Annotated in this window: 57 protein-coding genes (1 of these 57 running past the window's edge); 22 read left to right on the forward strand and 35 right to left on the reverse strand. The window is 35.4% G+C overall.

Annotated elements, in window-relative coordinates:
* Positions 1 to 99 precede the first annotated feature (99 nt).
* Genes CDOM16190_RS00005 through CDOM16190_RS00020 form a run of 4 tightly spaced genes read right to left on the reverse strand, consistent with a single transcriptional unit; the run spans position 100 to position 3387 of the window.
* On the reverse strand, positions 100 to 675 hold the full coding sequence (locus tag CDOM16190_RS00005; protein WP_170018341.1) for a DedA family protein: 576 nt from the start codon (positions 673 to 675) through the stop codon (positions 100 to 102).
* Between the two features lie 9 nt (positions 676 to 684).
* Positions 685 to 1275, reverse strand: coding sequence for a lipid-binding SYLF domain-containing protein (locus CDOM16190_RS00010; protein ID WP_170018342.1), 591 nt, complete (start codon positions 1273 to 1275; stop codon positions 685 to 687).
* Between the two features lie 8 nt (positions 1276 to 1283).
* Positions 1284 to 2837 carry a ribonuclease Y gene (gene rny, locus CDOM16190_RS00015; protein WP_169975093.1) on the reverse strand — a complete coding sequence of 518 codons (1554 nt, stop codon included), beginning with the start codon at positions 2835 to 2837 and terminating at the stop codon, positions 1284 to 1286.
* Positions 2758 to 3387: a 5-formyltetrahydrofolate cyclo-ligase gene (locus tag CDOM16190_RS00020; protein ID WP_211437369.1), complete on the reverse strand. Its 630-nt coding sequence runs from the start codon at positions 3385 to 3387 to the stop codon at positions 2758 to 2760. Before CDOM16190_RS00020 ends, rny begins: the two co-directional genes overlap by 80 nt.
* 70 nt (positions 3388 to 3457) lie before the next feature.
* On the opposite strand from CDOM16190_RS00020, the gene CDOM16190_RS00025 reads away from it, so the two are divergent.
* Entirely contained in the window at positions 3458 to 4093 is a 636-nt protein-coding gene (locus tag CDOM16190_RS00025; protein WP_170018343.1) for a TlpA family protein disulfide reductase, read from the forward strand.
* On the forward strand, positions 4093 to 4962 hold the full coding sequence (gene ftsY / locus CDOM16190_RS00030; protein WP_170018344.1) for a signal recognition particle-docking protein FtsY: 870 nt from the start codon (positions 4093 to 4095) through the stop codon (positions 4960 to 4962). The genes CDOM16190_RS00025 and ftsY overlap by 1 nt, the downstream gene beginning before the upstream one ends.
* Before the next feature lie 31 nt (positions 4963 to 4993).
* On the opposite strand, the gene brnQ is transcribed toward ftsY, so the two are convergent.
* Complete coding sequence (gene brnQ, locus CDOM16190_RS00035; protein ID WP_170018345.1) at positions 4994 to 6325, reverse strand: branched-chain amino acid transport system II carrier protein; 1332 nt, start codon at positions 6323 to 6325, stop codon at positions 4994 to 4996.
* Between the two features lie 210 nt (positions 6326 to 6535).
* On the opposite strand from brnQ, the gene radA reads away from it, so the two are divergent.
* Both radA and CDOM16190_RS00045 read left to right on the forward strand, forming a co-directional pair.
* A complete protein-coding gene (gene radA, locus CDOM16190_RS00040) occupies positions 6536 to 7876 on the forward strand; it encodes a DNA repair protein RadA (RefSeq protein ID WP_170018346.1) in 1341 nt (446 codons plus the stop codon).
* A gap of 1208 nt (positions 7877 to 9084) precedes the next feature.
* Positions 9085 to 10035: an acyltransferase family protein gene (locus CDOM16190_RS00045; protein ID WP_170018347.1), complete on the forward strand. Its 951-nt coding sequence runs from the start codon at positions 9085 to 9087 to the stop codon at positions 10033 to 10035.
* 16 nt (positions 10036 to 10051) lie between these two features.
* Here the strand turns inward: CDOM16190_RS00045 and CDOM16190_RS00050 are convergent, their stop codons facing one another.
* Entirely contained in the window at positions 10052 to 10675 is a 624-nt protein-coding gene (locus CDOM16190_RS00050) for a hypothetical protein (RefSeq protein ID WP_170018348.1), read from the reverse strand.
* A 207-nt stretch (positions 10676 to 10882) separates the two neighbouring features.
* Entirely contained in the window at positions 10883 to 15151 is a 4269-nt protein-coding gene (locus CDOM16190_RS00055; protein WP_170018349.1) for a DUF4214 domain-containing protein, read from the reverse strand.
* A gap of 341 nt (positions 15152 to 15492) precedes the next feature.
* On the opposite strand from CDOM16190_RS00055, the gene CDOM16190_RS00060 reads away from it, so the two are divergent.
* Genes CDOM16190_RS00060 through CDOM16190_RS00075 form a run of 4 tightly spaced genes read left to right on the forward strand, consistent with a single transcriptional unit; the run spans position 15493 to position 20873 of the window.
* Positions 15493 to 16587 (forward strand): SapC family protein, encoded by a 1095-nt coding sequence (locus CDOM16190_RS00060; protein WP_170018350.1) that lies wholly within the window; start codon positions 15493 to 15495, stop codon positions 16585 to 16587.
* Positions 16584 to 18314, forward strand: a complete 1731-nt coding sequence (locus tag CDOM16190_RS00065; RefSeq protein WP_170018351.1) for a type I secretion system permease/ATPase — start codon at positions 16584 to 16586, stop codon at positions 18312 to 18314. Before CDOM16190_RS00060 ends, CDOM16190_RS00065 begins: the two co-directional genes overlap by 4 nt.
* On the forward strand, positions 18311 to 19594 hold the full coding sequence (locus tag CDOM16190_RS00070; protein ID WP_169975072.1) for an HlyD family type I secretion periplasmic adaptor subunit: 1284 nt from the start codon (positions 18311 to 18313) through the stop codon (positions 19592 to 19594). Before CDOM16190_RS00065 ends, CDOM16190_RS00070 begins: the two co-directional genes overlap by 4 nt.
* Positions 19584 to 20873 carry a TolC family protein gene (locus tag CDOM16190_RS00075; RefSeq protein WP_170018352.1) on the forward strand — a complete coding sequence of 430 codons (1290 nt, stop codon included), beginning with the start codon at positions 19584 to 19586 and terminating at the stop codon, positions 20871 to 20873. Before CDOM16190_RS00070 ends, CDOM16190_RS00075 begins: the two co-directional genes overlap by 11 nt.
* Here CDOM16190_RS00075 and CDOM16190_RS00080 read toward each other — a convergent pair.
* The 12 genes from CDOM16190_RS00080 to ybaK all read right to left on the reverse strand — a co-directional run bounded on the left by CDOM16190_RS00080 (position 20863) and on the right by ybaK (position 34719).
* Entirely contained in the window at positions 20863 to 22029 is a 1167-nt protein-coding gene (locus CDOM16190_RS00080) for a glycosyltransferase family 4 protein (protein WP_170018353.1), read from the reverse strand. The genes CDOM16190_RS00075 and CDOM16190_RS00080 overlap by 11 nt on opposite strands.
* Positions 22019 to 22891: an NAD-dependent epimerase/dehydratase family protein gene (locus CDOM16190_RS00085; protein ID WP_170018354.1), complete on the reverse strand. Its 873-nt coding sequence runs from the start codon at positions 22889 to 22891 to the stop codon at positions 22019 to 22021. The genes CDOM16190_RS00080 and CDOM16190_RS00085 overlap by 11 nt, the downstream gene beginning before the upstream one ends.
* Positions 22881 to 23912, reverse strand: coding sequence for a GDP-mannose 4,6-dehydratase (gmd, locus tag CDOM16190_RS00090; RefSeq protein WP_170018355.1), 1032 nt, complete (start codon positions 23910 to 23912; stop codon positions 22881 to 22883). The genes CDOM16190_RS00085 and gmd overlap by 11 nt, the downstream gene beginning before the upstream one ends.
* Positions 23912 to 26668, reverse strand: coding sequence for a glycosyltransferase (locus tag CDOM16190_RS00095; RefSeq protein WP_170018356.1), 2757 nt, complete (start codon positions 26666 to 26668; stop codon positions 23912 to 23914). The genes gmd and CDOM16190_RS00095 overlap by 1 nt, the downstream gene beginning before the upstream one ends.
* 4 nt (positions 26669 to 26672) lie before the next feature.
* Complete coding sequence (locus CDOM16190_RS00100) at positions 26673 to 27671, reverse strand: class I SAM-dependent methyltransferase (RefSeq protein WP_170018357.1); 999 nt, start codon at positions 27669 to 27671, stop codon at positions 26673 to 26675.
* Complete coding sequence (locus CDOM16190_RS00105; RefSeq protein WP_170018358.1) at positions 27664 to 28869, reverse strand: ABC transporter ATP-binding protein; 1206 nt, start codon at positions 28867 to 28869, stop codon at positions 27664 to 27666. The genes CDOM16190_RS00100 and CDOM16190_RS00105 overlap by 8 nt, the downstream gene beginning before the upstream one ends.
* Positions 28866 to 29636 (reverse strand): ABC transporter permease, encoded by a 771-nt coding sequence (locus CDOM16190_RS00110; protein WP_170018359.1) that lies wholly within the window; start codon positions 29634 to 29636, stop codon positions 28866 to 28868. The genes CDOM16190_RS00105 and CDOM16190_RS00110 overlap by 4 nt, the downstream gene beginning before the upstream one ends.
* 72 nt (positions 29637 to 29708) lie before the next feature.
* On the reverse strand, positions 29709 to 30326 hold the full coding sequence (locus CDOM16190_RS00115) for a sugar transferase (RefSeq protein WP_170018360.1): 618 nt from the start codon (positions 30324 to 30326) through the stop codon (positions 29709 to 29711).
* Positions 30310 to 31446: a glycosyltransferase family 4 protein gene (locus CDOM16190_RS00120; protein ID WP_170018361.1), complete on the reverse strand. Its 1137-nt coding sequence runs from the start codon at positions 31444 to 31446 to the stop codon at positions 30310 to 30312. The genes CDOM16190_RS00115 and CDOM16190_RS00120 overlap by 17 nt, the downstream gene beginning before the upstream one ends.
* Positions 31447 to 31456: 10 nt before the next feature.
* Entirely contained in the window at positions 31457 to 32800 is a 1344-nt protein-coding gene (locus CDOM16190_RS00125; RefSeq protein ID WP_170018362.1) for a mannose-1-phosphate guanylyltransferase/mannose-6-phosphate isomerase, read from the reverse strand.
* Positions 32801 to 32804: 4 nt separating this feature from the next.
* Positions 32805 to 34175, reverse strand: a complete 1371-nt coding sequence (locus tag CDOM16190_RS00130; RefSeq protein WP_170018363.1) for a phosphomannomutase/phosphoglucomutase — start codon at positions 34173 to 34175, stop codon at positions 32805 to 32807.
* A gap of 70 nt (positions 34176 to 34245) precedes the next feature.
* On the reverse strand, positions 34246 to 34719 hold the full coding sequence (gene ybaK, locus CDOM16190_RS00135) for a Cys-tRNA(Pro) deacylase (protein ID WP_170018364.1): 474 nt from the start codon (positions 34717 to 34719) through the stop codon (positions 34246 to 34248).
* A 53-nt stretch (positions 34720 to 34772) separates the two neighbouring features.
* Here ybaK and fliL point away from each other — a divergent pair, with 53 nt between their 5' ends.
* Together fliL and acpS are read left to right on the forward strand one after the other, a co-directional pair.
* Entirely contained in the window at positions 34773 to 35303 is a 531-nt protein-coding gene (gene fliL, locus CDOM16190_RS00140; protein ID WP_170018365.1) for a flagellar basal body-associated protein FliL, read from the forward strand.
* The gene (gene acpS, locus CDOM16190_RS00145) at positions 35300 to 35647 is read left to right on the forward strand and encodes a holo-ACP synthase (protein WP_170018366.1); all 348 of its coding nucleotides are present in this window, start codon (positions 35300 to 35302) and stop codon (positions 35645 to 35647) included. Before fliL ends, acpS begins: the two co-directional genes overlap by 4 nt.
* Before the next feature lie 31 nt (positions 35648 to 35678).
* Here acpS and CDOM16190_RS00150 read toward each other — a convergent pair whose 3' ends face one another.
* Genes CDOM16190_RS00150 through CDOM16190_RS00165 form a run of 4 tightly spaced genes read right to left on the reverse strand, consistent with a single transcriptional unit; the run spans position 35679 to position 38257 of the window.
* Positions 35679 to 36689 carry a TerC/Alx family metal homeostasis membrane protein gene (locus CDOM16190_RS00150; RefSeq protein WP_170018367.1) on the reverse strand — a complete coding sequence of 337 codons (1011 nt, stop codon included), beginning with the start codon at positions 36687 to 36689 and terminating at the stop codon, positions 35679 to 35681.
* Between the two features lie 12 nt (positions 36690 to 36701).
* Positions 36702 to 37055, reverse strand: a complete 354-nt coding sequence (locus CDOM16190_RS00155; protein WP_170018368.1) for a hypothetical protein — start codon at positions 37053 to 37055, stop codon at positions 36702 to 36704.
* A gap of 11 nt (positions 37056 to 37066) precedes the next feature.
* Entirely contained in the window at positions 37067 to 37669 is a 603-nt protein-coding gene (locus CDOM16190_RS00160; RefSeq protein WP_170018369.1) for a TerD family protein, read from the reverse strand.
* A 9-nt stretch (positions 37670 to 37678) separates the two neighbouring features.
* Entirely contained in the window at positions 37679 to 38257 is a 579-nt protein-coding gene (locus CDOM16190_RS00165) for a TerD family protein (protein ID WP_170018370.1), read from the reverse strand.
* 97 nt (positions 38258 to 38354) lie between these two features.
* Between CDOM16190_RS00165 and CDOM16190_RS00170 the strand changes: the two genes are divergently transcribed.
* Positions 38355 to 38651, forward strand: coding sequence for a helix-turn-helix transcriptional regulator (locus tag CDOM16190_RS00170; RefSeq protein WP_170018371.1), 297 nt, complete (start codon positions 38355 to 38357; stop codon positions 38649 to 38651).
* A gap of 123 nt (positions 38652 to 38774) precedes the next feature.
* Here CDOM16190_RS00170 and CDOM16190_RS00175 read toward each other — a convergent pair whose 3' ends face one another.
* The 10 genes from CDOM16190_RS00175 to pgp3 all read right to left on the reverse strand — a co-directional run bounded on the left by CDOM16190_RS00175 (position 38775) and on the right by pgp3 (position 46875).
* A complete protein-coding gene (locus CDOM16190_RS00175) occupies positions 38775 to 39317 on the reverse strand; it encodes a ClbS/DfsB family four-helix bundle protein (RefSeq protein ID WP_170018372.1) in 543 nt (180 codons plus the stop codon).
* A gap of 30 nt (positions 39318 to 39347) precedes the next feature.
* Positions 39348 to 40217, reverse strand: a complete 870-nt coding sequence (locus CDOM16190_RS00180) for a fumarylacetoacetate hydrolase family protein (protein ID WP_170018373.1) — start codon at positions 40215 to 40217, stop codon at positions 39348 to 39350.
* Positions 40217 to 41206, reverse strand: coding sequence for an SAM-dependent methyltransferase (locus CDOM16190_RS00185; protein ID WP_349644363.1), 990 nt, complete (start codon positions 41204 to 41206; stop codon positions 40217 to 40219). The genes CDOM16190_RS00180 and CDOM16190_RS00185 overlap by 1 nt, the downstream gene beginning before the upstream one ends.
* Positions 41190 to 42353, reverse strand: coding sequence for an acetylornithine transaminase (locus tag CDOM16190_RS00190; RefSeq protein WP_170018374.1), 1164 nt, complete (start codon positions 42351 to 42353; stop codon positions 41190 to 41192). The genes CDOM16190_RS00185 and CDOM16190_RS00190 overlap by 17 nt, the downstream gene beginning before the upstream one ends.
* 11 nt (positions 42354 to 42364) lie before the next feature.
* Positions 42365 to 42973 (reverse strand): trimeric intracellular cation channel family protein, encoded by a 609-nt coding sequence (locus CDOM16190_RS00195; protein WP_170018375.1) that lies wholly within the window; start codon positions 42971 to 42973, stop codon positions 42365 to 42367.
* Between the two features lie 100 nt (positions 42974 to 43073).
* Positions 43074 to 44186 carry a sensor histidine kinase gene (locus CDOM16190_RS00200; protein WP_170018376.1) on the reverse strand — a complete coding sequence of 371 codons (1113 nt, stop codon included), beginning with the start codon at positions 44184 to 44186 and terminating at the stop codon, positions 43074 to 43076.
* On the reverse strand, positions 44179 to 44841 hold the full coding sequence (locus CDOM16190_RS00205) for a response regulator transcription factor (protein ID WP_170018377.1): 663 nt from the start codon (positions 44839 to 44841) through the stop codon (positions 44179 to 44181). The genes CDOM16190_RS00200 and CDOM16190_RS00205 overlap by 8 nt, the downstream gene beginning before the upstream one ends.
* Before the next feature lie 104 nt (positions 44842 to 44945).
* Positions 44946 to 45461, reverse strand: coding sequence for a DUF1104 domain-containing protein (locus CDOM16190_RS00210; protein ID WP_170018378.1), 516 nt, complete (start codon positions 45459 to 45461; stop codon positions 44946 to 44948).
* Positions 45462 to 45653: 192 nt separating this feature from the next.
* Positions 45654 to 46001, reverse strand: a complete 348-nt coding sequence (locus CDOM16190_RS00215; RefSeq protein WP_169943093.1) for a DUF1104 domain-containing protein — start codon at positions 45999 to 46001, stop codon at positions 45654 to 45656.
* A gap of 67 nt (positions 46002 to 46068) precedes the next feature.
* Complete coding sequence (pgp3, locus tag CDOM16190_RS00220; protein WP_170018379.1) at positions 46069 to 46875, reverse strand: peptidoglycan metallopeptidase Pgp3; 807 nt, start codon at positions 46873 to 46875, stop codon at positions 46069 to 46071.
* A 92-nt stretch (positions 46876 to 46967) separates the two neighbouring features.
* Between pgp3 and CDOM16190_RS00225 the strand changes: the two genes are divergently transcribed.
* The gene (locus CDOM16190_RS00225) at positions 46968 to 47624 is read left to right on the forward strand and encodes a lipid-binding SYLF domain-containing protein (protein ID WP_170018380.1); all 657 of its coding nucleotides are present in this window, start codon (positions 46968 to 46970) and stop codon (positions 47622 to 47624) included.
* 24 nt (positions 47625 to 47648) lie between these two features.
* On the opposite strand, the gene CDOM16190_RS00230 is transcribed toward CDOM16190_RS00225, so the two are convergent.
* Complete coding sequence (locus CDOM16190_RS00230; protein WP_169943090.1) at positions 47649 to 47858, reverse strand: hypothetical protein; 210 nt, start codon at positions 47856 to 47858, stop codon at positions 47649 to 47651.
* Between the two features lie 180 nt (positions 47859 to 48038).
* Between CDOM16190_RS00230 and CDOM16190_RS00235 the strand changes: the two genes are divergently transcribed.
* From CDOM16190_RS00235 to modD, 10 genes are all read left to right on the forward strand, one after another.
* On the forward strand, positions 48039 to 48473 hold the full coding sequence (locus CDOM16190_RS00235; protein WP_170018381.1) for a Fur family transcriptional regulator: 435 nt from the start codon (positions 48039 to 48041) through the stop codon (positions 48471 to 48473).
* Positions 48470 to 50638 carry a heavy metal translocating P-type ATPase gene (locus tag CDOM16190_RS00240; protein ID WP_170018382.1) on the forward strand — a complete coding sequence of 723 codons (2169 nt, stop codon included), beginning with the start codon at positions 48470 to 48472 and terminating at the stop codon, positions 50636 to 50638. The genes CDOM16190_RS00235 and CDOM16190_RS00240 overlap by 4 nt, the downstream gene beginning before the upstream one ends.
* Positions 50639 to 50715: 77 nt before the next feature.
* Positions 50716 to 51054 carry an HMA2 domain-containing protein gene (locus CDOM16190_RS00245; RefSeq protein WP_170018383.1) on the forward strand — a complete coding sequence of 113 codons (339 nt, stop codon included), beginning with the start codon at positions 50716 to 50718 and terminating at the stop codon, positions 51052 to 51054.
* Positions 51044 to 51745: an aminotransferase gene (locus CDOM16190_RS00250; protein ID WP_170018384.1), complete on the forward strand. Its 702-nt coding sequence runs from the start codon at positions 51044 to 51046 to the stop codon at positions 51743 to 51745. The genes CDOM16190_RS00245 and CDOM16190_RS00250 overlap by 11 nt, the downstream gene beginning before the upstream one ends.
* A 25-nt stretch (positions 51746 to 51770) precedes the next feature.
* On the forward strand, positions 51771 to 52097 hold the full coding sequence (locus tag CDOM16190_RS00255; protein ID WP_170018385.1) for a hypothetical protein: 327 nt from the start codon (positions 51771 to 51773) through the stop codon (positions 52095 to 52097).
* On the forward strand, positions 52097 to 52396 hold the full coding sequence (locus CDOM16190_RS00260; RefSeq protein ID WP_170018386.1) for a magnetosome protein MamC family protein: 300 nt from the start codon (positions 52097 to 52099) through the stop codon (positions 52394 to 52396). Before CDOM16190_RS00255 ends, CDOM16190_RS00260 begins: the two co-directional genes overlap by 1 nt.
* A 2-nt stretch (positions 52397 to 52398) precedes the next feature.
* Positions 52399 to 52743, forward strand: a complete 345-nt coding sequence (locus CDOM16190_RS00265) for a YtxH domain-containing protein (protein ID WP_169975010.1) — start codon at positions 52399 to 52401, stop codon at positions 52741 to 52743.
* Positions 52727 to 54802, forward strand: coding sequence for a heavy metal translocating P-type ATPase (locus tag CDOM16190_RS00270; RefSeq protein WP_170018387.1), 2076 nt, complete (start codon positions 52727 to 52729; stop codon positions 54800 to 54802). The genes CDOM16190_RS00265 and CDOM16190_RS00270 overlap by 17 nt, the downstream gene beginning before the upstream one ends.
* Positions 54796 to 55065, forward strand: coding sequence for a helicase (locus CDOM16190_RS00275; RefSeq protein WP_170018388.1), 270 nt, complete (start codon positions 54796 to 54798; stop codon positions 55063 to 55065). Before CDOM16190_RS00270 ends, CDOM16190_RS00275 begins: the two co-directional genes overlap by 7 nt.
* A gap of 3 nt (positions 55066 to 55068) precedes the next feature.
* Entirely contained in the window at positions 55069 to 55908 is an 840-nt protein-coding gene (modD, locus tag CDOM16190_RS00280; RefSeq protein ID WP_170018389.1) for a ModD protein, read from the forward strand.
* A 39-nt stretch (positions 55909 to 55947) separates the two neighbouring features.
* On the opposite strand, the gene glyS is transcribed toward modD, so the two are convergent.
* Positions 55948 to 57671: the 3' portion of a glycine--tRNA ligase subunit beta gene (glyS, locus tag CDOM16190_RS00285; protein ID WP_170018390.1), read on the reverse strand. The gene runs 304 nt beyond the window's last position; 1724 of the gene's 2028 nt are visible here — the last part of the coding sequence; its start codon lies beyond the right edge, outside the window — the gene reads right to left on this strand; the stop codon is at positions 55948 to 55950.

Genomic DNA, 57671 nt, shown 5'->3' on the forward strand with positions numbered 1-57671 from the left:
AAAAACTTGCTTTCTGTGAAGCGGAAATTGAAGTATATAGAAATGACGCTTAAACTAAGCTAAAAATTAGTCTAAGCGTATAAAATTTTAATCAAAATACTATTTTTGTCTAATATCTCTTTTTTTTGTAACTTTTTGTAGATACATCCAAATAGAAGCAAATAGAGTAAACATTACTATAGGCATGATCCATCCATGAGAGCTAAAGTAAGAAATGGCATTTGTAAAAATTTCTCCCATATAAAAGCTTCCTACGCCAAGAATAACAGCCCATGCAATAGAACTTATTACATTTAAAATGCTAAATTTAACAAATGAGTATTTTGTAAGGCCTATAGCGATAGGAACTAAGGTTTTCACACCATATATAAATTTCTGAATAAAAATTATCCTATCTCCATATTTTTTCATAAGTATGTGCGAAAATGCCATCTTTCGCTTATGATTTTTAAGATAAGGCATTATCATATGCTTGTTATATCTGCTTAAATATATGAGCATTGTATCGCCCAAAGCATTTGCTATGGATGCGACAATAATGCTTGTGGTCAAATCCATCTTGCCGGCATAGCTTAAAATTCCTGCCGCTATTATAGCCACCATTCCTCCGCCAAGAGAGTATAAAAATAAAATTGCATATCCATATGTGGATAGCGATGTAAACATTTCTTGCAAATTTTATCCTTAGAATTTAGAGAAAGAATTTAGTAGTGAAGAGTAGCCGTATGAATTTTTATTAAGTTCATTTGTATCGCTTTTTGATATCACGGCACCGCCAAAGCTAGCTCCAGCGAAAAATCCATCATTACTGGCATAAGCATATATACTGCTTGAAAATTTAAAATCACTAATTTTACCGTAGTTTTGACCTATCTCCCCAAATGCAAATGAAGCATCGGCTTTTAAAGTTATCTTGGCATCTTTAATATCAGAAACAATACTCTCTTTTAGTATAAAAATCACAAGCGAGCTATTTTCATAGCCTATTTGAAGCCCTACACTTCCGCCACCTATACTAACAGGCCAAATTTCACTAGGACTATATGGGCTTCCCACAACCATAATACCATTGCCATGCATGCCCCCCAAAATCAATCCGACTTTAGTAACTTTAGGGAAGATAACCACGGCTTTTGCATTTTGCATTAACGCATTAATAGGTGCTCTATGATTTTTACGCATTGTTAGAGTAAATGAATTAGAAGCGTCAAACACAAGCTCATCATTAGAAAACAATAATGAAATTCCAAAAATCAACATTAAAATTTTTTTCATCATATGACCTACTTCGCGAAATCTACAGCGCGAATCTCTCTAATAACATTTACTTTTATCTCGCCAGGATATTGTACTTTCTCTTCGATCTCTTGAGCTATCTCTTTAGCCACAAGCACCGCTTCATCATCGTTTATCAGCTTAGCATTGGCTATGACGCGTATCTCGCGACCCGCATTTATGGCATAAGCTTGCTTTATACCGTTTTTACTCTTTGCTATCTCCTCTATCTCTTCAACGCGTTTTAAAAAGCTCTCAAGTACTTCGCGTCTAGCGCCAGGACGAGCTGCCGACAGAGTATCGGCCGCACACACAGCAGCACTCTCTACACTTGTAGCCTCTTCGTGCCCATGGTGAGCATATATGGCGTTTATTACGACCGGATGCTCTTTATAGCGTTTGCAAATTTCAGCGCCAAGATCTACGTGACTTCCCTCATATTCATGTGTCAGCGCTTTGCCGATATCGTGAAGTATTCCGGCTCTTTTTGCGAGTTTCTCATCTCCACCTGTTTCAGCGGCGATAATTCCTGCAAGGTGAGCCACCTCAAGACTGTGAGCTAAAGCGTTTTGTCCGTAGCTTGCTCTAAATTTAAGCTTTCCTATAAGTTTAACAATCTCGGGATGCATCTTGCTAAGTCCTAGATCAATTACGATATTTTCACCTTCTTCTAAGATGCTAGCCTCAAATTCCTCGGTAACTTTTTTATGGATATCCTCTATCCTTGCCGGCTGGATTCTGCCATCCTCAACCAAAAGCTCTATGACTCTAGTGGCAATCGCACGGCGATACAAATTAAAACTGCTTAAGATTATCGCATGCGGAGTGTCGTCTATAATGATATCTACGCCCAAAACCATCTCAAGGGTTTTTATATTACGCCCTTCTTTTCCGATGATTCTACCCTTTAGTTCGTCATTTTTAATATTTACTACGTTTATTAAACGCTCGGCTGCAAATTCTCCGGCAAACCTCGATGTAGCCTGCGCAAGGATATAATTAACTCTCTTTTTAGCCTCTCTTTTGGCTTCTTCTTCATGCTTTCTAACTATATGAGCGATATCTGCGCGGCTCTTTTCCTCGACTTTCTTTAGCACCTCTTCCCTGGCCTCAGCCTCAGTAAGTCCTGCTGCATGTTCTAGCACCTTTAGCGCCTCTTGTAGTTTTACCTGATAGTTATTCTTTAGGCTTAAGCCCTCTTCGTATAAATTTTTAGCCTCCAGCTTAGATATATCAAGCTCGCTCTTGCTCTCTTTTAAAATTTCTTGTTCATTTAAAAGAGCCTGCTCTCTTTTGGTAAGTTCGTCAAATTTTTGGACATAATCTTTTTGAAGTTTTACCGTCTTATCGTCATACTTCTTTTTAGCTTCAAATTCAGCCTCTTGGACTGAAATTTTAGAATTTTTAAGCGTAAGCTCAGCTTCGTATTCTATCGCTTTTGCTTTTGCTTTTGCCTGCTCTAAAAATATATTGTAGTTAGCGTCATTTATCTTTTTTGCTACAAGATACCCTGCGCCAGCGCCTACCGCACCAGCCCCCAATCCTACTAAAATCTCTATCATAGATTCCTCTTTTTATATAAATTTTTCTTGGGGTAATATAAAAATCACATTGAACATCGTGATCTTCAGTGATAATTTCATGTATAAAAGTATCTTTAATCTGAACAAATATCACAATAGGTCGGTAAGGCAAATTGCAAAAAAATCTATCATAAAAACCTTTACCGTGTCCTATTCTAGCCATATTTCCGTCAACCCCAACGACAGGAATAATAGCTACGTCTATCCGTTTTTGGAAAAATTTGGCGCCAAGTGGCTCTTTTATGCCAAATTTAGAACACATTAACGGAAGTCTTGATTTTACCATTTTTAAGTTGAGATTTGACATAAATGGAATAAAAATTTCACATTTCTTAACTAAAGTGCGCTTTAAAATATTCAAATTCGGTTCGCTAGGAAGAGGACTAAAGATTAATACTCTTTTTGCATTAAATTTTTCAAGAAGTTTTAAAAGCGGCTTAAACATACCGTAATGCGAGCATCTGGCCCTAAATTTTAGCTCGGTTTTAAGCCTATTTTTAATATGTTTTCTAAAATTTTCTTTTTTCAAAATTTAACACTCATTTTATATACTTAAGATATAATTCAACCCAAATCTAAGACTTTAAGATAGGAATTATATGAAATTTAAACTCTCAATTATAGCACTTTTACTATTTTTTATAAGCGGATGCGAAAACGGTGAGAAAAAAAGCACACCATCATCTACCTCTGCTAAAACTGAAAATAACATAACCATAGTTACCAATACAACAGAAAGCAATAAAAACGATACAAAAGCTAAAGAAGCCAAGCAAGCAGAAACACAAAAAGATACTATAAATAATGATTATATAGAGCTTACGCTTACAAACGAGCAAAAATTACAGCTTCAAAAATTTGAAAAAGGCTTTAAAGTAGAAAACAACGATCAGGCGATTTTGTTTAACTTTTTTGCCACATGGTGTCCTCCTTGCAAGGCGGAAATCCCTCATCTAAACAACCTTCAGGATAAATTTAGAGGCAAACTAAAAATCATAAGCGTCCTTATGGAAGATAAGACAAAAGAGGAAATAGAGGCTTTTATAAATAGATACAAAATCAAATTTGACGTAACATACGGCGAAAATAATTTTAACTTTGCAAAATCTCTTGGCGGAGTTATCGGCATACCTTATATGGTTTTATATAAAGCCGATGGTACATACGCGACTCACTATGTTGGCTTGGTTCCGGAAGAGATGCTAGAAAACGATATATTAAAGGTAATAAACTGATGTTTGGATTTTTAAAAAGAGGTCTTGACAAGACATTAGAAGCCATAAGATCATCTAAGCCAGCCGATAAAAAAATATCAAAAAACGCACTTGAAGAAATTTTACTAGAAGCGGATGTGGATTATGAGATAGTAGAGGAAATTTTATACTATCTGCCACCTCAAGACGAAGTAAAAAAAGATGATTTAAAAAGAATTTTAAACACATATTTTATATATGAAAATGTGGCTCAAATCAAACAAGATAAGCCATTCGTAGAAATTATTCTTGGCGTAAACGGAGCAGGCAAGACAACCACGATAGCAAAGCTTGCAAATTTATATAAAAATTCAAATAAAAGCGTTATTTTGGGTGCCTGTGATACATTTAGAGCTGGAGCCATAGAGCAGCTTAGACAGTGGTCAATTCGCCTAAATGTGCCTATAGTCGCCACACAGCAAGGGCATGATCCATCGGCGGTAGCCTTTGATACGATAAGCTCCGCGATAGCTAAAAACATAGATAATGTCATCCTAGATACCGCCGGACGCTTGCAAAATCAAACAAATTTAGCAAATGAGCTTAGCAAGATCGTAAGAATAAGCCAAAAAGCCTATGAAAATGCACCACACCGCAAAATTTTGATCTTGGACGGAACTCAAGGCAATGCCGGTTTAGCCCAAGCAAAAGCATTTAACGATATAGTTAAGCTTGACGGGGTTATTATTACCAAGCTTGATGGCACCCCAAAAGGAGGTGCTTTATTTGGTGTGGCGAGAGACTTAGAGCTTCCTATTTTATTTATAGGCGTAGGCGAAAAGATGGATGATCTGATAAAATTTGAACCTAAGGAATTTGTAGATACTTTAGTGGATGAAATTTATAGTTAAAATTCGGCGAAAAATGTCGCCGAATTTACTCTTAGTAGCTTCCCTCTCTCTTATGAAACATCAAATATGATATATAACTAAGCGCAAACACTACCAAGCTAGGCACTATCCAACCAAGCATAGAGTCATAAAATGGCATAGTCTTAACAAAAGGAGTCAAAAGAGGTATAGATATATTTATAATATCAAGCCCATTTACAACTCCGATAATTACACATGTGTACACACAAGCTCTATATACTAGCTTGCTTGAGTCTATTATCGGATTTATTAGAGATAAAATTATTAAAATTATCGATACAGGATATATCGCGACAAGCACAGGGATGCTTCCTTTTATAATAGTAGTAAGCCCGAAATTTGCCACCGCAAAGCCGATTAAACACCATAAAATTACCCAAGTTTTATATTTTACCTTGCCTTTACTTAGCTCCTCAAAATACTCGCTAGCAGAAGTTATAAGCCCTAAAGTAGTTGTAAGACAAGCTAGCAAAAATGCGCTTCCTAGTATTACGACACCGATTTTACCGAAATAGTGATCACTTATTTTAGAGAGCAAAGCGGCTCCGTTGATATCCGGAGTATCCTTAAAAAGCTCTCCTGATGTAGCTCCCAAGTAACCAAGCATCAAATATATCACCATTAATATTATTCCCGCCATCATACCGGCTTTTATCGTAGATACAACTAGATGCCTCTCGTTTTTTACGCCTACATCCTTAATGGCATTTATAACTATAATTCCAAAAGCCAAGGACGCAAGAGCATCCATAGTCTGATAGCCCTCGACAAACCCTTTTGATGCCGAGTGATTTACATAATCTCCCATAGGAGCGGTAAATTCGCCTATCGGATATAAAAATCCCGCCCCAAAAAGCAAAAGTATAAGCAGTAAAAGAAGCGGGGTAAGATATCTACCAAGAAGCTTTACAAGAGCCGAAGGATTAAGACAGATATAGTAATTTAAAGCAAAATATACTGCCGAATATACAAATAGCCAAATTTGTAAGCTGTCATCAGGCACAAAAGGCTTGATAGCGATATCAAACGGCATATTTGCAGCCCTTGGTATCGCAAAAAGCGGTCCTATCGTAAGATATAAAAGTGCAGTAAATACAAAGGCAAATACAGGATCTATTCGCCTAACTAAATTTTGCAAGCCCTTAGCTCTAGCTATGCCTGCTACTCCAAGTACTGGAAGCAATACGGCTGTAGCACAAAAGAACATAATAGCCATATAAAAATTATCTCCAGCCTCTTTGCCTAAATTTGGAGGAAAGATAAAATTTCCCGCTCCAAAAAACATAGCAAAGAGTGTTAAAGATATAGTCATAAACTGTTTTTTACTTAAACCAGGTTTCATAAGACACTCCATTAAAACTTTTAATCATGAATTATATTTTTATTAAGTTTAAAAATTATTTATTATATTGATATTTCTTAAAAAATTTTAATTTATGTTTCATTTTGAAATTCAAATAGCTAATTTATTGATATTTAGATCAAATTTATACGCCATTTAAAGCAATAGTAAATTTTATAAATCTTAAGTATAATTTCAAAAAGGATAAAAATGGCGAAAGCAAAAACTATTTTTGAATGTCAAGCGTGTGGCAATCAACAAAGTAAATGGGTAGGCAAGTGCCCGGAATGCGGCTCTTGGGATAGCTTCATGGAGCTTAACCAGACTCAGATAAAAGTACTAAACGAGATCTCAAAAGCTTCAAGCCCGCAAACTCTCGCAAAAGAGATAAAAGATATAAAGATCGAGCAAATTTCACGCATTAGCACTCAGGATAAAGAGCTTGATCTGGTGCTTGGCGGAGGGATTGTGGAGGGTTCACTCGTGCTAATTGGTGGAAGCCCTGGCATAGGCAAATCAACCCTACTTTTAAAAATAGCCTCAAATTTAGCCTCGCAAGACAAAAAAACCCTTTATGTAAGCGGTGAAGAGAGCGCAAGCCAGATCAAAATCAGAGCCGATAGGCTAAATGCAGTGCAAGACGGACTTTTTCTACTCACTGAAATTTTACTTGAAAACATCATGGCTGAAGTTAGAAAAAATGATTATAAAGTACTTGTTATCGACTCCATCCAGACGCTTTATTCTGAAAAGATAGCTTCAGCTCCTGGCTCAGTATCGCAAGTGCGCGAGATAACTTTTGAGCTTATGCGCCTAGCCAAAAACGAAAATATCTGCGTTTTTATCATCGGACACATTACCAAAGACGGCTCTATCGCAGGGCCTAGGATACTTGAACACATGGTGGATGTGGTGCTTTATTTTGAAGGTGATGCAAGCCGCGAACTTAGGATGCTAAGAGGGTTTAAAAATCGCTTCGGCTCGACTAGTGAAGTTGGAATTTTTGAGATGACTCCTCAAGGACTCGTAAGCGCAAATGACGTCTCAAGCAAATTTTTTACACGTGGTAAGGCGGTTAGCGGCTCTGCGATCACTATCATAATGGAAGGCTCGCGCGCTTTAAGCGTTGAAATTCAAGCTTTGGTTTGCGAAAGCAGTTATCCGAAACGAAGCAGTACGGGATACGAGAAAAACCGCCTTGATATGCTGCTGGCGCTTCTTGAACGCAAGCTAGAAATTCCGCTTGGACACTATGATGTGTTTATAAACGTTTCAGGCGGAGTAAAAGTTAGCGAAACGGCGGCTGATTTAGCCGTAATGGCAGCTATCATAAGCAGCTTTAAAAATCGTCCAATCAGTAAAGAGAGTGTATTTATAGGTGAGCTTAGCCTAAATGGTGAGATAAGAGAAGTTTTTAACCTCGATCAGCGCCTTAAAGAAGCCAAAACACAGAAATTTAAAAATGCTATCATCCCTTCAAAACCGCTTGATAGTCAAGGGCTTAAGTGCTTTATTACAAGCGATATCACTCAAGTTTTAGAGTGGATGTGATTATTTTTATAAAGTTTGGATCAGTGGATAAATTCGGCTCGAAGTTTTAATATATATGACTAGCACAAATTACTTGCCTATTAAAATTAAGTAGTAATTTTGCAAAATCGAATCAACTTTGATTTTAGTGACTGATGATGCAGGAATTTGGCTAGATATTTTTATTGACTCTTTACCGTTTAAATTTAATATCAAAGTTTTGGCTCTTTTAAAATATAGTGTTGATTATGATATTTTAGATTCCAAAAAATGCAACTAAACATTGTATAAAAGACGATAATGTCCTAAAGCAACAATCTATGTTAATAGCTTCTTAAATTTGTAGTATATCTTTAGTGTTTTACGGATATAGCGATTCAGATTAGTATTTTTTGTCAAGAAATATCAATGAAGTATTTTAATAGAGGCAAAGTTTTTATTTTATATAGTTTTTGGTAAATCTGCCTACTTATCAAATTTTAATCTGTCGCAAATTTTACTCCTTACTCAAATTTGATATGCTTTCAATTTTGACTGCTCAATTTTTACTCGATTAACCCTACATCGAAAAATGCCTTGTTTAGCGGTAGCAAAGTAAAAAAGAATGAATTTAGCTAGGACTATCGAAGACATGTAAACTTTGTCAAATTTATCGCCACTTCAGTTGATTCGCAAATTTTACACACTAAGACTTCATATTCCTAAAATATTATTAAAAGCATAAAAAAGCTAAATTAAAAACCTCAATCAGACAAAAAAACATCTCTGCTTTTGCACTAGCCGGTCATACGCAAAAGCTCACGCTAGAAGCATGCAATATAGATAAAATCACTGTAAATATATCTCGGAAAGTTCTTAAAATAATCGATAATACGCAACAAAAGTGAATTGGCATTTTGGATGCGATTTTATAAAAATTTAGGCATTAGTGTTAAATTTGGAGATTTTAAATTTATTGTTTTTTGGCTAGGGCTACTACAAATTTATAATTGAAGTTAAATATAAAATATAACAAATTTTTGAGATATTTCAATTTAGCGGTGTTTTAAACTTTAATAAAAATATGCAAATCGCTGAAATTTTGCAAAATTATGCGTAAATTTTAAACCTAAACACGATAAGACACAGACTCAAGCCGAAAAATGGTAAAATAGCAAAGCAACACACTATAAAATCGTATCTAATTTCGTCACAAAAGACGCAATAAGCGATCAAAAAATAGGAATAAAATGTTTGGTTATATTAGATTTATTTTAGCGTATTTAGTGCTACTATCGCACTTGGGTATCGAGCTGGCTGGTAAAAATATCGGTGTCTTTGCTGTTGTTATATTCTACATCCTAGCGGGGCTTGTTACATCAAAGGTCTTTATCAAAATCGCACCACAAAACGCACAAATAAGCTACTTTGTCAAAGATAGATTTTTGCGCATTTATCCCACGTTTTTTTTCGCACTAATACTTACGATGCTATTTTTTTGGATAACGTCTTATTTGCAACCGCATTTTAGTGCAAAAAAAATACTTCTAAATGCACTCATTATGCCTTTAAACTACTTTTTTTGGCTGGATGTCTCCGTTATCGATGCGCCAATAGGGCTAAATTTCCTTATCCCACCAGCTTGGTCACTAGGTGCTGAGCTTCAGGCGTATTGTTTGCTTATGCTGGCAATTAAATTTAGAAAATTCGGGCTTTTTCTAGCGGTAATTTCACTTATAGTATTTATGCTAGCAAATTTAAATTTCATAGACTCAGATATATACGGCTACAGAACAGTATGCGGAGTATTTTTTATATTTTATACTGGATTTTTGATATACATTAAAGATTATAAGAAGCTAGTGGGGTTTTACATAGTTATGGCATTATTTTTATGCTATCTATTTTATAATGGCGAATTTGGGATATTTAGTATAGAGATAATATCAGGATATCTTTTAGGAGTTTTGCTTACACTAACTCATGAGAAATTCAGGATAAAGATCAAATTTAACGAGCTTCTTGGCTCGTTATCATACTCGCTATTTATCTGTCATTTTCTGTTTATATGGTTTAGTAAATACTTTTTTGAAGAGCAAAATTTAGCCCTTATTACGATTAGTTCAGTAACATTTGGACTAATTAATTACTATCTAATAGAAAGCAGAATAAACAAGATAAGGTTTAAACAATCTGACTAAATTTACATTCGATTATTTAGCTCTTAGAAAGTAAATTTGAAAGTAGGCTATTTTCTAGATTATCTATCGTCTTATTGTCTTTTTTCATTAGCGCTTCATAGTACATGATTCTAAATTGCCTTAACTCTTCGTAAGTTTTTTCTTTTAAATTTGCTTCAAATTCTTTAAATTGTTTCTTTAATTCAGCTTTTTCAAAAAAATTATATTTGCCGCTTTTAAGCTCTTTGTTTAACTTTTCATATCTAGTTGAAATTTGTTCGTTCATATCGTCAAACATAATTTTTTGTTTGTAATTTACAGTTGATGTCATAGTGTGAATATTCGGTTCCTCTTGTATATCCAACTTGTATTTTTCAGTTTCGTAGAGATGATTTATAGCTTTAAACTCCTTGTAAAATTTATCAGCTGCGGCTTGTATGCTGATTGGACTTCGTTTGGCAATCGTATCGTTTGAACTTTGTTTAGCCTGTTCTTTATTCCAAAAGATTTTAGCGGCTGGCTTATCGGCGACTTGTTCTGTTTTAACTAGACTTTGTATGGAATTTATAGTATTCAAATAATTTGAGAAAATTTCGTCATATTTTTTTGTATAAGCTTTACCAAGAGCTATCTTTCGAGTGTAGATATCGTCTATTTGCATTTTATCTCCTTAACTTTAAAGAAAAAAGCAAAAATAGTTCCAAAATTATAATTTATCACAGTATAAAATGAATGAAATTTAAAAAGCCCCTTTCTAGAAGAAAGAGGCTTACGTAAAACTATCGTATGTTTTGAGTCCTACGGCTAACTAATTAGCCAAATAAAAGGTCTCACTAAAGAGACCTTTTATAATCCCCGATTATAAGGATTAATTGATAGCAATTATAGTAGCACCAGCAGCAGCGCCAAGAGCTGTAATACCTGTAGTACCGACCAACTCAACTACCGTATCTTGAGCACCGTCTTGGAATACAAATGTGGATTTATCATTTCCAGTAAGATTATTGTTGTCATGATCATATTCGAAGAATACCGCTTTACTTGTATTATTAAATTCAGTAGCAAGTAATTTTAAAGCATCATCCAATGTCTCACTGCTGATAGTTAAAGCAACGCCATTTGCATCTTCAAAAGTTACTTTATTGGCAGCGATTGAAGTATACTTAGCTATTTTTCCATATCCTGAAACAGCTTTATTGGTAACAATTTCGGCACCAGCAAGTGCGGCATGGCCGGATTCAAGATCGAGTATATCATTTGCCGCAGTAAATCCATAAACAACGTCATGAGCATCGGCCACTGAATCCCCGTCGGCGATCTTTATGGTATCGGCAACAGCATCATCTACTATTTTACCATCTTTATCTGCTGCCCAATTTGTAGCAAATTTATCTGCACCGGCTCCACCTGTGAATGTATCGCCTTTGTCAGTTCCTACAGCGGCATCGTTACCATTTCCTCCATTAAATGTAAGAGCAGCAGAAGCGGCATTAAATAGCGATATAACCACGTCATTGCCGTCACCGCCATTTACTGTCGTAGCAACTCCGCTAAGGTTAATCCAAAAGTTATTTGAGGCATCGCCATTTTCTGTAGCAGCAAGGGCATTAATAGTACCCGTGCCAGCATTAAAATTCATAGCAAATGCGCCATCTAAAAGCGTAGCATTACCTTGTAATAGACCGCCAAGCCATTGAGCTTTAAGAGATGAACCCTCGCCCACAACTAAAACTTGGTTAACGTCAGCTCCTTGAGCCATAGCAACAGCAGTTGTTGTCTTAGTAGTAAGATCGCCGACTAAACTACCATCATAATCAATTTGAACGCTAGCCATACCGTTTGTTTTTGTTATAGTGTTGGTTGCATTTATAGCATTGATACTTGTACCAAAGTTATCTTTATATAAATCAACGCCATCGCCAAGATCAACAGTGTCGTTACCATCCTTAGCATAGACATTGTCAAAACCGTTGCCAACAGTAACTACGTTGTCGCCTCTATCCGCCCAAATTGTGTTGTATCCGTCACCGGCCATAATATAGTCTGACTGAGCAGAGCCTGTGATAATATCATTACCTTTGCCGGCTGATATTTTGATAAGCTTGCCTGCTGAACCAAGCGCATTAAAGTTGTTGTTTCCATCGCCAAGTTTTACCTCTGCACCATCTCCAAGTCCTAGAACATGAGCTGTAAAATCTCCGCCAACTTTTGTAGTATCAACAGTAGATATACCTCTATTTGTAGAATCAGCAGTAACTACTCCTATATTTAAGTTTCCTTTAGCAGTCGCTACTATAGTATTTAAATTTTTACCATAGATATTCGCAATAGTTGTAGTTGTAGTCGTAGTTGCAGTTTTAATCTCGTCACTAACGTTGATAGAGAGATTTTTAACACCATGAATATTAAGCTTACCTACCGAATAAGCAGTCGCACCCGTATTAACTGTATCAAGCTGCGAGTTGATATTAACAGCTAGGTCTGCTACAGAGTTATTGTCAAGGGTTACTCCATTGAAAACTTGAGTAGCAGCACTATCCTCATCTACGAGTTGCGCTGCCGCAGTGCTATCATCATTATCAACATCGCCAAAGAAATTAAGCTCTGTTAATTTAGAATTTTTAAATGTGATAATATTCGCATTAATAACTCCAGGGCCAGCAGCCATCTCGGATAGACCATCAACACCAAGGTTATTTGAGTCAGCTAAAACAGGTCCATCTACACCTCTATCAGACATAATTATTACTTTACCAACTTCAGCTTTAGCTATATCAAGATTTACATTATCAGTTGCAGCTACATAAAGCTCCTCAATACCTTTTAAATTTAGCGTATTGTCTTTAGAGAATATAGCTCTAACTTTATCATTACCACCAGCATCAGATACGGAGTCGTTGTTCTCAAAACCATCTACTTGAGCAAAAGTAAGAACATCGTTACCGGAGCCAAGTTTTATATCCTGACCTATTCTTTTACCAAAAGCATCGATTTGATCTTGAACTGTTAGTCTAAGGTCGCTTTTTTGAGCACTTGCATCAATAACTTTAGAAACTATAGTACTTCCCACTGTGTAGTATTGATCTTTTACGCCACCTGTTAATGTCAATGTGCCTGTATGCTCATTTGCTTTAGTTAACCATACCGTATTACTTTCTGTATCGTTATCAGCTATAGAGACGTTCTCTACTCTGCCTGCGTCCACTACTCCGGCAGCATTTTTGCCATCAATATCCAGAGTATATTCGAATGTTGTTTGAGTGTTGTTTGCATTGACTACTTCAATAGCCACAGAATCATCTTTGCCAGAAGCGTCTTTTAGCTCTACATCTAAAGTTATTTCATTGACAGTTCCAAGAACATCTGTAATAGAATGCTCTATCACAAACTTACCATTTTTAAGAAAATCTGCCGATACGTCCACAATATTGATTGTAGAAGCTGTAGTGTCGGCATTTTCATCACGAACAACTATTTTATTTAGCGTAGCATCAAATCTGTCTAAATCTATTACTCCGATACCTGCTTGATCTCTTAATTCTAGAGTTTCGATATTTTTGATAGTTCCAGATACATCTTTAGAAGTTTCGGCATCAAGATCTCCAATAGCTCCGCCTACTACTACAAGTTTATCTGCACCGACACCACCGTCTATAGCAACTCTTGTAGCGACACCGCTTCTGACATAGAACGTATCGCCTAAGCCTCCACCTATTATATTTGTCCATAGAGGTTTGCCCGAATTGCTCGGATCATTTGCGTTTACTGCAATGTTTGTGATATCAAGAGTTAACTTACCCGCAAAACCAGAAGCGTCAAGTTTAGTGAAACCGTTTGTTCCTGTTGTAGATATACCACCTGCGTTGATTTGTAAAAACTCTGGATTAACAGAAGTAGCTATCTCGGTATCCGCTATCTGAAGGCTTCCCGCTCCTCTTATAGTAAGTTCTTGTAGCTGGTGGGCATCAATCGTGCCTATCTCAACGTCTTTGTTAGATACTAGATCTAATAGCTCATAACCCTCAGGTTGCCCAACTGGTGCTGGTGGTGTTCCCCCCATAGCGCCTGTGATTTGAAGAGATTGAGCTAATACGTCTTCAAGGAAAAGTGTAGACTTATCTTCAGTGCCCGCTAAAACGCCTTTTTTATGCTCAATACTTACCGCAACGTTCTCTTTAGCGGAATTTGCTAATCTCATACCATCAAGTTTTTGACCTATAGTTTTTACTGTAACCGTATTTGCAGCTTCTTCGGTAATCTTGGAGATATTAACTTTTTCTACATCGTTTGCATAGCGTAGATCAAGGGTATTGATATTGCCTGTTACTTGCAAGTTAATATTTTGGATATTATTAAGCTCAGGTGTTCTTGTAGTAGGATCACCTTCGTCGGCATTTACGTCGCCAAATGTAACATTAAGAGTATTGTCGGCTCTACTTGCATCACCATTTAAAACATCATCACTCTGAAGAGTAAGCATTCTGTCTGTACCGCCAGGATTAAATGCCATTTCAGCGTTAAATACGTTAGCTGTTAATTTGTCTGTATTTACAGTAAGATCCGCTTTGGCACCTGGATTAACTGGAGTAGACATCCAATTTGTGCCTGTATTACTACTTGTTCCAGCTAGAGTATCTACATAGACTTTACCAGCTTCAATGCTACTTGCATCTGATGTGATAAGTTTTAATGCATTAACAAATGGATCAAGATCCGCTACCGTTAAGCCTGCGCCTTCAACTGTGTTTGCAGTGTAGTCGGATAAAGCCACTTTGTTATTAAAGTAATTTTGAGCAGCGCCTGCGTTAGCAGGATTTACAGCAGCTTTGATAAGCTCAGAAACCACTAGACCGCGTGAGTTGCCGTTATTTAGTGCATCAACCCAGAATTTAATACCTGCAGGATCTTCTACCGATGACTTATTTAGAGTGTTTTTGTAGATATGCTTAATAAAAGCTTCATTACTTGTCATAGCAGACCCAAAATACTCTTGAGCAGCAGCCGTAGCTAGCATTGCATCAGCACCAGCAACTAAGTCTGAAGCAGCACTTTGCCAGTATTTATTTCCAGCACCCTCTGAAACTCTACCAAATAGAGTAACGTAAAGTTGAGAAACCTGTGTTTGTGTTAAAGCCATAAGGACTCCTTATAAAATAAAATTTGGTAGTTGCAAAGCCCACCTCTAGTAGAACCAACCGAGATAAGGTAATCGCAGATGAGCCTACTAGATTTGCTCTCTGTGCTACCTACTATCGATAGTACTTTTACAAATACTTAAGAAGCTATTATAACATAAAAACTTACAAAATAGTTTAATTTTTGATTAAAAGTAGCGTAAATTCAATAGAAAGTATCAAAAATTTATTATATTTTTTTAATTAGTCTGGCACTTATTAATATAACTTTAAGTATAAAGTATTAAAATTGCAGTTTCAATATATTAGATTTGATTTTACAGACCAAAAGGATATATAAGTAATGGGTAGAAAACCTAGGGATATAAGCGGCGGAAGAGTCTTGATAAAGCAAAACGGGGATTTTTGTAAAAACAATTATGAAGCGAATATATACAAAAATAAACTTTTTGAAATAGCCGAGCGTCAAAATGTAGATATTTACGGATATTATATAGGAAAAAGTAATATTATGCTCTATATTCATAGTGAAGATATAGCAAAATTTATGCAGATACTTAATAGTTCATTTACAAGAGAAAGAAATAAGAATAGAGAAAATAAAGATAAAAATGGCAAGATAGACAGATACGTAGTAACATCGGTAGGAGATAATGAAAAAGATGATATAGCTAAATTTATAGAACAAAATGGAGGAATTATATTTGTAAAAAGCAGTAAAAATATAAGTATAGAAAAAAAACATAGCATAAACAATATAAAAAAAAGGAAAAACATGAATATAGTGGCTTTAAACTCAGAGACACATAAAAACTTAAGATATACAGGAGGAAAAATACCGAATACTACGATAGCTAAAATAACTGTTTCGGAGATGAAAAAGTGCGCGGAGAATTTTTGTATAGTATTTACAAATGATGTTGTGCCTACAATGGTAGTGCTTCTAGGTCAAACTGAAAATGTAATAATAGATGATGAATTTAGCGGCTACATACCTGCCAGTTTAAAAAACTATCCTTTTTTATTAGGAAATGCGGACGGAAAAAGAGTTCTATGCGTAGATATGGACTCGGATCACTTATCAGAAAACGATAAGGGAGAGAGACTTTTTGGAGATGATGAGAATAAAAGTGAATTTTTAGATAAAGTCATAGTGGCTCTAAAAAACTATGATTCTGATTTCAAGAGAACTCAGCTAATGATGGAAGAGTTAAAAAAATCAGGAATTTTAATAAACAAAGAACTGAATTTAAAAGTAGCCGATGAAAACTATGTGTTGATAAAGGGATTTTCAGTAGTAAGCAGAAGCAAGCTAAACGAGCTTGATGATAAAACTTTGGCTATGTTTGTAAGAAACGGATATATGGATCTTATAAATATTCACTTAAGTAGTCTTTCGAATTTTCAAACCCTAGCCTCAAGGATACTTGAAAAATGAGCATAGAAAAAAAAGAAAACGAATTAAAAAATATACTTAAAAAATCAAAAAAATGCCTGATATACGCAGGTGTTTTTAGTATGTTTATAAACCTCTTGATGCTCACATCTCCTCTTTATATGCTTCAACTATACGGAAGAGTAGTAACATCAAGGAGCCTTGATACTCTCACTATGCTTACTCTCATAGTAGTATTTTTATTTGTAATGATGGGTTTATTTGAGATACTAAGATCTAGAATACTTGTAGTATTTGCAAATCAAATAGACCAAAATTTATCTGGCAGAGTATATGATGCAATATTTAAATTAGCGTCCAAAAACCCATCTAAAACCACATCTCAAGCGATGAGCGATATAAATACGATAAAGCAATATCTAAGTGGCAACGGAGTTTTTGCATTCTTAGATGCACCTTGGATGCCGATATATATCGCAATACTTTTTATGTTTCATCCTATGTATGGATGGTTTAGCGTATTTGCCGCTATTTGTCTTTTTATACTCGCGCTTTTAAATGAAAAAGCCACTAAAGACGGTCTTAAAAACTCAAATGATAGCTATAGAAAAGAGATGAGACTTGTAGATCTTAACTTAAGAAATTCAGAAACCATACAAGCCATGGGAATGAATGGAAATCTAAAAAAAATATGGGAAAGCAAACATAACGAATTTCTAAGCTCTCATTCAGATGCAAGCTCTATGGCTGGAATTTACTCTAATATAAGCAAGACAGCCCGTATTACGTTCCAATCCTTAATGCTCGGTCTGGGCGCTTATCTGGTTGTTAAAATGGAACTAACTCCCGGAATGATGATAGCGGGTTCAATCATCATGGGTAGAGCCTTGGCTCCACTTGATATACTTATAGCAAGCTGGAGAAACTACAAAGGAGCTAAAGAGAGTTATGAAAGACTTGATAGATTTTTATCAGAATTTCCAGAGGAAGACACTAGAACCAAGCTTCCCGATCCTATCGGAAAAATAGAGTGTCAAAGCATATCTGTATTACCTCCAAATTCTAAAAATTTATCACTAATGGACGTAACTTTCGGATTAAATGCCGGAGATATGTGTGCAATCATAGGTCCAAGCGCAGCCGGCAAAAGCTCTTTAGCAAGGGCTGTTTTAGGAGTATGGCCCTTATTTAAGGGAATAGTTAGGATAGATGGAGCCGACATAAATCACTACGATAGCGATCATCTGGGGCGGTTTGTGGGATACCTGCCACAAGATATAGAGCTTTTTGAAGGAACGGTGGCAGAAAATATATCAAGATTTGGAGAGCTTGACTCAGAAGAGATAGTAAAAGCGGCTAAACTAGCAAATGTTCACGAAATGATACTAAATTTACCTGAGGGATATGACACCAAGCTTGGAGCGGGAGGGTCTAGTTTAAGCGGTGGGCAAAGACAAAGGATCGCACTAGCAAGGGCATTTTACAAATCCCCTAAGATAATAGTTCTCGATGAACCAAACGCGAGTCTTGACGAGGCAGGAGAAAGAGCGTTACAGCAAGCTCTTTTAAATATTAAAGGTCAAGCCACGATAATACTTATAACACACAAGTTAAATATACTTGGTATAGTTGATAAGATAGCCGTTTTAGCCAATGGAAGACTAGCGTATTTTGGCGCAAGAGATGCCGTCTTAGCCGAACTTACTAAAACTCAAGCCAAGGTTGCAGGGCAGCAAGCAGCACAAAAAGCCATAGAGGAGAACGAATGATACTATCTAACGAAAAAGGAACTATTAGATTCGGGCTTTTTGCAATATTTTTATTAGTCGGAGTTTTTGGCGGATGGGCGGCAATAGCTCCTCTTAAAAATGCTGCCGTCGCCGTAGGAAAAGTAAGCGTAGTAAATGACAAAAAGGTTGTTCAACACTTAGAGGGCGGAGTAATAGATAAAATTTTAGTTAAAGATGGAGACAAGGTAAAAGCGGGCGATATAGTGCTGGAGATAAAAAACGCAAGACTTCAGGCAGAACTCGAGATGGCTCAGAGCGAATTTTTACAAAATAGCGTTATAGAGGCTAGACTTTTAGCTCAAAGAGACGATCTTGAACAAATAAATTTCAAAGACGAACTAAGAAATATCAAGGGTTTCGAAGAGGCTGCAAATGGTCAAATAAGCATATTTAAAGAACAAAAAAAATTACTTAATGACGAAAAAGAGATCCTAAATCAGAGAATCACCCAGCTTCAAAAGCAAATAGAAAGTCTAAAAGCTATAATAGAGTCAAGAAAACAAAAATCAGCATCACTGGATGAAGAGATAAAAGAGTGGGATAGGTTATACAAAGAACAGCTTAGCGACAAAATAAGACTTAGAGACTCTCAGCGCGAAAAGATAGCGGTAGATGGCGAAATAGCATCAAGCGTAGCCGATATAGCTAGACTTGAAGTACAAATAACAGAGACAAAATCTCAAATTATTTTAAGAGAAAGAACCTTCAAGGAAGAAGTACTAAAAAGGCTTGAAGACACAAAAAGAATGATAAATGACACAAAGTCAAAATACATAGCATTAAACGATCAACTTGATAGAACTATGGTAAAAGCACCAGTGGATGGAACTATAGTGGGAATGATAGCTCATACTGTAGGCGGTGTAATAAGACCGGGCGAGGTTATAATGAGCATAGTGCCTAATAGTAGTGAATATGTAGTAGATGCTAAGATGAATTTAACCGATGTGGATAAGGTTCATATAGGCTTGATTGCGGATGTGAGATTTAGTGCGTTTGAACTACAGCAAGCTCACGTAGTAGAGGGCAAAGTAACTTATGTCTCGGCAGATAGCCTGCAAGATAATAACGGACATCAATTTTATGAGATAAAAATAGAGCTTACGGAAGACGGCATAAAAGAACTTGAGAGAAATAAATTCTTTTTACTACCGGGAATGCCAGCTGAAGTCATGGTAAGAACAGGAGATAGAACCGTGCTAAGCTATATTTTAAATCCTTTTACAAATATGTTTGAAAGGGCTTTTAATGAAGATTAAAAATTTCATTTTACTATTTGGGTTACCTTTATTTGTTTTGGCCAAAGGCATAAATCTATCCGAGGCTTACGAGATGGCTTTGCAAAACGACGATGAGCACAAATACTATATGTATAATAGTCTTGCGAGCGTAGAGAGATACAGTCAATCAAAATCACAACTATTCCCTACTATCACAGGAAATATCAGTTATCGCGGAGATAAATATGATAGACGCAACAAAAGAGTTAATGAGAGTATTAGAAGCTATGGCGTAACACTGAGACAGCAAATTTTCCAACCTTCTTTATACTATCAAAAGGCTCAAGAAGAGCTTAGAAAAGAGCAGAGCAGACTTGATTTAGAACTAAACAAACAAGAGCTCGCAAAAAAAGTAGCCAAAGCATATTTTGAGCTTGTATACGCAAGCGAAAATTTAAAATTGGCTCAAAGTTATAATAATGCAAACAAGGCTAGATACGACCAGATGAACAAATCTTTATCTTTAGGTCTTACAAACAAGATGGATATGCTGGAGTCAAAAGTCAGATATGATGAGTCTATAATGGGCGTAAGCAAGGCAAATAGAGAAATAGAGATAGCTAAAATTTCACTTTTTAGACTCGTTGGTCAAGATATAGAAGTAAAAAATTATTTTGAAAATTTAAATATAAATTTCTTTAAGGCTATCGATCTAAGAAAATATAACGATACAGATCTAAATATCCACTATAAGCAAAGTGAGCTTATGACAAAAATAGCAGAGAAAGAACACTCCAAAAGAAAGAGCGAACACTTACCTACGATTGATTTTTCTGTAAGTTATTCTAAAGATAACTATACGGATGATAGAGCTTTTACCGATAAAGATCGTAGAGTTGAGACTATGATAAGGCTTAATCTACCTATATTCACAAGTTGGCACACAAGCTTTAGAATAGAAGAGGGAATGCTGCTTAGACAAGCAAGTGCCGCAAGACAAAACGATGTTAAAAAAAGTATAGGCATATCTCAAAAACAGTCAATAGTGGATTTACAAAACTATGTACAAGAGTATGAAATCATAGTTCAGTCTCTGGAGAATGCAAAAATATACGAACTTTCAATCGAACGTGGATATAAAGAAGGATTAAGAAGCATAGTCGATCTTCTTGATGCAAAAACCAGAGTTCACAAAATAAGAAATGATGTGATAACTACAGCTTACAAAGTGGTATTGTCATACTTAGAGCTAGAAAGCTTGATTAACAATATCAACCAAGAGAGTATGAACTATCTAGAAAAAGCTTTTATTGAGTAGCGAGTCTTAAAAATAGATCGGAATGCTCTTTAGCGGATTTTGTCCAAGAGAAATTCTTACAGTAACAAAGTCCGCTTTTTGATAGCTTCTCTCTTAAGTCAATATCTGACAATAGGCTAAAAAGTTTCTCTTTTAAATCGTTTTCATTTATAGCATCAAAAAATATTACATTGTCTTTATAAATCTCTCTAAAAACCTCAATATCTGATAAAATTACAGGACATCCACAAGCCATCGCTTCAAGCGGAGGGATACCAAAACCCTCGTAAATGGAAGGATATACAAAAACAGTTGCAGAGCTATAAAGTGTAGCCAGATTTTTATCACTTATATAGCCTAAGAATTTGATATTTTTATTTTGCTTTATTAAAGAATGAATATCCGAATTCTCCCAACCTTTTGCGCCTACTATCACCAAATCAAACTTGTCTTGTAAATTTTCATCCAAAAGATTATAGGCCTTGATAAGCGTTTTTAAATTCTTTCTGGGTTCGATAGAGCCTACAAATAAAATAAACTCTTTTTTTAGATTTAACTCATTCATCAAACTTGCTTTAAAGGCTTCATCTCTTTTATAAAATACTTTTTCATCATATCCATTATAGATCACTTCTATATCTTCGCTCTTAATTTTAAGAGCATCAATTATCTCTTGTTTAATAAAATTTGAGACAGTGATAACTTTATTGGCTTTTACGATATTTTGTATAAATAGCTTATTAAAAAATTCAATTCGATCTTTTGGGTGAAACTCTTTATATTTAATAAAAGCAAGATCGTGAATTGTTACTATTACAAAATTTGCATTAACATCAATAGGTATAAAATTTGGCTGAAAATAGATATCAAATTTATACTTTCTTAATTTATATTCATTTATCTTTTTTAAAATAAGCCTCGCTCTAGTCTTAAGACAAACAGGAAAAAAAGTAAAAATCTTCTTTAAAAAGTCTATAGTTTTTTTTCTAAATAGATCTTTTGCGGTTAGCTTATTTTGCTTCTTTGGCAAAATTATTTCTTGTGAGATAAATCCATAGTTAAAATATGGATCAAATTTACATTTGTCAAGGGCTTGTAATATCTCATAAGTATATCTTCCAATTCCGGTTAGAGAAGAAAGTAGAGGTTTTGCATCAACTAAAATTTTAGTTTTCATACATCCACTTTAAAATTTCTTTTATATCGCTTCTACAAAGATCTATCTTAAGTTCTTTTAATCTTGAGATATCGGCTAATAAAATTTCAGGCTCATCATTTCTAATAAATTTTGAAGTTTGTAAAATTTCAATATCATGTCCTGAAATTTTTTTCATAAGTTCTACAATATCACCAACGCTATATCCAAAGCCCGAGCCTATATTAAAAATTTTATGCTTGCTTTTTGCATGAAGCAGTTTTTCATAAATTTTAACCACATCCAAAACGCTATTATACTCACGCTTGGGAGTTAAATTTCCTAGTTCGATAGCATCTCTTTTTTCTTTAAAATGAGATGCTATCTTTGGTATTAAAAAGCTTATAGCTTGCCCTGCTCCCGTATAGTTAAATGGACGGGTGATAATGATATCAAGGCTACTTTTTAGAGCCGTTTGCTCCATTTTAAATTTACTCTTTGCATAAGAAGAGATTGGATTTGGCTCTAAATTTTCGGCTAAAATTTCACTATTTTGCGCCCCATAAACAGAAGCAGAACTTGCTAAGATCACTCTTTTTGGTTTTTTTTCAAGCATCTCTAAACACTCAAGCAAATTCTCGCTTCCGCCAACATTCACTTTATCTATAAGGTCAGGATCACTTGGAGCAAAGGATATTGCAGCAAGATGTATAACAAATTCAGGATTTATATGATTAAGAGCTATCTTTATGCTCTCTTTATTACATATATCACAATACACAAAACCTTCTTTTTGTTTTTTTATCGAGGCTTTAATGACTTCATATCCTGATTTTTCCAGATAGTGTGATAAATAAAAACCTGTAAAACCATCGGCTCCCGTAATAAAAACTTTAGAACTCAAAACCACTCTCGATCTTTTTAATATCCGCTTTTACCATCATTTTGCAAAGCTCTTCAAGTGAAGTTTGCGCCTCCCATCCAAGCTCATTTTTAGCCTTTGTTGCATCGCCTATTAGAAGATCAACTTCAGCAGGTCTATAAAATTCAGGGCTTACTCTTACCAGCACGTTGCCACTCTTGTCAAGCCCAACTTCACTCTCGCCCTCGCCTTCAAATTTAAGCTCTATGTCAAGCGCTTTAAATGCAAGCGATACAAAGTCCCTTACAGTAGTAGTCTTGCCTGTTGCAAGCACAAAAGTATCAGGCGTATGATGCTGTAAAATTTTATACATTCCTTGAACATATTCATAAGCATATCCCCAGTCGCGCTTGGCATCAAGATTTCCAAGCTCTAATACATTAGCCTTTTTTAACGCTATTTTAGCGGCAGTGTTTGTAATCTTTCTTGTTACAAATTCAAGTCCTCTAAGAGGGCTTTCGTGGTTAAATAAAATTCCACTGCTTCCAAATATACCGTAGCTTTCCCTATAATTTACCGTTATAAAATGTCCGTAAAGTTTGGCAACCCCATAAGGAGAACGCGGATAAAACGGAGTACTCTCTCTTTGCGGAACCTCTTGAACCAAACCAAACATCTCAGATGTGCTTGCTTGGTAAAATTTAATATCTTTATCTACTATTCTTATGGCTTCAAGCAAATTTAATACTCCAAGAGCGGTTACATTTGCCGTATGAAAAGGCTCTTTAAAGCTTACTCCTACAAAGCTTTGAGCGGCCAAATTGTAAATTTCATGAGGACGAATTTCTGAAACTACGCTTATAATATTAAACGCATCAGTTAGATCCATCTCAACAATTTTTAAATTTTTATTTTCAAGCACACCAAGCTCTTCAAGTCTCCATAAATTCAGACTTGCCGTTCTTCTACATGTGCCGTATACCAAGTATCCGAGTTCTAATAAGTATTTTGCAAGATATGCACCATCTTGTCCTGTAACTCCTGTTATTAAGGCTTTTTTCATTAAAAATCTCCTGTTAAAATTTTATACGCTTGTATTGAGCTCTCTTGCCACGAAACAAGCTCAATCTTATCTGATTTGATATGTTTTGACTCCTTAAAGTCATCCAGCCATTTAGCTATCACAGCAGGCAGCTGCTCGTCACTGGCAAAAAATGTAGCAGAGTCATTTGAAACCTCTTTAAAGACTTCAAGCTCTCTTGCTATAATCGGAATTTTATGAATAGCCGCTTCAACAAGTGGCAAGCCAAAACCCTCTGCTCTGCTCGCAGCTATTAAGCAGCTTGAGCTTTTATAAATTTCTTCAAGCATCTCATCACTTACAAAATTTAGATAAATCAATCTCTTATCTTTTTCATCATGCTTTCCTATAACTTCGCATAGCTCATCTACCATCCAACCGACTTTCCCGACAATTACTAAATTAATATCATACCCTCTTTGCCAAAGCACATCAAAAGCAGCTATGGTAGCATCATGACCCTTTCTTGGTTCAAGCGTACCCACCATCAAAAATGTAGGCTTTGATAATATCTTGTTTAGAATTTCTTTTGATTTATTATCAAGTCCCAAGACAGGCAAAGATGATTTGATATCACATCCAAGCTTCATACTTTTAATAATAGAAGGCATTCTTAAACTATTATCTAATATATATTTTTTTACATCTTTGACTACAGAATCAGAAATACAAACAAGACCATCTGCTGAATCTATCACAGACTTTGCCCATCGATCATGATTTCTGGGAGAAACAGGCGGAACAAATTGAGGGTAAAGAATCGGTATAATGTCATAAATCACAAAAAATACCTTTACGCCTTTTGCTCGCATTTTTCTATAAATATCTTTTTTATAGGCATTTACAACTCCGATCGGCATATAATCAAGCCCATAAAAAATATCTCCATGATGCATATCAGGAATTTCATTTGCTCTGGACCACTCATGCATACTGTAAAAACCTCTCATAAAATCCCTGGCACAAAAATAAGTTGAGCGAGTATCGTCATAATAAACAGGCTCTACCTTGTAATCGAATTTGACAATGTTTAGTAACATTAAAAGCTGTGCGCGAACTACTCTTTGAATGCCTGTTTTAATATCATTGACATAAATTTCCGTAATATCTACAAAAATAGTATTTTGTCTATGAAGCGGCAATTTGATAGATGATATGGCCTTGGAAAGCATAGTTAAATCACTATTTGAATTTTTAAAATCACTAATAATATTTTTCAAAAGAGGCTTTTTGGAATAAGACTTTTCTATAAAATTACTATACTTTTCAGCACAAATTTCGGGATTATGAAATTTATCAAGATATTTTTTTGCATTCCCGGAAAGTGTATCTCTTAAATTTTTATCTATATAAATTTTATCTATTGCATTTGAAATATTATAAGGAGTAAATTCATCTTCTATAAAATATACACTTTCTTCAGGCAAGTCTCTCATAGATCCATGCTTGTTGACGATCGCAGGCAAAGAATAGTTAAAGCAGTCTAAAACAGCAGCAGAGCTCTCCCCTCTTGAATCTTTTCTAAGTTGGATGGCAATATCGCAAACATTTAGATACTTTTTATATAAGATATCATCCAACCAGCCTGTAATTATAATTTTATCATGGAGCCCGTGCTCCTTTATATAATCTTTGATCAAATCCATGTACTCATCATTTGTAGATGCTCCAGCCAGTACGAGAACTGCTCTATCTTCAGCCAGTAAAGTTGTCTTTTTGAATCCTTTTACAACTTCAAATGTCAGCTTGGTAGTTCCGATATATCCAAATGTGCAAATGATAAATTTGTCTTTAGGCAAATTTAACTCTTTTTTGCAAACGTCTTTAGGTAAAATTTCGGCTGCTTGTCTAAGAAGCGGGATATTTTCAAAAATATTATTATCCGTTCCGTAAAGTAGATCAAATATTCTTTTTGGTTCATTTGAATGAACTATAACTCCAAGAGAGTGATTTATAAGCGAACGATTTACCGGATATTTAAGTACGGTTTGACCCATGCCATATTTCTTAAAAAATGAAAAAGCGGCATATCCGTGAGAATCATAAAGCTCATCAAAAAAAATTGAAAGATAATGAGTATCACCAGTATACACAAGTTGAGACATGTAAAAGTCATGAAAAACAACAACGCCTTCGAATTTTTTCAAAATTTCATACATATACAAGTGATAATGCGAGCCGCCCATTTGATAGACAATCCTATCAAATAAATTTGAATTTGTAAGAAAATAGTTCACATCGCGAACATTGTAAAGTTTTTTTATATCATCATTTACATTGTCTAATTTTTCCACTATAACAGTTATATCATAATACTTGCAAAGCTCTTTTAAAAGCTCAACGCTATAAAGGCTAACACCTGTTTTTTCATCCGGTAAAGGAGAGAAAAATGCCAATTTTAAATCTTTGCCAGTTGTTATAAAAGATCTATTACGTATATTTTCGTCCGATTTTATCCTAAGACCGAACTCTTCAAATTCTTTATATGAAATAATTGAACTTGAATTCGTGTTTTTTAAAAAATAATGCTTAAGTTTTGCTATCTCGTCTTCATTGCTAATATATAGAGTTGGTTCAAAAATATAAAATTTAAAATCACCAAGAGATTTTCTAAGTCCGAATGTATCTATGTTTTTATTTGCGCATATCAAAAATTCTATTTCATCTTTTTTGAAATCTTTCAATTTAACAAGATTAATGCTATCTTTAAATCCTAAGTCAATTAAAACACAACTCATATTGCTACCTTTTTAATCGGTTGTAAATTTCTAATTCTTGCTTAGTCAAATTAGCATCTACACCATTGCTAATCGGCATTTTCACGCAAGATCCCACAAGCTGAGACTTATACCTTTTAAGACGTCTAATCACTTTTTTAGCAAAATTTGTAAAAATCCTCAAAGGCTTTGTTATTCTCCATGACTTGCTACGTTTCATACCGTCAAAGTCTTCCTTTAACTGCATATATCTTTGTGCATATTCGTTGTGCTCATTATACAGCCTAATAGTATCCATATAGCTTTTTGAAATTTGAGCTAAATTTACTCCTGCTGAAACAATGAAAGCTTCATCAAATATATTTTTTTGCTCTCCATTTTTTTGAGCTATGATGGCATAATCAGGACTTACTCCTTCAAACACATCAAATATTGTAACATTAAATTTATATCTCGTAAATTCTTTCTCGTTAGTTTTAAATATAAAATTTCTCTCAAATCCGCAATACTCAGTAGTAAAAGCAAGAAGTTCGCAAGGAATCGGTTTTTTGTGTGTAGTATCAAGATAAAACAATTGAGTTGAAACCATGATATTTTCAGGATTTGGTGTCTCAAGTATTAAAATTCCGCAAGGACTCAAGACTCTCATGGCTTCTTTGCAAATTTCAAGCACATCACTAAACTCCATATGCTCTACTACTTGAAAGGCCGTAATGATATCAATACTATTATCCCCAAGAGATTTTAACTTAGAAATAGCATCGCTTTTTTCTACATCAAACCCCTTACCTAAAGATAATTCAATCATATCATCGTCTATATCTATACCTTTTGCTTTAAAACCATTTTCTAAGAGCAAATCAAGCCATTCACCTCTTCCACACCCTATATCAAGAACATTAACTTCATTTTTTATCTCTTTTAATGGATTTATAAATTTAAGATATTTTTTTTGTCTCTCTTTAATGAGCTCTTCGCTACCTCTAAATCTATTTTCAAAAGCTACGTAAAAACCTTTATCCATTCATTTCCTTTATATGAATATATGGATTCAACTTACAAATTCCTATAAAGTCTTTTTTGTCAGAATTTATAAGTTCAAATTTAAAAATACTATCAATCCAATGATAACACTTCTCTATATGAGTATCATTTGAATGCAAAGCCAAAGTAACGGTATAAAACCCGACTCCAATATTAAGCTTCAAGTCTAAATTTATTAAATATCTTTTATCTTTTTTTAAATCCAAATCAATGCCAAGCAAATTGGTATTTGTACCATATATATCTTGTCCAAATTTATCCTTAATCAAAAACCCTAAAGAGAGATCTTTTAAGTCTTGATCAGCATAAATTTCTATTTCAAAACTTACACTATCGCCGCAGCATACTACAGAGACATCGTTACTGTCTTTTTTCATACAAACATTTGTTATTATAGCCTCTTTACTACCATAACTACTATTTAACTGGTTTAAATTTTCATCAGCTTTACCAATTTCAGTTATCAAATAGTTATAAGCATCCAAGACATCCTGAGGATCGCCATCTTTAACCACTTCTCCTGATTTTAGAAGTATAATACGATCACAAAGAAGTTTTAACGAGTTTAGATCGTGAGATACAAATATAATACTCTTTCCTTCAGCTTTTATATCTTTTAGTTTTTTTATACACTTTTGAGAAAAGTGAGCATCTCCTACCGATAGAGCCTCGTCTATTATAAAAATTTGAGCATTTGAAAATATAGCTATAGAAAACGCAAGACGCACTACCATTCCTGAAGAATAAGCACTAATAGGTAAATTTATAAACTCATCAAGCTCGCTAAAAGCTATAATATCTTGCAAGTTTTCATCTATATAAGCCTTGCTCATTCCGAGTAGATAACCGTTAAAATATATATTTTCCACACCACTTAAATCGTAATTAAAACCTGTTCCAAGTTCTAGTATTGCAGCTATTGATCCATTGACTTCTATACTTCCTGAAGTTTGCATTAAAACACCGCTTATTATCTTTAAAAGCGTAGATTTACCCGCCCCATTTAAGCCCACTATACCAAGGCTTTCGCCACTATACAAGTCAAAGCTTATATCGCGATTTGCAAAGAATTTTTTATGCAGAGGTTTTTTTTGAAAAATCTCTTTAAGTCTATCTCTTTGGCGCTCATAAACTCTAAATTCTTTTGTAATATTTTTAACTCTTAAAACTACACTCATAAGTTATCTCTTACCGCCCCCACAAGCTTCTTGTAAAAAAATATACCGACAACAAGAGATGTAGCGGACAGAATTGCTGGGGCTATAAAATCATTTAGTTTTACAGAACCCAATAAAAAAATATCCTGATATGGTCTGACAAAGTAATAAAACGGATTTATATACAGTAAAATTTTTGCCTTTTGTTCGATTATATAGGCCGGATATACGATAGGAGTAGCCCAAAATAAAAGCTGAAGGACAATAGGTATTATCTCTTTAATATCTCTAAAAAATACTGCAAAAACCGATAAAAAAAGCCCTAAACCAAATACAAAAAGAGTCTGCAATATCATCATCGGAATTATAAAAAGTATATTAAAGCTTATTTCTTTTACTGTAACAAGAAACAAAACTCCTATAAACATGGAAAAAATAAATATCAAAAATTGAATTATTAAAGGGCTAAGCTCAAAAATATAGATAGGGGTGTTGATTTTCTTTAAAATTCCAGCCTTTGCAAACGGAACATCCATCATTAAAGTAAGAGTATTACTAAATGCAGAATAAGCAAAAAGCCCTGGTATCAAATATATGCTATATGCGTATGGCTGATCGCTTATACCAAGCCTTGCACTCATAAAATCTGAAAATATAACCGTATAGATAAAAAGCATTATAATAGGAGATATAAGATACCAAATTTGACCTAGGCTAGTCTTGGCGTATCTGCTTTTAAAATCGAATTTTACAAGTTGATAAGTATTAATAATATTTTTTTTTAGCAATATATATTGACCGTAATTAAAATTTTAATGATTATATCTAAAAGAGATTAAACATAGATTATTTGGTGTCTATTACTGGTTTTTAAAAACTATTTTTATGGTTTTAATAAGTATTAAAATATCGCCTAAAATCGAGATATTATCTACATACCTACAGTCTAGATCAACCCTATCGTGAAATGATAATTTATTTCCGCCACTTACTTGCCAAAGACCTGTAAGTCCAGGTCTAACGCTTGTTATTTTTTTAATATTTGCTCCGATTTTTTTCTTTTCGGCTATCATATATGGTCTTGGTCCTACTAAGCTCATCTCCAGCTTTAATACATTAAAAAGCTGAGGCAACTCATCCAAAGATGTTTTTCTGATAAAATGCCCAATCTTTGTTATTCTGGGATCATTTTTATACTTATGATACCTCTTGTAGTGCTCGACTTCATCTGGATTTTCCTTAAGATATTGGATCAAAATTTCATGTCCGTTTTTATACATCGATCTAAATTTATAGCAGTCAAACGCTTTATTAAAGCGCCCAATCCTCTTTTGCTTAAAAAATATGCTCTCACTAGGCTGTAAGATTTTCATACTAATTGCGATCAATACTATAACAAACAGCCATATCGGTATACTGATTACCACTAAAACATAATCCATAACCATTTTTAATAAAATTTTATTTTCTAAGCGCATCTATACCGCCAAAGCGAAATTTATCATAACTGTCCTCCACAAATTCCTTTATCTCCGATTCAAATCTATCTTTTGAAAACTTATTGGCATGAGCTTTTATAATATTTGAGTCAAATTTATCCAAATTTTTCTCAAACTTATCTACCGCTTCAACTATGCTCTGCACATTTTGATCAGCAAAATAAACCCCACTTACTCCATCTATCACGCTCTCTCTCGCCCCACCTCTATTTAGGCATATCACAGGCGTTCCGCAAGCTTGCGCCTCAACAGGGGTTATTCCAAAGTCCTCAATTGCAGCAAAAACAAAGGCTTTAGCCCTACTCATCATATCGGCGGATATTTTGCTATCCTGAAAACCCAATATCTCTATATTACTCCTTGCTATGCTCTTTATCCTTGTCATCTCATTGCCATCTCCTATCACTACCAGCTTTTTGCCATTCTCATTAAATGCTCTTACTATCAAATCAACTTTTTTATAGGCGACCAGCCTTGAGACTGTGATGTAAAAATCATCTTTTTTAGAATTTATTTTAAATTTATTAGTATCTACAGGAGGATAGATGACTTTTGAATCTTTACGGTAAATTTTTCTTATCCTATTTGATACAAAATTTGAATTTGCAATATAAAGATCGACTCTATTTGCACAAGCTATGTCCCAAAGACGAATTTTATGCAAAAAATATCTTGCCAGAAGAGACTTAAATCCGCTTTGCAGAGAATTTTGTTCAAGGTAGTTAAGATACATGTCCCAAGCATAACGAATCGGAGTGTGAATGTAACTGATATGCAACTGATCGTGTCTTGTTAAAACACCTTTAGCAACCGCATGAGAGCTTGATAGGACAAGATCGTATTCGCGTAGATCAAGCTGCTCTATAGCAAAAGGAAATAGCGGAAGGTAATTTCTAAATTTATTCTTTGAAAGTGGTAAATTTTGTATAAAGCTGGTTTGTGAAATCTTGCCTTTAAGGATTATCTCTCTATCTTTCGAGTCTAAAAAATCAACAAGAGAGAATATATCAAAATCATCCCAGATATTTGTAAAGCTCTCTACGCATCGCTCCGCACCCGCGTATACACTAAACCAATCATGCACTAAAGCCTTTTTCATCAAATTCCTATTAAGATCTATTGTAATCGTCGTTTAGTCTAATAATATCATCTTCACCCAAATAGTCGCCCGTTTGAACCTCTATGATTATTAAATTTGAGCTCTCTTGATTTTCCAATCTGTGAATTTGCCCGCTTTTTATATAAGTAGATTCATTTTGATTGAGATAAAACTCCCTATCATCAATAGTTACAAAGGCCTTACCCTTAACAACTACCCAGTGCTCGTTTCTCCTTAGATGTTTTTGCAGGCTCAGTCTCTTTCCTGGTCTAACTATTATCTTTTTTATCTTATAGCCGCCACTACTCTCTAAGACCTCGTAACTTCCCCAAGGGCGAAAAACCTTAGAGTGCGCTTCGCAAAGATCAGGAAAGAAATTCTGAAAATGTTTTTGAGCCTCTTTTACCTTTTGACTAGACCCTCTTTTAGTAATCAAAAGAGCATCTTTTGTATTCACTATTATTAGGTCGTTAGCATCTATAAGAGCTGTTGGCTTTTTGCTAATCACAAAGTTGTTTTTAGAGTCTATCTCGTAAATCTCTTTGCTGTTTTCGATCTTTCTACTAAGCTCATCGAAGCTTCCCACATCGCTCCATCCGGCATCAAGACCAACCATCTTTATCTTCATGCTCTTTTGCATCAATGCGTAATCAATACTTATATCCTCAATAGAATCCATATATTTTGGATTTATTTTTAAGACATTTGCCTCTAGGTGAGAATTTTCTATCGCCAAACGAACGTTTTTTACTATACTTGGAGAAAATTTCATCATCTCTTCCAAAAAGACTCCCGCTTTAAAGCAGAACATTCCGCTATTAAAGTAATACCCACCATCTTTTATAAATTTAACCGCATTTTCAAGGTTGGGCTTTTCGATAAATCTCTCCACATCGCCATTTTTTTCAGCTTTCATATATCCATATCCAGTATTTGGCTCAGTAGGCTTAATGCCAAAAGTGACTAAAAACCCGTCTTTGGCATACTCTTTTGCCGTCATAAGTGATTTTTTATAAGCATCCTCATCCTCTATCATATGATCGCTTGGAGTTACTAATAAAATTTCATCGCTTTTTGCACTCAAAGCCGCAAAAGTTATCGCAGCAGCAGTGTTTTTACCAAAAGGTTCTAAAATAAATCTCTCTATCTCTTTACTGCTGCACTCATCAAGAGCTAAAAAATAATGAGCCTCATTGCATACAATTACACTCTTTTGAAATTCATAATTTCTCTTTAAAGTGAGGCTAAAAAGTGATTCGTCATTAAAAATTTTAACAAACTGCTTTGGCATAAGAGTTCTTGAAAGTGGCCAAAGTCTAGTGCCCGAGCCTCCGCAAAGTATTACATTTGTCATAAATTTACACCCTATTCTTTAAATTTTCGACTAAATTTAAAAAGATTTCGCTAAGTTTTTTAAGCAAAACCTCACTCTTAGCCTCAAACCTAGTTACGATGACAGGAGTTGTATTTGAAGCTCTTACAAGAGCCCAGCCATCTTCAAATCTGACTCTAACACCGTCTATATCAATGATCTCTTTTGCTTCAGGAAGCTCTTTTACCCCTTTTGCAAGCTCAAGCTTTAAAGCTTCGATTATCTTAAATTTCTTACTTTCGCTAGTTTCTATCTTGATCTCATCGGTACTAAAAACTTTTGGAAGTTTTTCAAGCTCGGCATCTAAATTTATGTCCTTTTGAACAAGCTCAAGCACCCTAAACATCGCATACAAAGCGTCATCAAAGCCAAAATATCGCTCTTTAAAAAATATATGACCGCTAACTTCCGCCGCCATATCGATATTTAGCTCCTTCATAGCTTTTTTGATATTGCTATGACCGGTTTTACCCATGAAGCTCTTGCCGCCGTTTTTATCGATCTCGTCATACATATTTTGCGAGCATTTTACCTCGCCTAAAACTCGCGGATTTTTCATCACAAGAGAGTATAGGTAGGCTAGCTCATCGCCTTTTATGTTGCGGTTTTTAGTAAGAACTGCTATACGATCGCCGTCTCCGTCAAAGCCAAAGCCTATCTCAAATTCGCCCTTTAAAGCCTCTTTTATATCTTTTAAATTTTTCTCTTCGCTTGGATCGGGATGGTGGTTTGGAAAATTTCCGTCAGGGTTTGGATATAAAATTTCAGCGTCTAAATTTAAACTATCGCAAATTTCAGGAAGTACCGCTCCCACGGCTCCGTTTGCACAGTCCATTACTATTTTTAGTTTCATGTTTTTAAGATGTGCAAACTGATCTATGATAAATTTTTTATACTCGCTTGCGATATCAAATTTAACCGCTCTAAAGTCATCTTTTATCTGCGTTTTAGACTTGATAGTGGAGATAACCTCATCTTTTAGCTTTTGAAGATCAGCACCAAAGTAGCTATCTTTAAAAATCGTAATCTTAAATCCGTTGTATTCTTTTGGATTATGAGAGCCGGTTATCATGATATTTGCGTCAAATTTGTCGTTAAAAACGCTAAAATATCCAACCGGCGTAGGAAGCAGTCCGATATCAAAGACCTCTATACCAGCAGCGTTTAGCCCGCTAACAAGCCAGCCAAAAATATCTTTTGCACTAAGCCTCGCATCATATCCCACACTTACGTTTTTAGCCCCGCGCTTTAACATCTCGCGACCCAAATTTAAGCCTATAGCCTTTACGCTTGTTTCATTTAGATCTCTCTCGTAAATTCCGCGTATATCATACTCTCTAAAAATTTCTTCCAGCATCAATCACATCTCTTTAAAATATACTAAATTTAAAAAATTAAAGCGGATTATATCATCTTTTTATTAATTATCATTTAGCGATAGCTGCAAGCTTTACGCCCATCGCTTCTATAAATTCGTTAGGTTTTAAACGCAACTGCTTGCCTCTAACGCCTGCGCTTATGTATATAAATTCCTGTTGCAAAACTCGCTCGTCGATAAAAGTATCAAAAGCCTTTTTCATCGCGATAGGCGAGCAGCCGCCTCTGATGTAGCCTGTTACTTTTTCAAGCTCCCTTAAATTTAAAAGCTCACAACGCTTATGTCCGCTGGCTCTAGCTAAAGCCTTTAGATCAAGGCTCAAATCACCCTGAATACAAGCTACGACAAATCCTTTTGGCTCACACTCGCACACTATCGTTTTATAAACCTGCTTTATATCCGCACCACACTTTAAAGCTACGCTAACGGCGCTTAAATCGTTCTCATCCACTTCGTATTCGCATAGTTCGTAAGCTATATTTTTAGCATCCAAAAATCTAGCTGCGTTAGTTTTATGTATCATTTTTTCTCATTTTTTAAATTTTGTTATATAATTATACAAAAAAAGGAGTGTTGATGGCCCAAGAGGTTGAAGAGAAGCAAGATAAAAAGGGAAATAGTCTTTTGCTTATAATAATCATTATCGTTTTAGTGCTACTTTTAGCTATCGGAGGCTTGATAGCATTTTTAGTTTTAGGAGGCAATGATAATCAGCAAATAAATGCGCAAGATATGCAAACAATGCAACAGCCTCAACAAATCTCAAGAAATACAAGCCCAAAACGCTCAAACGACTATATAAATATGGGTCCCATACACCCTATGGATCAATTTATAGTAAATTTATTAAGCGAAAGCGGCTCAAGATTTCTTAAAACAAAGGTTGATTTGGAGCTAAACAATGAGGTCTTAACTCCTGAAATAGATAAGAAAAAATCCCTAATTCGCGATATTATCATTAGGACTCTATCGTCTAAAACCTTTGAAGAAGTTAGCACGATAAAGGGCAAAGACCGCCTAAAAGACGAGATAGTGGATAGACTTAACGAGGTCTTAGCCGACGGACATATCAAAAACATATACTTTACAGATTTTGTTGTTCAATGATAGGAATAGATATAGTCGCAATTTCTAGAATTTCAAAACTTCGTGAGCGTTACGGTAAGAGTTTCGCCGAGCGCTTTTTAAATAAAGACGAGATAAATTTAGCAAAGACAGACTCAACCTTAGCAGGGTTTTATGCCGCTAAAGAGGCCGTTAGTAAGGCTTTGGGATGCGGCATTGGCAAGGATTGTTCGTTTTTTGATATAGAAATTTATAAAACCGAAAAAAACGCACCAAAGATCAAACTCTCAGATAAACTCAAACAAAATTTCAAAATCTCACAAGCGGACGTAAGCATAAGCCACGACGGCGGTTTTGCTATCGCAGCGGTTATATTAACCAAATAGTTTGCATTTACAACAAAACTATTTGGTTAGATTATTCTTTATTCTGTGGAAAAACAAAGCTAAACACTATTCCGCTAGATAAAACTATAAGTATTATCCACAAACTAGCTATAGCCGAAATTTCATATCCATGCATAAAAATATGATTTGTTGCATTTAATAGTAATTTTATGGATATAAAAAACAAAAGAACTATCACAGCTTTTTCTAAATACATCAAATATTGTTTTAATGCTTCCAGTACAAAATATAAAGTTCTCAATCCAAGTATTGCAAAAATCATTGCCGAATATATTATAAGAGGCTCTTGAGATACTGCAATAATCGCTGGAACACTATCAAAAGCGAACATTACGTCACTAACCTCTATTACACACAAACATAAAAAAAGTGGCGTTGCTATAGCAAACATACTGTTTTTAACAGTAAATTTTATATCTTGATTTTGATTAATTTCATCTCGGGCTGTTTGCTTTGATATAAAAAAACTGTGTCCGACAAGTCTAGGAAATACAGGAAAATATTTATACACCAAGCGATATGCAAAATGCTGCGAATAATCATGTAATTCTTCATCATCACCACCGCTCTTTAGCATCATAATACCCGTATATGCCACTACAACAGCAAATACTATTTCAGCCCAAGGTCCTATTAATACAAGCCCGGAGCCTATGGCTACAAAAATAAGTCTAAACACAATAGCTCCTAAAATACCAAAATACAAAATTCTATGTCTATATATCTCAGGTATTTTAAACCAAGTAAAAATTGCCATCATTACGAAAAGATTATCCACCGACAACGCTTTCTCAAGGATGTAGCCTGCAAAGAATAGTGATGCCATATCTTTTCCATGCTCATAATATACATAAATGCCAAAAAATATAGAAACTACAACCCAAAAAATAGACCATATGATTGCGCTTTTTAGTCCTATAGACTCATCTTTTTTATGTGCCATAAAATCCACACAAAAAGCAGCTACAACAAAAATAACAAATACAATAATAGTTTGTAAAGGAAATCCCAAATGCTCCATATTTACCCTTAATTAATTACAGTCTTGATATGGTAATCCATTCTGTTTATTCAGCTTTTTTGTCACTTCACAAGCTGATTTAGATTGTTTTCCAGCGCAATTAAAATTAAACCAATTTATTAAACTATTATATTTATATAATAATCTATTATATTCTTTAACTTCAAGGCTTGAATATTGATCTACACGGAACGAATTTAAACTATTTTCTAGCCATTGAGCTTGATTATATACTTCAATACATTTTTTCATCATCTCATCGCTAATAACCGGAACATATCCATAAGCAGAACTTGAAGGCGGTATTTTATATTCACCGCCTATCAATGATATTGCAATAGAACAGATCAAGATAAATATTTTCATCTTGATTGCTCTTATAAGAAATTTACAACAGAGTTTAGTACTAAATCATCAAGCTTTCTATCTCTCGTAGGTTCTCCAATGGCTGAAAATTTCCATTCACCATTTCTAATATAAAGCTTACCAAGTATCATTGAAACCTTATATGCAAAAGTATGATCGTTTGCAATATTATAAGTTGCAAATATTCTATCAACTCTTTTCGGAGTTCCTTCGTAAAGCCTTATGCTAGCAAATGGGATTTTGTCAAATTCAATTTGATTATAAGAATTTAATACAAAAAATATTTGATCTACGTTGTTTGCAACTTTTGATAAATCTATAGTTATTATTTCATTATCAAGTCCATCGTCGCCATCAACATCACCTGTTAAGTCATCACCGCTATGAAAAATTCCCGGTGCTGCTTTTTTGCCAAAATAAACTATGTCACAAAGCTGTTTATTTCTATCAAAAATTGCCAGACTTAGATCCAAATCAACAGGCCTAATCTTATCGCGAAAAAATCCTTTTTCAGTGATAGCACCCCAATTTGCGCCTACGCAAAAATTAGTTAAAACTGCTCCGTTATCCTTTTTTAAAGATATTTTCTGACCTTTTATTAAATTTACAGCCATTTTATATCCTTAAATATCAACTCCGTATTGCTTGCAAAAACCCTCTAATCCTTCACTATATCCGGTTCCTACTGCGGCAAATTTCCATTCATTGTCTTTGAAATATATTCTTCCAAACAATATGGCTGTTTCTGTGGAAAAATCTTCTTCAAGATCATATTTCAATATTTCTACGCCTGTTTCATCATTAACTAAACGTATAAAAGCATTTTTTACCATTCCAAAATTTTGTTTTCTATTTTTTGCATCATGAATAGTTACTACTACCGATATATCTTTAATATATGATGATATCTTACTAAGATCTATTTTTATACTCTCATCATCTCCATCGCCCTCTCCCGTTCTATTATCACCAGTATGAACAACAGAACCGTCTGTGCTGGTTAGATTATTATAAAACACAAAATCTTTATCGGATTGAACCTTGTTTTGACTGTTTAATAAAAATACCGATGCATCAAGATCAAAATCACTACCGGTATCACTTGCATTAGTATCCCATCCAAGACCTACTAAAACTTTCTTTAATCCAGGAGCTTCTTTGCTTAAAGAAACTCTACCGCCTTTTGATAGATTTACGCCCATGATATCTCCTTATATATTTTTATTTATCCTATAGGATATAGAATAATGAATTATAACACTGCAAAATTTAAACTAAAATTAATCCTATAGGATAAATATGCAAAAAGATTTTAGCAATTCTGATAGTGGTGAAATTTTAGATTTTTATAAAAAAGTATCAAAAAGAATTAGATTTCTTAGAGAAGAAAAAAATATCTCTCAGCTTGATTTAGCTCTTGAAATTGGAATAAAATCTGTTGCTTTTTACTCCAATTGCGAAAACAATAGATACAATAAGCATTTTAACCTAGAGCATATTTATAAAATTTCAAAGGCTCTAAAAATAGATATTGAGGATATTTTCAAAGACATCAAACATATAAATTTTAACTATAAAACAAACAATAGGCTATAAGCATAAGCCATGATGATGATGATTTTGTAATTCCAGCATCTGTACATTTATTTGGTGTTTCAAATCGTTGATAAGCTAGGCTCTAGTGCGGATATTTTGCTTTTTTGTAAAATACACCGTATATTATTTACTCTTGCAACTCTTTTGATGTGCTTTTAGCTTTTTCATCGCCCAATCATAATGGCTTGAGGTGGCACTCACAAAATAAGAGCTAAGTGTAGTTCCGCCTGTCCATTTAAACACACTTTTAGAAAATAACTCCTCGTTAGTAAAAGACTCTGCCAGCTTCAAAACATCGTCATGCGACCTACGAAGCAGCTTTGTCGCCTCTTTTAGCGAAGTCTTTTGATGCTTTCTCCAAAACTCCATATTCATATCGCCATAAGTTTTCCAGTTGTACAGCAACGGCAAAAACGGTCTTTCGACTCCATTTTGATTTGAGTTAATCCAGTTTAAAATAAGTCGGTGCCACTCATAAAGATGGACTAAAACATCTCTTAAATTTTTATCTCTAGCCCAGTGTGCCTCTTTTTTCTTCTTGTCCTTTAAAAAATCAAACGGAGTATTTAGTTCCACCTCGGTCAAATTTGAAATAAGCAGACTGAGCATTGAGTAGTTCTCGGTCGCCACATCTATTAAATCACTCTTTGTTGCAGGTCTTGGCATACTATCTCCTATATTTCAAACATTCAAACCTTACTTTATAATATTTTCAAGCACTCCGATATTTTCTATCTCGCAACGCACCACATCGCCACTCTTTAGAAATTTAGGCGGCTCAAGCCCCATACCAACTCCACTTGGCGTGCCAAGAGAGATGATGGTGCCAGCTTTTAGCGTCATCGCTTGGCTTAACTCGGCGATCACATACCTTTCATCAAAGATCATTTGTGAAGTATTTGAGTTCTGTCTGAGTTCATTGTTTACGTAGCATTTGATAGCTAAATTTGCACTATCAAGCTCATCAGGTGTCACCACCACAGGACCCATCGAGCAGTGAGTTTCAAGTGACTTGCCGAAGTAAAACTGCTTATGGCGAATTTGCAAATCACGCGCGCTAAAATCATTTAGTATCGTGTATCCAAGGATATATTCGCCCGCTTCTTCTTCTTTTACATTTTTAGCGTCTTTTTTTATGATGAGTGCAAGCTCCACCTCATAATCAAGCTTTTGCGTAACATCTTCATGAGCTAAAATTTCGCCCTTGTGCCCGACTACCTCATTAACTCGTTTTGAAAAATAGACCGGATATTCACGTGTGCCGTCAAATTTCTCGCCTTTAAATTTGGCCGACTCCTTAGCATGCTCCATGTAGTTTATGCCAAGACAGATGATATCTTGACGCGGAGTTATGATAGGTGCAAGCAGCTTTGCCTCACCAAATTTAAGCTTGCTCGTATGGCTTTTAAATTCTTTTAAATGCTCATAGTCTTGCTTGCCGGCTCGCAAGATAAAATCATTTAAATCGCTAATTTCAAGCCCCATTTCGCCAAAACTGATAATGGAGCCATCAAAGCTTACTATGCCACTTTTTACACAGCCGTCAAAAAATGTTACAAATTTCATCATATCTCCTTATCAAACTCTATCATTTTAAATCTCTCGCCCAAAAACTCAGGGCTAGTTAAGAACTTAAACTGCTTTAAAAAGCTTTTATAAGCGCTCTCACTACCGTTTTTAAGCACGTATTCAAGCACTTCTGCACCGCCAAATTCAACTATCGCTACGGACTGCTTTTTAAAGCTTTTAAATTTAAGTCCGCAGCTTTCAAACTCATCTTTAACCTGCACAAAATTCACATCATAAGTTATATCGCTTATGCCGAAATACTCTTTTAAATTTGTAAGCTCAAAAGGGCTAAAAACCTTGTGATCTTTGTAAATTCTAAGTGTTATATCATCTCGCCTGCTTATATCTCCGTAGTCAAAAGTAATGAATTTAAGCCTATTTACACAGTTTTTAATGTCATTTGCAAACTCCTTAAGTCCAAGCATAACTTCGCCTTTGCTAATGCCAAATTTTTTGCAAGTTGCTAAAGTATAGCTATTTATGCCATCCCAAAAGAGCTCATCATCTTTCACATAAAGCATTTTATCTTCATCCACCACCTCACAAGCAAAGCAGTCAAGAAGCTCGTTTGAGATGAAAAAAGCCTCGTTAAACTCACACTCTTTCAGGCTATTAAAGTGCTTTACGCATACCTCATTACTAAATTTTTGCTTGAAATTTTTAGCCTGGATCTCTTTTAAATTTTCATGCGGTTCGATGATATTAAATTTTAGCGTTTTTAAAATTTCAGGCCCAAAAGTAAAAATTCCGCTTATAAAATCACACATCATAGCGCCGTCATTTGCACCTATCTCAACGATATTTGCGTACGGTGAAAATTCGCCTTTTTCAACCAAATTTAAAAAACGGTAAGCAAGCGTAACGCCAAAAAGAGGTCCGACGCTAACAGAAGTATAAAAATCCCCGCCTTTACCTACTCTGGCGGGGGATTTGTAGTAGTTTTTATTCAGCCACTCGTTAAAGTACGAGCTAAATTTTATACTCACTAAGCGCCTTTTGAAGTCTTTTAAAGCCCTCTTTTATCTCGCTTTTTTTCATATTTAAAGGCGGCAAAAATCTAAGCGTGCTTGTGCCTGATTTAAGCACCAAAACGCGGTTTTTAGCGGCTAGCTTTATGATGTCGGCTAAATTTACGCCTTCATGAAGCACTAGGCCTAGCATGAGTCCAAGTCCTTCTTTTTGCTTGATGACTTTTGGAAATTTGGCGCAGAGCTCATCTAAATTTTCATTAAAAATTTCTATCTGCTTATCTATCTTGCCGCTTTTTTTAAGCTTTTTAAGCTCATCTAGTGCAGTTAGCGCAGTTGCAGTTGCCAAGAAATTTCCACCAAAAGTTGAGCCGTGATCGCCAGGCTCAAATATCTCTTTTTTGCTTACGCAAACACCTATCGGCACGCCCGCGCCAAGCCCCTTGGCAAAGGTAATGATATCAGGCTTTATACCATAAAGCTTAGATGTAACAAACTCGCCCGTTCTAAATACTCCGCACTGCACCTCATCGGTCATAAGAAGCAGTTTTTTCTCCTTTAAAACTTTTGCAAGGCATTTTACTTCACTCTTATCAAGCGCGTTTATACCGCCTTCGCCTTGAACCAGCTCTATCATAACGGCAACGGTTTTTTCACTTATATTTTCAATTATCTCGCCGATACTGCCGTAAAATTTAAAGCCATCGATGTAAGGAGCGTAAATTTCGGGATGAAATTTATCTTGACCAGTTAGCTTTAAGGTCGCAAGAGTTCTGCCGTGAAAGGAGTTTGCAAGGCTTATGATCTCAAATTTCTTATATTTAAAATTTGTGGCGCCATACTTTCTAGCTAGCTTTATGGCACACTCGTTTGCCTCTGCGCCGGAATTACAAAAAAAGCTAAAGGTTTTAAAGCCAAGCATTTTTGAAATCTGCTTTGCAAGCTTTTCTTGCGGTTTTATGCGGTATATGTTTGAGCTATGAAGTATCTTGCCCGCTTGGTCGCTTATGGTTTTTACAACTCTTTTGTGAGCGTATCCGAGCGAATTTACGCCGATACCCGAGGCAAAATCGATATAATCCCTGCCCTTTGCGTCAAAAAGCACAGAGCCCTCGCCCCTTTCAAATCCAAAATCAAATCTCGCATAAGTGTTTAAAAGATACATATTTACTCCTTTTAATCAAGCCTTGGCAGATGCCAGCCTCTATAATAAGCCAAAAGTCTAAAAACCACTCCGAAAGTAAAAAGCAACATCACCCAATATATATTTGTAAATCCAAAGTAGTCCATAAAATAATATACCGTGCCTACACTCAAACAAACTGTAGCGTAAAGTCCCGTCTTTAAAAACCAAGGAACCTCATTTAGCAAGATATCGCGCAGTATGCCTCCGCCAACTCCGTTACAAAGCGCAACCATAATAACGCCAAAAAAGTTGAAGTTATACTCAAGCGCTACGATGGCTCCGACTATAGAAAAGCTTACAATACCGAAAGCATCAGTCGTGATAAATAAAAATTTAGTCTCCAAATCCTCGCGCTTATGCAGCTTAAGAAGCGCCGCAGCTATTAAGATAACGACCACGATGAGCCCGGGCAAGTAGTTTGTAAACGAATAAGGAGGGCGCGAAACTATCGCGTCACGCATAAGTCCGCCGCCAAGAGCGGTCAAAAATCCCGCCACAAAGATACCAAGCCAGTCGCAATTTTTTCTGATAGCGAAGTAAAATCCGCTAAGTGCAGCCGAAGCTATGCCAACAACTTCAACAATAAGGAAAACATCCATAAGTCACCGCTTTTTGTAAAAATCTAGACGATATTTTACATCTTGAAGCTATAAATTTGGTTGAAATTCCAAAATTCGCCAAGCGTTTTTAGGCGTGAATTTAAAAAGTCACTTTAAACTCGGTTATACCGCCGCTACTCTTGCAGTTTACCTTAAATTTGAGCTCGTCGCAAAATTTCTTAACGATATTAAGCCCTATGCCAAAGCCACCGCTCGTCTCGTCAAAGCGAGTATAAAGATCAAAGATGTGGGGCAAATTTTCCTTTGCTATGCCCTGCCCGCTATTTGTAATAATAAGAGCTTTTTTATCTAGCTTTACGCTCACGCTTCCGCCTTCGTTTGAGTATTTCACGGCGTTGCTTAGGAGGTTATCAACTATCTTTCGCACCTTAAATTTTGAAGTTACGAGCACGACATCCTTGATATCGGTGCTTAAATTTATGCTCTTTTGCTTTAAATTTATCGAGAAAAACTCCAGCCTCTCGCTTACTATTTGAGCTAAATTTACCTCTTCATTCTCTTCGTATTTTTTATTTAGCCTTAGGATGGTTAGGTCTTCATATAAATTTGAGATCGTGTGAGCGGCTGTTTTTATGTTGCCAAGATATTTTTCAGGATCGGTTTTAAAGAGCTCTATACTCATCAAAATCACGCTTAAAGGCGTGTTTATCTCATGAGTCGTATCGCGGATAAAGCCGTCTAAAAACTCGATTTTAGCATAAAGCGGACGAAGCGAAAGCCTAATGATAAGATAGGCTATGAGCAATATCGCCGCCAAAACACCGAGCGAAACGAGTAAAATTTGAGCCTTGAGTGCTAAGAGCTTTACATTAACATCAGCGCGTTTAATGGCTACCAGATACTCGTTTTGCCCTCTTTTATCATGTACTCTAAACTGCACTACGTTTTCTTCACTCTCGATATGATGTCGCCCCATGCCCTGCTTTGGCTTAAAATCATCTTCTATAACCTCGCCTGTCTTTAAATTTACTACATAGGCTTTCATATCGTCAAAGTCGTCATCATCAAGCTCGCCGTTGTTGTGAAGTTTTATCTGAAGTTCGCGCTTAAAATCCCTAAAATCAAATGCGTCCTTGTCCATTATGAAGTGTTTCTCTCTATCATAAAAAACTTTGCCGAAAAACACCAAAAACGCAACGCTAGTTAAAAAATACAGCAAAAATATAGGCAAAACATGGCGTTTTTTAAACATATCTATATCCTAGCTTTGATGCGCTTACTATACGCTCCTTGCCAAAAATTTTGCGCAGTTCGGTTATATAAACGCGCAAACTAAGCTCGCTTGGACTCTCGTCATAGTCCCAAATTTGCTCATAAATTTCATCTCTGCTTATGAATCTATCTCGGTTTTTAAGCAGCAGAGTTAAAAGTTTGGCTTGTTTTTTAGGCATGGTTACTATCTCTTCGCCCTTATATAGCACTCCTTGCTTCATATCAAAGCTGAAATTTTCATCAAGCATTTCAAATTCTCTTACGTTATGCACAAATGTTCTTTTAAGGATGTTATTTACTCGCAAAAGCAGCTCTTTAAGCTCAAACGGCTTTTTTATATAGTCGTCACACCCGCTTAAAAAGCCCTTTTGAAGATCGTTTATGGTGTTTAAAGATGTAGTAAATATGCAAGGAGTAAGCCTTCTAGCCTCTCTTAGCTCTTTTAGTAGCTCAAAGCCGTTGCCGCCGATGATTTTAACGTCAAATATCCACAGATCAAAGCTGTTTTCATAGGCTAGATCCAAAGCCTCATTGTAGCTTTTGACACCCTCTACTTCAAAATTTTCGCTTCGAAGATACGAACACATCATATCAAGCAGCATCGCCTCATCTTCAACTACTAAAATTTTAGCCACCATTACTCCTTAAGCTAAATTTAGGGATATTACTATTTTTGGTTTTAATAAAGCATAAATTTTAGCTTTAAGCTCTTGAGCCAAAGGACGCAAGAGCCATAAATTTACTGCCACATACAGCCAAAGCCTGCACCATATCCCTGCGCGCCGTTTTTATTCATACCCATTCCTTGCGCTTGATTCATACCGCAATTAAAATTTTGATTGCAGTTTTGATAAGATTTCATCTTGTGTCCTTTGCCTGATTGATGATGCCGGCCGTGACCGCTACCTTGACTTCCGCCATAGGCGTAAAATCCCATTTCACGAGCCTCTTTTACGCTTAAAGCGTCTATTTTATCCCTCATCATTGCTCTATACTCTTGCATAAATTTTACTCTCTCATCAGGACTCATCGCAGACATCTTCTTTCTCATCTGCTCTCTAAAGTCGCCTCTTATATCTGCTGTCTGCGAATCAAGCTTGCCTGCGCGCTTATGAATTTCAAACGAAATTTCGCTTAGAGTCTTTGCGTCCGCACCCGCTATCATGCTGTTTAACTGCTCGTTTGAGCTATCGCTAATCGAGCCTGCAAACAAACTTCCCGCGACTAGTATCGCAATCAAACCTAACTTTTTCATCTTCTCTCCTTGTGTTGAAATGTAAGTGAAGTATAAAGAAAAGTTGTGAAGAAAAAGTTAAGCAAAATTTATAAAATAATCTATAGTGTGAATTTAAATTTATCTTTTTAGTTAAATTTGGTATGTAAATTTAAGATTATAAGAAAGTCAAATTTGACCGAGTAGTTTCGGTCAAATTCCGTGTTGTTTAGATTAAATTTCTATGGGCTTAAGTGCCAGTTCGTTTGCCTCTTTAACGCTTAAATTTAAGACTTTTTCATTGTAGCTGGCGATAAATTTTTCTTTAAATTTCGCTTGCTCGTCTTGGCTTATGGAGGCTATTTTCTTATCAAACTCAGCCTTAAAGTCTTGCTTTGAAGCCTCGGCTTCAACTCTTAGCTTGGCGGCTCTTTTATCTATCTCAAATGAAATTTCGCCCAAAGTCTTAGCATCGGCGTTTTTTATCATTTTGGCAAATCCACACGACTGAGCCTTGTCAAATTTCGCCGATAAATAGGCTTTAAAAGCAACTAATATACTCATGATTTTTAATCTTTTCATATCTTCTCCTTAAAAGTTATGAAAAGATTTTAAAAAGAAGTTGTGAAGAAAAAGTTAAGTCGTCAAACTAAAAAAGAGCGTTTATCTTTTTGATGAAATTTATCGGATTTACCTGCACGCCGTTTACTATGACGCCAAAGTGAAGGTGTGGTCCTGAAACCCTACCGCTAGCTCCGCTTAGTCCGATTATCTCGCCCTTTTTTATCTTTGCGCCAAGCTTTACGTCAATCTTACTTAAATGATAATACTGCGTATAAATTCCCTCTCCGTGATCTATCACGACAGAGCCTCCAGCGTAGTATCTATCCTTGGCGATTACGACTATACCGTCATTGCTAGACACTACAGGAGTGCCGATAGCCGCACGAAAATCGGTTCCTGAGTGATAGCTCTTAACCAGATCGTTAAAAACTCTAGCAGTTCCAAAAGGGCTTGTTATAACCGAACTCATAGGAAGCATAAAAGCTGTATTAAATTTTAATCCGGGAGTGCTGGTTGAATAAATTTTATTAGCCTCATCCCTCTCCTCCTCGATTCTTTTTAATACTTCTTTTGGAGGTGCGACCTTTGAGCTCTCGACACTTATCTTTTCTTTCTTGTATTGACCATTAATAACTTTAAAAACAATCTCATCTGTATCTCTATTAAAATCGTTTCTTAAGACTATTTCACCTTTTTTATAATACCCTGCAGTGACTATAGTAAATTTTACATTTTTATTAGCAGGATTAACAAGCCACTCTCTTTGCTTACCGTCTATTGTTAGCTTGCCTGCAAAATTTGATTCAATCTGGGCTATCTGTATATCTCCGTTTATTATATCTTGAGCTATAATATTAAGTGAGATAAAAATTATTAAAAATATACTTTTCATATAAATCCTTTATATAAAATTAAAAAAACGGTTTTAAAATTTAGTAAAAAGTAATATAATAGCAATTAAAGTTTATCAAAAAGGAAATACTGATGAATAAAATATTTAAGCTTATGCTTTGCATTTTGACACTATCTACATTTGCGCTTGCAGATTTTACACAGAGTCAGAAGGTCAAAACCTCACTAAATATACTTAACGACTTTGGAGTAAGTAAAAATAAGAAATTCAAAGGCATTACCGGTATAGCAATAATACCAAGCATGGTCAAAAGCGGATTTATAATATCTGGGCATGACGGAAAGGGAATTTTTGTAGCTAGAAACGATGATAACGAGTGGAGCGCGCCTATCTTTGTAGACTATAAAGGTGTTGGTTTTGGAGCGCAGGCTGGTTATAAATCAGTTGATCTTATTTTACTTTTTAAATCAAGCAGATCATGGGCTGGCTTAGTTGATGGCAAAGGTTCTATAGATATTACCGCTGATGCCGTTATATTAGGAGCCGGAGAGAAGTCCGGAGTCTCAACAGATCTTCCTGAAATTTCCGCATGGGTACTAGAAAGAGGAAAGGCAAAAGGAGTGTTTTTAGGAGTTAGCATAAACACTTCTATGATGGTAGTAAACAATCAAGATACAAATGACTACTACGAAAGAATTTATGATATCGCTGATATCTATCATAACTCACCTAAAGACAGCAGATATACTCAAAAACTAAAAGAGATAATAAATAAATATTTTGAATAGCCAAAATCATGGTTTAGCTTAAGGCTAAACCATATAAAGTGAAACAAATCTTTTTTTGTTAATCGGAGAAAATTGAGTCATATACTCAAATGCCTCTTCATAATCGCCGTCGGTATACTTTGCAACCTCTTCGATTAGCTCAAAAAGCTCTTCGTCATCCATAGACTCAAAGCTACCTCTATTCTCTAGAACTTCAAGCAAAACGGCGTCTAATTCAAGCTCGTCGTATGTCATTATCCTACCTTTGAAAGTTTTTTTGCGGAATTATGCCAAAAAAACCTTTATATTCGCTTATCAAATTTTCTTAAAATTTTTAAAAATTTTATATAAAAATTGTAATTTTATTCGCAAATCAGCTTATTTCATTATAATCATGATAGCGATTATAAATTTATAATAAAGAGTGGCGATTATATGCAAAATTTTGAAAATTTTTACTCAAAATTTTCTACCTTTTTAAAAGATTTTAACTATAAAAATTCAAGCCAAAAGGAAGGGGTTTTAAAAATCTTGTATATTAACGATGATCACCTTAGTGCTGCCGAGATACAAGAGAGGTTTCACCAAGAATTTAAAGAAAATATTAGCTTAACGGCAATATATCAGTTTTTAAATTTCTTGGAGGAAATTGGACTGGCGATATCTTTTGAAGAGAGTGGAATCAAAAAATTTGAACTAAATCTAAATTCGCATCACGACCACCTAATATGCACTAAATGCTGTAAAATCGTAAGCTTTTACGATGAAACCATAGAAAATAGACAAGACATAATCTGCGAAAATAAAAAATTTAAAATAGAAGGCCATACGATGATATTATATGGAATTTGTAAAGAGTGTCAAAAATGACACAAATAGTTGTAAAAGCTCATATAAGTGGGCGAATTAGGCTCAAATCTCCAGAATTTAATCCAAAAAATTTTGAAAAAATTAATAAAATTTTAGAAAAAAAAGTAAAAAACATAAGACTAAACCAATACTGCAACTCTCTAATAATACATTTTGATCAAAATATTATAAATTTAGATGAGATATTAACAAAACTGGAGAAAACTTTTGCAGTTGCTGGACAAAAAGAGAGTCAAAAAATCTCAAAAAAGATAGAAAAATCAAAGTCTTTAACAATTTCGACTCCGGCATGCAATGCCTGCTCGCACTGCTCTACAAATTTAGTGTCAGAATCTAGCTGGAGAAAAAAGCTACTAAATTTCGGCGCTCTTAGTTTAATAGCCGTAGGTGTTTTCGTAAAAGAGCATATTATGGCTACACCTCTTGGACTGCTTGCCAAGCTTGCCATAGGAGCTATTAGCATATACTCCGCAATTCCTCTCATAAAAGAGGGGCTAGAAGAGCTAAAAGAGAAAAAAATAAGTCTGCAAGGCTTCATTGCATTTGCACTTCTTATAGCGATCTTAGGTGGAGAGGTAACGGCTGCATTTGAGATAATTTATATTCTTAGAGGAAGTATGCTGTTTGAAGAGTATACGGCAAACAAATCACGTGCGGAAATTCATAAGCTAATCAGCATGGATGTCAAAAAAGCCTATGTATTACAAGATGATTTAGAAGTCGAAGTCTCTTTAGAAGATGTCAAAGATGGCGATATAATAGTATGCAGAAGTGGAGAAAAAATAGTAGCCGATGGAGTTGTAATCAATGGAAGTGCGGAGATAAACGAAGCTATAATCAACGGACGAAGCGAGAATGTATATAAAAAGAAAAACGATAGCGTATTTGCAAATACTTTGGTTGAAAAAGGCAGAATTTATATAAAAGTAAGCGCAACAGGAAATGAAACATATATAGCCAGAATCATAAGCGAAGTAGAAAAAAATCTCTTAAACAAAAGCCAAAGCGAGCTAAGTGCCGATAGACTAGCTCAAAAGGTGCTAAAAATCGGCTCGGCTTTAAGTGTCGGGACGTTTTTTGTTACAGGCTCATTTTTGAGAGCGTTTAGCGTCATGATAGTAATGAGCTGCCCTTGCTCTACGGTGCTTGCTGCAAGCTCCGCCGTAAGTGCGGCTATAGCAAGAGCCGCAAAAGACGGAATATTGATAAAAGGTGGAGAGTACTTAGAAAATGTCAGTCAAAGCGAAATATTTTGCTTTGATAAGACAGGAACACTTACTACAGGCAAACCAAAGATAGCAGACTTTAAGTTAGTAGGCAAGATAACAAAAGAAGAGTTTTTTAAAATAGCTTCAAGCATAGAGCATCACAACACGCATCCTCTTGCCGTCTCTATTAACGAATATGCCAAGGGCTTAAACATCTCTGCAAATGTCCATTTTAAAAGCGAAATTTTGCCCGGTCTTGGAGTTAAAGCTCAATTTGAAGATAGCAAATTCTTACTAGGCAATCTGAATCTAATGAGAAAATATAAGGTAAAAATACAAAATTTTAAAATTCCTAAATTTACAAGCGAAAATACAATCATATACCTTGCCAGGGATAGTGAAATTTTAGGAGCTATAATCTATGAGCATGAAATTAGAGCAGGAAGTATAGAAACCGTAAAAGCACTAAAAGAGCGAGGTAAAAAGGTTGTACTATTAACTGGAGATGATGAAAAAGTAGCTAAAGAGTTTGCAAAGAAATTTGAATTTGACGACATCTACTTCTCTTTAATGCCTGATGATAAGGCAAAAATCATTGAAAAGCTTAAAAACTACGGTAAAGTCGTAATGATAGGAGATGGGGTAAATGATACATTGGCCATGAGCAAGGCTGATATCGGAATATCCTTTGCTAGCGGTGGAAGCGAGGCTGCTATAGAGATTTCAAATATAGCCATTACGAATTCTCGCCCTCTTGACATAGTCAAGCTTCACGATTTAAGCGCTTTTGCACTTCGTGTAGTAAAACAAAACTACAATATCGGCACAAGCACAAATATGCTAGGAGCGGCACTTGGCGCTCTTGGCGTGCTAAGTCCAGCCGGAGCAGGTCTAGTGCATATCGCTCATACCGCAGGAATCATTGCGAATTCAAGTAGAGTTAGCATTAAAAAATGATAACGATATGCAAAAAACTTTAAGCTACGATTAAGTGTATCAAGCAGATAATAACGCAAAGAAAAAAAGGAGAAAATTTGAGCGTAGCACCAAATTTAATATTACCTGATCTAATTGTAAAGATAACTTCATACTTTACGCCGATTCATCATACTCCAGGACGCCTTAGAGTAAGAGTCAGCGCAAAGATAAAAGATGAGGCTAGCAATCTAAATTTAGACAAGATAGATCAGATTATAAAAAATATAGATGGTATAAAAAATGTAAAATTTAACCAGCTAATAGGCTCTGTAACCATAGAGTACGATTCTGCGATTTTTCCAAAAGATATTTGGGACGATCTATTGGCAGGTAGAAATTTAGATAAAATATCTCAAACCATAAATGAGCTTGCAAGGAGCGCATATGCAGGATGAAAACTTAAAAGAGATCGTAAAAGCAGCCTATATATTTGAGCTTAGAGGAATTAGGCTTTATGAGAATTTAAAGGATAAGGATCCGATTTTCGCTCAAATTTTAGCCATCAAAAATAGCGGCTTAATGCTGTTAAGCGGTTATGAATCAAATGAACCTGTAGAGTGTTATTTTGATGGTTTAAATAATCAAAGTCTTGAAAACTGCCTTATAAAAGCATTAAATTACGAGATAGAATTAAATGCTTTTTATGAGACGTTGACAGATAAAGTAGAAGATGAAAATTTAAGAGATATATGCTTTAGACTGTGGGCTACCTCTTATAACGAATATGTCGCAGCACTCAAAATAAGGCTTTATGAAGAGCTTGGCGCGACAAGACAAATAAACGCAGCAGATCAAGAATACAAAAAAGAAGATAATCACGATAATGACGAACAAGAGCATGCATACGATCAGCCAAAAAATAATAATTTTGGTTTTAATGAATTTAACGGCTTTAACCAAAATGCATTTGCCGAGATGAGTAAAAGAGTTGAGCGTATAGCTTCGGGAAGAGGTAGTCAAGAAGATATCGTAGAGCTTCTTAATAACCCTAATTTCTCGTTTTTTAGCGGACTTGCAGTAGGTGGAATGGCTGGGATTTTAATTAACAAAATGATAAACAAAGAGGATGAGAAAGAAGATGTTTAACAATACCAATAATAAAGGATTTAAGATGGCACTACCATTTTTAGCAGGACTTGCAGTAGGCGGATTAGTTGTTGTTGCTTTTAATAATAGAAAAAAGGTTAAATCTGCTTTAGAATGCGGATTAGAAAAGAGTAAGGAAGCAGCGAAGGATGTCAAAGAATTTGCGACAGAAAAATTTGAAAAAATTTCAACCGAAGTAAAACAAGAAGTGAAAAAAAGACGTAAAAGAAGAACGCCTGAAGAGATAGAAGCTGATAAAAAAGCCAAAGAGGCTACAAAGAAAAAAAGAGTCCCAAGAGCTAAAAAAGCTCCAGTTCAAACAACTCCAGAAGTAGCGGGCGGAGCTGAATAATGAGAGCATTGACTTCTACCGCAAGGCTTCCTATGGACCACCTTATAAGTGGTGCTCTAATAGCCGGAATTACAATTGGCGGGCTTAGCTATAATGAATATAAAAAAGGCAATATAAGCTCTAAACAGGCAACCAAAAAAACTATCAAACTAAGTATTCAGGGCGGTTTAGCTACGGCTTGCGCTATCAGTGCATCAAATAGACTCGTTATGGGAAACTATATCGGTGCGGCAGTTAGTGCAGCTGTAGGAATTGGCGGCATAATACTAACCGAGAAATTAATAAATCCAGAGGAATAAAGATGAACAACCCATATATAAATTCGACTCAAACCGTCAATAAAATCAATAACGATGGAAGCACTACAACAACGACTACTACAGTTAAAACAACCGGTGCTCTAAGTGCTTTTGACAAGGGTATTAATGAAGCTTTAAAAGACTTCGTTCCTGAAAATTTCAATGCGGCAGGATTTTTAAAAGGCGCTTTGATAGGCGGAACTGTAGCTTATATATTAACAAATGAAAAGGCTCAACAAGCAGTGTTTTCAGCTATAGTGAAAGGTTCAAATTTGCTTCAAGCCGGATTTGAAGAGCTCAAAGAGCGATTTGAAGACGTAAAGGCTGAAATTGAGTCACAAAAATAAAATTTATATCGCACATAAGAGTAAAAATCGTGTAAGATTTATATGCGAAGATATAACCTCAGAGTGTGATGAGAGCTTTTTAGAGGCTCAAATTTCAGAATTTAAGTATGTAAAAAGCGTCAGGCTGAATAAAAAAGCCAAAAGCATAATTATAGAGTTTGATTCAAATTTTGATGAAATTTTTAAATTTTTAGAAAATTTAAAAATTAAAAATCTGAGCAAACAAAACGATAGCCCAAGCAAAGCGGGTATTTATAAGGCTGTTGCAAGCATAGCCATAACTCCACTAATAAATGGCAATATGCTAAAAACTGCAACAAGCCTGTACGCTTGCGCTCCGCTTCTTAAGGAGGGTGTAAGCGAGCTAATTAATGAAGGTGTTACCTCAAAAGTGCTTGAGAGCATGGCTGTAGGAGTAAGTCTGGCTAGACGCGACTATATGGCCGCAAATAGTACAAATTTAATGCTCGCAATCGGCGAATATATGGAAGAAAGCGCAGTTCATAGAAGTGATGACTTAGTAAAAGAGCTAGCCAAGCCAAATATAGAAGAGGTATGGGTAGAGACTATAAAAGATGGCAAAAAGACCCTTGACAAAGTGGCTACCAATAGCGTAAAAATAGGTGATATCGTAGTAGTAGGAGCAGGAGAGAGCATAGGTATAGACGGATATATCGTGGATGGAGAAGCGAGTGTCAATCAGGTTTCAATGACAGGGGAAGCCGAGCCTGTAAAAAAAGAGCGCGGAGACCGTGTAATGAGCGGAACTGTCGTAGAGGACGGAAAAATAAAAATTTGGGCTGAAGGAGTAGGAGAAGAGACCGCTACGGCACGCATCAAACAATATATTCAAAGCTCTCTAAACGAAAAATCAAGCATCGGATTAAGAGCTACAAAACTGGCAGACAAGCTAGTTCCAGTCACCCTCTCTCTAGCCGGAGTATCCTATCTTTTAAGCAGAGATATGACAAGAGTTGCATCGGTGTTACAGGCTGATTACTCATGCGCACTCAAACTAGCAACTCCGGTAGCCTTTAAATCAAGTATATCAAAGGCTGGTAGAAACGGAGTGCTTATAAAGGGCGCAAAAGCCATAGAAGCTCTTGCAAGTGCAGACACATTTGTATTTGATAAGACAGGAACGCTAACTCACGGAAGCCTCAGCGTAGTAGAAGTTCATTCTTTTAAAAAAGAATTTAGCAAGGCAGAGCTTTTAAATTTAACCGCAAGTGCAGAGGAGCACTACTTCCACCCTGTAGCAGAAGCTATTGTAAAAGCGGCTCGCGAGGTAGGATTCCACCATATACATCACGATGAGGTGGAATTTATAGTAGCTCACGGTGTCAAAACACATGTAAACGGCAAAGAGGTCGTAATAGGCAGCAGGCATTTTTTAGAAGATGACGAAAATATATCATTTATAGAGCATGAAGACATTATAAGAGATGCCATAGACAATGGATTTACTCTACTTTACGTAGGCTACAATAAAGAGCTTTTAGGCGTTATCTCGATGAAAGACACAATGAGAGAAAACGCAAAAGATGCGCTTAATGCTCTAAAAAAACTGGGCGTAAAAGAGCTGGTAATGCTAACCGGTGATATCGAGAGCAAGGCAAATCAAGTAGCCAAAGAGCTAGGCATAGATAGAGTGTTTGCCAACTGCTTGCCTACCGATAAGGCGGCTATAATAGAACAGCTCAAACAAGAAAGCAAAAAAGTAGCTTTTATAGGAGACGGCATCAATGACGCTCCAAGCCTAATGAGAGCAAATGTCGGTATAAGCATGCAAAAAGGAGCCGATATAGCCAAGGCTACAGCGGACATAAGCCTATTAAAAGACGACATCTACTCTGTCGTAACAGCAAAAGATATGGCAAATAAAACAATGAAGCTTATTAATACGAATTTTAATGCGACAGTTGGCATAAATTCGCTTATACTAGCAGGTGCGACATTTGGACTATTTAATCCTATTGCGACAGCTGTTTTGCATAACGGAACCACCATAGGCCTGCTTGCCAATTCGATGAAAGGTGTGAAAATAAAACAATGCTAAGCGGAGAACTTTTAAATCTAAACACTCATAGAAAAGCAGCAAAAGTTGGTATGAGCGTTACTCTGGCCACTGCTTGCCTTACGGCTTTAAATATGAAAAATAAACCCATAAAACAACTGCATGTAGCCTCAAGTATAGCCTTTGTAGGTTTTGCTCTATACCATGCCGGACTTTATGATAATGGGATATTTAAAAATATGATTGTAAAGGCTCAAAAAGACCAATCTGTTAAAAAACGTCTTAGCAAACCAAAAAAGAGTTAAGAGATGTTTTTTAGCGATAGTGAAATTTTAAGCTATATAAATGAAGATATACCGTATTTTGATCTTACTACTTCGCTTCAAAATATTGATAAAAATGCGATTTTAGAGATAAAAACAAGAGACGATATCGTAGTAAGCTGCATTGATATCTCTTCCAGAATCGCAAATTTGCTAGGTTGCGAAACTACAATTTATTACAATAACCAAAGTCTGGTTAAATCTCAAAGCGTACTTTTAAAAATTATGGGCTCATATAATGATGTTCATAAAGCTTGGAAGCTGTGCCAGATATTACTTGAATACACTTGTAAAATCTCTACATATACAAATTTGATGCTAAAACATGCTAAAAGCGTCAATAAAAAATGTGAAATTTTAGCAACCAGAAAAAGTTTTCCTTTTGCTAAAAAAATCTGCATTAAAGCTGTTCTTGAGGGCGGAGGTGGAATACATAGGCTAAATCTAAGCGATAGTGTGTTGTTTTTTGAAAATCACATAAAAGCTTACAAAAATTTTGATGAGTTTTTAACTCAAATTCCAATTTTTAAAGCCAAGATGCCAGAGAAAAAAATATCAGTAGAGTGTGAAAACTTAAAAACACTTAATAAGCTTTTAGACGCCAATGTTGATATAGTGCAATGTGATAAATTTGATATATCAATGTTGCAAGAGGCTGTAAATTCAAGAAATCAAAAAAATCCAAATATCACCATAGTGGCAAGCGGCGGAATAAATCTAAAAAATGTCAAAGAGTATGCAAATACCGGAGTAGATGCTATTGCAACATCCGCAATGTATACTCAAGGAATGGCGAATCTAACTTCAACTCTAAAAGTTATTTAAGCAGATATTTACATTAAATATAAATATCTGCTCATAAAATTATAAACTTATCTCTTTGATATCTGCGATTTTTAGGAACTCTTTATAAATTTGACCTATTAGAGCTATACGGTTGCTGCGGATTTTAGCATCATCCACATTTATCATTACCTTATCAAAAAAGCTATCAATAACAGATTTTAATGCAAACAGATCATCTAGTCTCTCTTTAAAATCGCTATCTTTAGCAACCACTTTTTTAAATTCGCTATTTAAATTTCTTTCTTTCTCGCTTTCAAAAAGAGATTCATTTACTACACCGATATTCTCATCTTTGATAATATTTGCAAGACGTTTAAATGTACTAAAATTCTCTCTAAAATCACTCTTCTCGCTAATCTCATAAAGCGCTTTTATAGCCTCACATTGAGCTAAAATATCGCCTTTTTCACTTGCTAAGCAGGCTTTTATTATAGAGGCATTGGCATCAAAGAAGGTGTAAAGCCTGTCAAATATAAAATTTTCAAGCTGTTTTAGATCAAATTTTGCGTAACCATTTGCAAGACTTGATAAAACCTCTTTTAGATTAAAATTTAGCTTCTCATTTAGTATGATTTTAATTATTCCGTTCGCAGCTCTTCTTAATGCGTATGGATCTTTGTTGCCGCTTGGAATTTTACCTACGCTAAATAGTCCCATTAGAGTATCTATCTTGGTTGCAAGCGCTACTACCGAGCTAAAAATACCATTTGGACATTCGCTCTTTTCACCACTTGGCAAATACTGCTCTTTAATTGCATTTGCTATAAATTCGCTCTCACCCTTAGCCTTTGCGTAGTAATACCCCATTACTCCTTGAAGCTCCGTAAACTCATATACCATCTGAGTTGTGAGGTCTGCTTTGCTTAGCATTACCGCTATTTCAAGCAATTCCTCATACCTAGCCCCTACTTCACTATTTAAGCGATTAGAGTAAATTTTAGCTAATGCTTTTACTACTTTTAGCTCTCTTAGCTCTTTTTCATAGATACTTCCAAGCTCTTTTAAATATGTTATATTTTTTAGTTTTTCAGGACCAAAATCAGCCTTTAAATCACTCTGCCAAAAGAACATTGCATCACTTAAACGAGCGCGCAGAACCTTTTCGTTTCCTTTTATTATAAGGTTGTAATCATCCGCAATAGCATTGCTTACTACCACAAAATGATTGCTTAGCTTTTTATTTTTAAAAACAGGGAAATAGCGCTGATTTTCCTTCATTGAAGTTATAATAGCCTCGCTTGGCACGCCCAAAAACTCGGACTCAAATTCCCCTATCAAAGCAGTAGGATACTCTGTAATAGCCACAACCTCATCTAGCAGATCCTCATCTATCTCTATATCAAATCCGCTTTTTTGCTCTATATCTTTAAACTCTTTTAAAATTTTCTCGCGTCTTTTTTCTTGATCCAAAATAACGCCTATTTTTGACATTGAACCAAAATAGTCTTTAGCATTTTTAACGCTAAATTTGTCATAGCTTATGCTTCTGTGTTGATATATAGAATTGCCGCTATCTACATCAAATTTATTAAATTTAACCACCTCATCTCCTAAAATCACAAGAAAAGATCTTATCGGACGAATAAAGTCAAATTTCCCATCCCCCCAGCGCATAGACTTACCGAAATTTAGACTAAGCAAAAATTTCTCTATCATATCGCCTAAAAGTTCTTGACTAGGTCTTCCGGCAACTGGTTTTTTATAGTATAAAACCTCTTTACCGTTTATTGTTTCAAATTTGA

The sequence above is a fragment of the Campylobacter sp. RM16190 genome, assembly GCF_012978835.1.
GTDB lineage: Bacteria > Campylobacterota > Campylobacteria > Campylobacterales > Campylobacteraceae > Campylobacter_A.

Excerpts from the sequence above, each read along its gene's own strand:
- ftsY (WP_170018344.1), top strand. The coding sequence starts at position 4,093 with ATGTTTGGATTTTTAAAAAGAGGTCTTGACAAGACATTAGAAGCCATA.
- CDOM16190_RS00055 (WP_170018349.1), bottom strand. The coding sequence starts at position 15,151 with ATGGCTTTAACACAAACACAGGTTTCTCAACTTTACGTTACTCTATTT.
- CDOM16190_RS00235 (WP_170018381.1), top strand. The coding sequence starts at position 48,039 with ATGCAAAATTTTGAAAATTTTTACTCAAAATTTTCTACCTTTTTAAAA.
- CDOM16190_RS00115 (WP_170018360.1), bottom strand. The coding sequence starts at position 30,326 with ATGCGCTTAGAAAATAAAATTTTATTAAAAATGGTTATGGATTATGTT.
- CDOM16190_RS00215 (WP_169943093.1), bottom strand. The coding sequence starts at position 46,001 with ATGAAAAGATTAAAAATCATGAGTATATTAGTTGCTTTTAAAGCCTAT.
- CDOM16190_RS00255 (WP_170018385.1), top strand. The coding sequence starts at position 51,771 with ATGGCACTACCATTTTTAGCAGGACTTGCAGTAGGCGGATTAGTTGTT.
- CDOM16190_RS00210 (WP_170018378.1), bottom strand. The coding sequence starts at position 45,461 with ATGAAAAAGTTAGGTTTGATTGCGATACTAGTCGCGGGAAGTTTGTTT.
- CDOM16190_RS00105 (WP_170018358.1), bottom strand. The coding sequence starts at position 28,869 with ATGAGTGTAGTTTTAAGAGTTAAAAATATTACAAAAGAATTTAGAGTT.
- CDOM16190_RS00155 (WP_170018368.1), bottom strand. The coding sequence starts at position 37,055 with ATGAAAATATTTATCTTGATCTGTTCTATTGCAATATCATTGATAGGC.
- gmd (WP_170018355.1), bottom strand. The coding sequence starts at position 23,912 with ATGAAAAAAGCCTTAATAACAGGAGTTACAGGACAAGATGGTGCATAT.
- CDOM16190_RS00050 (WP_170018348.1), bottom strand. The coding sequence starts at position 10,675 with ATGCAAATAGACGATATCTACACTCGAAAGATAGCTCTTGGTAAAGCT.
- CDOM16190_RS00190 (WP_170018374.1), bottom strand. The coding sequence starts at position 42,353 with ATGTATCTTTTAAACACTTATGCGAGATTTGATTTTGGATTTGAAAGG.
- CDOM16190_RS00195 (WP_170018375.1), bottom strand. The coding sequence starts at position 42,973 with ATGGATGTTTTCCTTATTGTTGAAGTTGTTGGCATAGCTTCGGCTGCA.
- CDOM16190_RS00095 (WP_170018356.1), bottom strand. The coding sequence starts at position 26,668 with ATGAGTTGTGTTTTAATTGACTTAGGATTTAAAGATAGCATTAATCTT.
- CDOM16190_RS00240 (WP_170018382.1), top strand. The coding sequence starts at position 48,470 with ATGACACAAATAGTTGTAAAAGCTCATATAAGTGGGCGAATTAGGCTC.
- CDOM16190_RS00080 (WP_170018353.1), bottom strand. The coding sequence starts at position 22,029 with ATGAAAACTAAAATTTTAGTTGATGCAAAACCTCTACTTTCTTCTCTA.
- CDOM16190_RS00125 (WP_170018362.1), bottom strand. The coding sequence starts at position 32,800 with ATGACAAATGTAATACTTTGCGGAGGCTCGGGCACTAGACTTTGGCCA.
- CDOM16190_RS00160 (WP_170018369.1), bottom strand. The coding sequence starts at position 37,669 with ATGGCTGTAAATTTAATAAAAGGTCAGAAAATATCTTTAAAAAAGGAT.
- radA (WP_170018346.1), top strand. The coding sequence starts at position 6,536 with ATGGCGAAAGCAAAAACTATTTTTGAATGTCAAGCGTGTGGCAATCAA.
- CDOM16190_RS00060 (WP_170018350.1), top strand. The coding sequence starts at position 15,493 with ATGGGTAGAAAACCTAGGGATATAAGCGGCGGAAGAGTCTTGATAAAG.
- CDOM16190_RS00230 (WP_169943090.1), bottom strand. The coding sequence starts at position 47,858 with ATGACATACGACGAGCTTGAATTAGACGCCGTTTTGCTTGAAGTTCTA.
- brnQ (WP_170018345.1), bottom strand. The coding sequence starts at position 6,325 with ATGAAACCTGGTTTAAGTAAAAAACAGTTTATGACTATATCTTTAACA.
- CDOM16190_RS00075 (WP_170018352.1), top strand. The coding sequence starts at position 19,584 with ATGAAGATTAAAAATTTCATTTTACTATTTGGGTTACCTTTATTTGTT.
- CDOM16190_RS00225 (WP_170018380.1), top strand. The coding sequence starts at position 46,968 with ATGAATAAAATATTTAAGCTTATGCTTTGCATTTTGACACTATCTACA.
- modD (WP_170018389.1), top strand. The coding sequence starts at position 55,069 with ATGTTTTTTAGCGATAGTGAAATTTTAAGCTATATAAATGAAGATATA.
- CDOM16190_RS00200 (WP_170018376.1), bottom strand. The coding sequence starts at position 44,186 with ATGTTTAAAAAACGCCATGTTTTGCCTATATTTTTGCTGTATTTTTTA.
- CDOM16190_RS00025 (WP_170018343.1), top strand. The coding sequence starts at position 3,458 with ATGAAATTTAAACTCTCAATTATAGCACTTTTACTATTTTTTATAAGC.
- ybaK (WP_170018364.1), bottom strand. The coding sequence starts at position 34,719 with ATGATACATAAAACTAACGCAGCTAGATTTTTGGATGCTAAAAATATA.
- rny (WP_169975093.1), bottom strand. The coding sequence starts at position 2,837 with ATGATAGAGATTTTAGTAGGATTGGGGGCTGGTGCGGTAGGCGCTGGC.
- CDOM16190_RS00065 (WP_170018351.1), top strand. The coding sequence starts at position 16,584 with ATGAGCATAGAAAAAAAAGAAAACGAATTAAAAAATATACTTAAAAAA.
- CDOM16190_RS00120 (WP_170018361.1), bottom strand. The coding sequence starts at position 31,446 with ATGAAAAAGGCTTTAGTGCATGATTGGTTTAGTGTATACGCGGGTGCG.
- CDOM16190_RS00150 (WP_170018367.1), bottom strand. The coding sequence starts at position 36,689 with ATGGAGCATTTGGGATTTCCTTTACAAACTATTATTGTATTTGTTATT.
- CDOM16190_RS00045 (WP_170018347.1), top strand. The coding sequence starts at position 9,085 with ATGTTTGGTTATATTAGATTTATTTTAGCGTATTTAGTGCTACTATCG.
- CDOM16190_RS00275 (WP_170018388.1), top strand. The coding sequence starts at position 54,796 with ATGCTAAGCGGAGAACTTTTAAATCTAAACACTCATAGAAAAGCAGCA.
- CDOM16190_RS00260 (WP_170018386.1), top strand. The coding sequence starts at position 52,097 with ATGAGAGCATTGACTTCTACCGCAAGGCTTCCTATGGACCACCTTATA.
- CDOM16190_RS00175 (WP_170018372.1), bottom strand. The coding sequence starts at position 39,317 with ATGCCAAGACCTGCAACAAAGAGTGATTTAATAGATGTGGCGACCGAG.
- pgp3 (WP_170018379.1), bottom strand. The coding sequence starts at position 46,875 with ATGAAAAGTATATTTTTAATAATTTTTATCTCACTTAATATTATAGCT.
- CDOM16190_RS00070 (WP_169975072.1), top strand. The coding sequence starts at position 18,311 with ATGATACTATCTAACGAAAAAGGAACTATTAGATTCGGGCTTTTTGCA.
- CDOM16190_RS00265 (WP_169975010.1), top strand. The coding sequence starts at position 52,399 with ATGAACAACCCATATATAAATTCGACTCAAACCGTCAATAAAATCAAT.
- fliL (WP_170018365.1), top strand. The coding sequence starts at position 34,773 with ATGGCCCAAGAGGTTGAAGAGAAGCAAGATAAAAAGGGAAATAGTCTT.
- CDOM16190_RS00250 (WP_170018384.1), top strand. The coding sequence starts at position 51,044 with ATGCAGGATGAAAACTTAAAAGAGATCGTAAAAGCAGCCTATATATTT.
- CDOM16190_RS00100 (WP_170018357.1), bottom strand. The coding sequence starts at position 27,671 with ATGGATAAAGGTTTTTACGTAGCTTTTGAAAATAGATTTAGAGGTAGC.
- CDOM16190_RS00130 (WP_170018363.1), bottom strand. The coding sequence starts at position 34,175 with ATGCTGGAAGAAATTTTTAGAGAGTATGATATACGCGGAATTTACGAG.
- CDOM16190_RS00010 (WP_170018342.1), bottom strand. The coding sequence starts at position 1,275 with ATGAAAAAAATTTTAATGTTGATTTTTGGAATTTCATTATTGTTTTCT.
- CDOM16190_RS00165 (WP_170018370.1), bottom strand. The coding sequence starts at position 38,257 with ATGGGCGTAAATCTATCAAAAGGCGGTAGAGTTTCTTTAAGCAAAGAA.
- CDOM16190_RS00170 (WP_170018371.1), top strand. The coding sequence starts at position 38,355 with ATGCAAAAAGATTTTAGCAATTCTGATAGTGGTGAAATTTTAGATTTT.
- acpS (WP_170018366.1), top strand. The coding sequence starts at position 35,300 with ATGATAGGAATAGATATAGTCGCAATTTCTAGAATTTCAAAACTTCGT.
- CDOM16190_RS00180 (WP_170018373.1), bottom strand. The coding sequence starts at position 40,217 with ATGAAATTTGTAACATTTTTTGACGGCTGTGTAAAAAGTGGCATAGTA.